48 protein-coding genes, 1 tRNA gene and 1 pseudogene are annotated in these 57,671 nt (G+C 50.2%); 38 read left to right on the plus strand and 12 right to left on the minus strand.

The window, feature by feature from the left end; translation table 11 throughout:
- The first annotated feature begins 70 nt into the window (after positions 1-70).
- Together ACGCCZ_RS12915 and ACGCCZ_RS12920 are read left to right on the plus strand one after the other, a co-directional pair.
- On the plus strand, positions 71-5,767 hold the full coding sequence (locus tag ACGCCZ_RS12915) for a glycoside hydrolase family 3 C-terminal domain-containing protein (RefSeq protein ID WP_411656234.1): 5,697 nt from the start codon (positions 71-73) through the stop codon (positions 5,765-5,767).
- 446 nt (positions 5,768-6,213) lie between these two features.
- Entirely contained in the window at positions 6,214-7,470 is a 1,257-nt protein-coding gene (locus ACGCCZ_RS12920) for an ROK family transcriptional regulator (protein WP_054324852.1), read from the plus strand.
- Between the two features lie 339 nt (positions 7,471-7,809).
- Here ACGCCZ_RS12920 and ACGCCZ_RS12925 read toward each other — a convergent pair.
- Positions 7,810-7,886 (minus strand) — tRNA-Val (locus ACGCCZ_RS12925).
- A gap of 230 nt (positions 7,887-8,116) precedes the next feature.
- Between ACGCCZ_RS12925 and ACGCCZ_RS12930 the strand changes: the two genes are divergently transcribed.
- From ACGCCZ_RS12930 to ACGCCZ_RS12960, 7 genes are all read left to right on the plus strand, one after another.
- Complete coding sequence (locus ACGCCZ_RS12930; protein WP_411656092.1) at positions 8,117-8,896, plus strand: patatin-like phospholipase family protein; 780 nt, start codon at positions 8,117-8,119, stop codon at positions 8,894-8,896.
- Positions 8,836-9,030, plus strand: a complete 195-nt coding sequence (locus ACGCCZ_RS12935) for a DUF6363 domain-containing protein (RefSeq protein WP_411656099.1) — start codon at positions 8,836-8,838, stop codon at positions 9,028-9,030. Before ACGCCZ_RS12930 ends, ACGCCZ_RS12935 begins: the two co-directional genes overlap by 61 nt.
- Positions 9,031-9,051: 21 nt before the next feature.
- Complete coding sequence (locus ACGCCZ_RS12940; protein WP_411656235.1) at positions 9,052-9,756, plus strand: flavodoxin family protein; 705 nt, start codon at positions 9,052-9,054, stop codon at positions 9,754-9,756.
- A gap of 79 nt (positions 9,757-9,835) precedes the next feature.
- Positions 9,836-10,813: a metal ABC transporter substrate-binding protein gene (locus ACGCCZ_RS12945; protein WP_411656237.1), complete on the plus strand. Its 978-nt coding sequence runs from the start codon at positions 9,836-9,838 to the stop codon at positions 10,811-10,813.
- A 66-nt stretch (positions 10,814-10,879) separates the two neighbouring features.
- Positions 10,880-11,620 (plus strand): metal ABC transporter ATP-binding protein, encoded by a 741-nt coding sequence (locus tag ACGCCZ_RS12950; RefSeq protein WP_054324856.1) that lies wholly within the window; start codon positions 10,880-10,882, stop codon positions 11,618-11,620.
- Entirely contained in the window at positions 11,617-11,796 is a 180-nt protein-coding gene (locus ACGCCZ_RS12955) for a hypothetical protein (protein ID WP_411656238.1), read from the plus strand. Before ACGCCZ_RS12950 ends, ACGCCZ_RS12955 begins: the two co-directional genes overlap by 4 nt.
- Positions 11,793-12,470: a metal ABC transporter permease gene (locus ACGCCZ_RS12960; RefSeq protein WP_411656239.1), complete on the plus strand. Its 678-nt coding sequence runs from the start codon at positions 11,793-11,795 to the stop codon at positions 12,468-12,470. Before ACGCCZ_RS12955 ends, ACGCCZ_RS12960 begins: the two co-directional genes overlap by 4 nt.
- A 1,089-nt stretch (positions 12,471-13,559) precedes the next feature.
- Here the strand turns inward: ACGCCZ_RS12960 and ACGCCZ_RS12965 are convergent.
- The 4 genes from ACGCCZ_RS12965 to ACGCCZ_RS12980 form a co-directional block, all read right to left on the minus strand.
- Entirely contained in the window at positions 13,560-14,801 is a 1,242-nt protein-coding gene (locus ACGCCZ_RS12965) for an MFS transporter (RefSeq protein WP_085531517.1), read from the minus strand.
- A gap of 118 nt (positions 14,802-14,919) precedes the next feature.
- Positions 14,920-15,561 (minus strand): TetR/AcrR family transcriptional regulator, encoded by a 642-nt coding sequence (locus ACGCCZ_RS12970; protein WP_085531519.1) that lies wholly within the window; start codon positions 15,559-15,561, stop codon positions 14,920-14,922.
- A 168-nt stretch (positions 15,562-15,729) separates the two neighbouring features.
- Positions 15,730-16,941: a galactose/methyl galactoside ABC transporter permease MglC gene (gene mglC, locus ACGCCZ_RS12975; protein ID WP_054324859.1), complete on the minus strand. Its 1,212-nt coding sequence runs from the start codon at positions 16,939-16,941 to the stop codon at positions 15,730-15,732.
- A gap of 16 nt (positions 16,942-16,957) precedes the next feature.
- Positions 16,958-18,454, minus strand: a complete 1,497-nt coding sequence (locus tag ACGCCZ_RS12980) for a sugar ABC transporter ATP-binding protein (RefSeq protein WP_085531524.1) — start codon at positions 18,452-18,454, stop codon at positions 16,958-16,960.
- A 351-nt stretch (positions 18,455-18,805) separates the two neighbouring features.
- Here ACGCCZ_RS12980 and ACGCCZ_RS12985 point away from each other — a divergent pair, with 351 nt between their 5' ends.
- The gene (locus tag ACGCCZ_RS12985) at positions 18,806-19,237 is read left to right on the plus strand and encodes a MarR family winged helix-turn-helix transcriptional regulator (protein ID WP_411656243.1); all 432 of its coding nucleotides are present in this window, start codon (positions 18,806-18,808) and stop codon (positions 19,235-19,237) included.
- Between the two features lie 83 nt (positions 19,238-19,320).
- Here the strand turns inward: ACGCCZ_RS12985 and ACGCCZ_RS12990 are convergent, their stop codons facing one another.
- Entirely contained in the window at positions 19,321-20,727 is a 1,407-nt protein-coding gene (locus tag ACGCCZ_RS12990) for an MATE family efflux transporter (protein WP_085531528.1), read from the minus strand.
- A 24-nt stretch (positions 20,728-20,751) separates the two neighbouring features.
- Entirely contained in the window at positions 20,752-21,234 is a 483-nt protein-coding gene (locus ACGCCZ_RS12995) for a MarR family winged helix-turn-helix transcriptional regulator (protein WP_054323463.1), read from the minus strand.
- A gap of 351 nt (positions 21,235-21,585) precedes the next feature.
- Between ACGCCZ_RS12995 and ACGCCZ_RS13000 the strand changes: the two genes are divergently transcribed.
- The gene (locus tag ACGCCZ_RS13000; protein WP_411656246.1) at positions 21,586-25,344 is read left to right on the plus strand and encodes a phosphoribosylformylglycinamidine synthase; all 3,759 of its coding nucleotides are present in this window, start codon (positions 21,586-21,588) and stop codon (positions 25,342-25,344) included.
- 65 nt (positions 25,345-25,409) lie between these two features.
- A complete protein-coding gene (gene alr, locus ACGCCZ_RS13005) occupies positions 25,410-26,603 on the plus strand; it encodes an alanine racemase (protein WP_054323465.1) in 1,194 nt (397 codons plus the stop codon).
- A gap of 813 nt (positions 26,604-27,416) precedes the next feature.
- On the opposite strand, the gene rbr is transcribed toward alr, so the two are convergent.
- From rbr to ACGCCZ_RS13020, 3 genes are all read right to left on the minus strand, one after another.
- Positions 27,417-27,959, minus strand: coding sequence for a rubrerythrin (gene rbr, locus ACGCCZ_RS13010; protein WP_054323470.1), 543 nt, complete (start codon positions 27,957-27,959; stop codon positions 27,417-27,419).
- A 286-nt stretch (positions 27,960-28,245) separates the two neighbouring features.
- On the minus strand, positions 28,246-29,118 hold the full coding sequence (locus ACGCCZ_RS13015) for a PHP domain-containing protein (RefSeq protein WP_054323471.1): 873 nt from the start codon (positions 29,116-29,118) through the stop codon (positions 28,246-28,248).
- Positions 29,119-29,533: 415 nt separating this feature from the next.
- Positions 29,534-35,674, minus strand: coding sequence for a glycoside hydrolase family 97 catalytic domain-containing protein (locus ACGCCZ_RS13020; protein WP_411656249.1), 6,141 nt, complete (start codon positions 35,672-35,674; stop codon positions 29,534-29,536).
- Between the two features lie 394 nt (positions 35,675-36,068).
- On the opposite strand from ACGCCZ_RS13020, the gene ACGCCZ_RS13025 reads away from it, so the two are divergent.
- The 12 genes and pseudogenes from ACGCCZ_RS13025 to ACGCCZ_RS13080 all read left to right on the plus strand — a co-directional run bounded on the left by ACGCCZ_RS13025 (position 36,069) and on the right by ACGCCZ_RS13080 (position 45,350).
- On the plus strand, positions 36,069-36,659 hold the full coding sequence (locus ACGCCZ_RS13025) for a hypothetical protein (protein WP_054323581.1): 591 nt from the start codon (positions 36,069-36,071) through the stop codon (positions 36,657-36,659).
- A gap of 18 nt (positions 36,660-36,677) precedes the next feature.
- Positions 36,678-37,368, plus strand: a pseudogene (vanR, locus tag ACGCCZ_RS13030) (VanR-ABDEGLN family response regulator transcription factor).
- Positions 37,358-38,509 (plus strand): sensor histidine kinase, encoded by a 1,152-nt coding sequence (locus tag ACGCCZ_RS13035; protein ID WP_085531540.1) that lies wholly within the window; start codon positions 37,358-37,360, stop codon positions 38,507-38,509. The pseudogene vanR and the gene ACGCCZ_RS13035 overlap by 11 nt, the downstream one beginning before the upstream one ends.
- Positions 38,510-38,516: 7 nt before the next feature.
- Positions 38,517-39,566 (plus strand): ABC transporter substrate-binding protein, encoded by a 1,050-nt coding sequence (locus tag ACGCCZ_RS13040; RefSeq protein WP_054323475.1) that lies wholly within the window; start codon positions 38,517-38,519, stop codon positions 39,564-39,566.
- Positions 39,550-40,611 (plus strand): FecCD family ABC transporter permease, encoded by a 1,062-nt coding sequence (locus ACGCCZ_RS13045; protein ID WP_143255210.1) that lies wholly within the window; start codon positions 39,550-39,552, stop codon positions 40,609-40,611. Before ACGCCZ_RS13040 ends, ACGCCZ_RS13045 begins: the two co-directional genes overlap by 17 nt.
- Complete coding sequence (locus ACGCCZ_RS13050) at positions 40,559-41,341, plus strand: ABC transporter ATP-binding protein (protein ID WP_054323476.1); 783 nt, start codon at positions 40,559-40,561, stop codon at positions 41,339-41,341. The genes ACGCCZ_RS13045 and ACGCCZ_RS13050 overlap by 53 nt, the downstream gene beginning before the upstream one ends.
- 210 nt (positions 41,342-41,551) lie before the next feature.
- A complete protein-coding gene (locus tag ACGCCZ_RS13055) occupies positions 41,552-41,929 on the plus strand; it encodes a GntR family transcriptional regulator (protein WP_085531544.1) in 378 nt (125 codons plus the stop codon).
- A gap of 27 nt (positions 41,930-41,956) precedes the next feature.
- Positions 41,957-42,436 carry a hypothetical protein gene (locus ACGCCZ_RS13060; protein WP_054323477.1) on the plus strand — a complete coding sequence of 160 codons (480 nt, stop codon included), beginning with the start codon at positions 41,957-41,959 and terminating at the stop codon, positions 42,434-42,436.
- 51 nt (positions 42,437-42,487) lie between these two features.
- Positions 42,488-43,186, plus strand: coding sequence for an ABC transporter ATP-binding protein (locus ACGCCZ_RS13065; RefSeq protein WP_054323478.1), 699 nt, complete (start codon positions 42,488-42,490; stop codon positions 43,184-43,186).
- A complete protein-coding gene (locus ACGCCZ_RS13070; protein ID WP_054323479.1) occupies positions 43,180-43,989 on the plus strand; it encodes a hypothetical protein in 810 nt (269 codons plus the stop codon). Before ACGCCZ_RS13065 ends, ACGCCZ_RS13070 begins: the two co-directional genes overlap by 7 nt.
- A gap of 48 nt (positions 43,990-44,037) precedes the next feature.
- Positions 44,038-44,796, plus strand: a complete 759-nt coding sequence (locus ACGCCZ_RS13075; protein ID WP_411656250.1) for a CPBP family glutamic-type intramembrane protease — start codon at positions 44,038-44,040, stop codon at positions 44,794-44,796.
- A gap of 38 nt (positions 44,797-44,834) precedes the next feature.
- The gene (locus ACGCCZ_RS13080; protein WP_411656252.1) at positions 44,835-45,350 is read left to right on the plus strand and encodes a hypothetical protein; all 516 of its coding nucleotides are present in this window, start codon (positions 44,835-44,837) and stop codon (positions 45,348-45,350) included.
- A gap of 436 nt (positions 45,351-45,786) precedes the next feature.
- Here the strand turns inward: ACGCCZ_RS13080 and ACGCCZ_RS13085 are convergent, their stop codons facing one another.
- On the minus strand, positions 45,787-45,939 hold the full coding sequence (locus ACGCCZ_RS13085) for a helix-turn-helix domain-containing protein (RefSeq protein WP_411656285.1): 153 nt from the start codon (positions 45,937-45,939) through the stop codon (positions 45,787-45,789).
- 284 nt (positions 45,940-46,223) lie between these two features.
- Between ACGCCZ_RS13085 and ACGCCZ_RS13090 the strand changes: the two genes are divergently transcribed.
- The 10 genes from ACGCCZ_RS13090 (at position 46,224) to ACGCCZ_RS13135 (ending at position 55,104) form a co-directional block, all read left to right on the plus strand.
- Positions 46,224-46,685 (plus strand): hypothetical protein, encoded by a 462-nt coding sequence (locus ACGCCZ_RS13090; protein ID WP_054323482.1) that lies wholly within the window; start codon positions 46,224-46,226, stop codon positions 46,683-46,685.
- Between the two features lie 275 nt (positions 46,686-46,960).
- The gene (locus tag ACGCCZ_RS13095; RefSeq protein WP_085531558.1) at positions 46,961-47,209 is read left to right on the plus strand and encodes a (2Fe-2S) ferredoxin domain-containing protein; all 249 of its coding nucleotides are present in this window, start codon (positions 46,961-46,963) and stop codon (positions 47,207-47,209) included.
- Positions 47,210-47,267: 58 nt separating this feature from the next.
- Entirely contained in the window at positions 47,268-48,974 is a 1,707-nt protein-coding gene (locus ACGCCZ_RS13100) for a [Fe-Fe] hydrogenase large subunit C-terminal domain-containing protein (RefSeq protein ID WP_054323485.1), read from the plus strand.
- 41 nt (positions 48,975-49,015) lie between these two features.
- Complete coding sequence (locus ACGCCZ_RS13105; RefSeq protein WP_054323486.1) at positions 49,016-50,194, plus strand: SpoIIE family protein phosphatase; 1,179 nt, start codon at positions 49,016-49,018, stop codon at positions 50,192-50,194.
- A 289-nt stretch (positions 50,195-50,483) separates the two neighbouring features.
- Complete coding sequence (locus ACGCCZ_RS13110; RefSeq protein ID WP_411656254.1) at positions 50,484-51,935, plus strand: 4Fe-4S dicluster domain-containing protein; 1,452 nt, start codon at positions 50,484-50,486, stop codon at positions 51,933-51,935.
- Positions 51,936-52,129: 194 nt separating this feature from the next.
- The gene (locus ACGCCZ_RS13115) at positions 52,130-53,089 is read left to right on the plus strand and encodes an ABC transporter ATP-binding protein (RefSeq protein WP_411656255.1); all 960 of its coding nucleotides are present in this window, start codon (positions 52,130-52,132) and stop codon (positions 53,087-53,089) included.
- Positions 53,090-53,135: 46 nt separating this feature from the next.
- Complete coding sequence (locus ACGCCZ_RS13120) at positions 53,136-53,417, plus strand: hypothetical protein (RefSeq protein WP_411656256.1); 282 nt, start codon at positions 53,136-53,138, stop codon at positions 53,415-53,417.
- A gap of 77 nt (positions 53,418-53,494) precedes the next feature.
- A complete protein-coding gene (locus ACGCCZ_RS13125) occupies positions 53,495-53,878 on the plus strand; it encodes a hypothetical protein (RefSeq protein WP_411656257.1) in 384 nt (127 codons plus the stop codon).
- A 110-nt stretch (positions 53,879-53,988) separates the two neighbouring features.
- Positions 53,989-54,819 (plus strand): PHP domain-containing protein, encoded by an 831-nt coding sequence (locus ACGCCZ_RS13130; RefSeq protein ID WP_054323489.1) that lies wholly within the window; start codon positions 53,989-53,991, stop codon positions 54,817-54,819.
- A gap of 27 nt (positions 54,820-54,846) precedes the next feature.
- Positions 54,847-55,104 (plus strand): TIGR03905 family TSCPD domain-containing protein, encoded by a 258-nt coding sequence (locus ACGCCZ_RS13135; RefSeq protein ID WP_054323490.1) that lies wholly within the window; start codon positions 54,847-54,849, stop codon positions 55,102-55,104.
- Positions 55,105-55,168: 64 nt separating this feature from the next.
- Here ACGCCZ_RS13135 and ACGCCZ_RS13140 read toward each other — a convergent pair whose 3' ends face one another.
- A complete protein-coding gene (locus ACGCCZ_RS13140) occupies positions 55,169-55,324 on the minus strand; it encodes a hypothetical protein (RefSeq protein WP_162838195.1) in 156 nt (51 codons plus the stop codon).
- A gap of 197 nt (positions 55,325-55,521) precedes the next feature.
- Between ACGCCZ_RS13140 and ACGCCZ_RS13145 the strand changes: the two genes are divergently transcribed.
- From ACGCCZ_RS13145 to ACGCCZ_RS13160, 4 genes are all read left to right on the plus strand, one after another.
- Positions 55,522-55,890: a UvrB/UvrC motif-containing protein gene (locus tag ACGCCZ_RS13145; RefSeq protein ID WP_054323491.1), complete on the plus strand. Its 369-nt coding sequence runs from the start codon at positions 55,522-55,524 to the stop codon at positions 55,888-55,890.
- The gene (locus ACGCCZ_RS13150; protein WP_054323492.1) at positions 55,883-56,905 is read left to right on the plus strand and encodes a hypothetical protein; all 1,023 of its coding nucleotides are present in this window, start codon (positions 55,883-55,885) and stop codon (positions 56,903-56,905) included. The genes ACGCCZ_RS13145 and ACGCCZ_RS13150 overlap by 8 nt, the downstream gene beginning before the upstream one ends.
- Before the next feature lie 69 nt (positions 56,906-56,974).
- Positions 56,975-57,130 (plus strand): hypothetical protein, encoded by a 156-nt coding sequence (locus ACGCCZ_RS13155; RefSeq protein WP_411656259.1) that lies wholly within the window; start codon positions 56,975-56,977, stop codon positions 57,128-57,130.
- Positions 57,081-57,620: a tetratricopeptide repeat protein gene (locus ACGCCZ_RS13160; RefSeq protein ID WP_411656261.1), complete on the plus strand. Its 540-nt coding sequence runs from the start codon at positions 57,081-57,083 to the stop codon at positions 57,618-57,620. The genes ACGCCZ_RS13155 and ACGCCZ_RS13160 overlap by 50 nt, the downstream gene beginning before the upstream one ends.
- Positions 57,621-57,671: the final 51 nt, after the last annotated feature.

Below are 57,671 nucleotides of genomic sequence, written 5' to 3' on the forward strand. Positions count from 1 at the left end.
GCAATATTTTGTAAAGGGCGCAGGATTCGCAGAGGAATACAAGGACACAACTAAGCAGTCCGCAGGCGTAATGCCGTATTATACGATCCCGTTTAACCAGGACCCGAGCGGCGCAAACGTAGCGAACGGCTTCAGCAAGTACATTGTCCAGGAGCGTCTGCGCGAAGACCTCAACTATGACGGCCTGGTCTGCACAGACTGGAAAATCCATGGAAGCCATGAAGGCATGGGCGGCGCGGATACGCCTTGGGGCTTGGAGCCTGGCAAGGGCTACAACCGTCCGTACCGTATCCTGGCCAGCATGCTGGCAGGCGTTGACCAGATGGGCGGCCTGGACAGCGACGAATACGTCATGGAAGACATGCTGGCAGCCTATGATATGGGCGTCAACGGCAGCGAGGAGTACGGCATTGAAGCTCTGGGAGAGGAATTCATGGACGAGCTGACCGAGGCTTCGGCAACCCGCATCCTGAAAGTGATCTTCAACCTGGGCCTGTTCGAGGATCCGTATGTGGACCCGGGCTATGCAAAATCCTTTGTCGGTTCTCCGGAATTGAACGAGACGGCGTATGAAACCCATAAGGACGCTGTCATCATGACGAAGAACTCCAACAACACCCTGCCGCTTCAGGCAGAGGACGGCGAAGAGCTGACCGCTTATGTGCCGCTCAAGGAATCCAGCGGCGGAGGCGGCTTCCCAGGTTTCCCGGGTGGTGGCAGCGGTTCCAGTACAAAGGTCGAGCCGGTCATCAGCTTGGATACCGTGCAGAAATACTATAACGTCCCGGATACGCTGGTACAAGCGACGGAGAACGGGGAGATGCCGAGCGACGAGGCTAAGGCACAGGCGGCAAGCGAAGCGGATTTCGCCATCATCGAATTGGAGTCCCCGAGCATGGCGATGGAATACACCGACGGCCGTCCGCAGAACTTGACCTATGGCGAATATACGGCGGACGCAATGCGCGAAGTCAGCATCGGATACGACTGGTATCATGCAGACGGCACGCTGGTTCAGTATAACGAGACCCCGGACGAGTCCAAGGGCGATTATAAGTCCAACCGCTCCAGAAAGGGCAACACCCATGCGGGTACTCCGGAAAACCTGGAACTGATTCAGGAAACCGTGGAACTGATGGGCGACAAGCCGATCATCTTTATCCTCAGCATGGAGAACCCGATGGTCGTTTCTGAATTTGAACCCTCTGTGGATGCAATGCTCATCGGCACCAGTGTATCGCCGGATGCCTTCATGGAAGTGATTTCCGGCCAGACGGAACCGAGCGGCCTGCTGCCGGTCAATATGCCCGCCAGCATGGAAGCTGTGGAGACCGCCTATGAGGATGGCTACCACGATATGGAAGTCTATGTGGACAGCGACGGCAATGCGTACAGCTTTGGCTTTGGTCTGAACTGGGACGGCCAGATTGCTGACGAACGTACTGCGAAATACACAGACATCGGTGACCCGAACCTGGAAAAGACCACGTTCCCGGACACCTACGATGAGAAATATCTGGTTGTTGAGAGCCAGGAAGTCCGCGATGAGAAGGTCGAGGCGCTCATCAACACCATGACAACAGAAGAGAAGTTCTCTCTGTTGGGCGGCGGCGAAAAGGCCGGCGTTGCGGACGCAGGCAGCCTTGCGGGCGTTCCGCGCTTGGGAATTCCGGAGCTGCGCATGTTTGACGGCCCGGATGGCGTAACTTCTATTTACGACACCACCAACCCGCCGATTGAGCAGATGTTGGCCTCCACCTGGAGCACCGACCTCGCTTATGACTACGGCAAGATCAGCGGTTCTGAGAACAAGGCCATCTCCGGCAACGTACAGCTTGGTTCTCAGTTTGATATTACCCGTACGGCACACTTTGGCCGCAGCAAGGACCAGATGGGCGAGGATCCGTTCCTGCTGTCCCGTTTGGCAGTCAGCGAAACCGAAGGTATCCAGGATCAGAACGTCATCGCAACTTTGAAGCACTTCGCAGTGTTCGCACAGGACAGCACGCCGGGCGGCGCAGTGGATGTGCAGGTTGACGAGCAGACGTTGCATGAGCTCTATCTTGCTCCGTTTGAGGCGGCTATCCATGAAGCGGACGCAGCATCCGTGATGTCCTCTTACAACGGCGTAAACGGCGCTTGGGCTTCCGCAAGCACGGAATTGCAGCTCGATATTCTCCGCGACGAGTGGGGATTTGACGGCTTCACTGTGACCGACTGGGGCGGCAACCATGCGTATACGCTGGACAAGGGCACGGATCTCGAGATGCCTTCTGCCAGCCAGAATACGCAGGCGGCGACCGAAGAAAAGATCGCCAACGGCGAGATGACTTGGGACGATGTGGACGAGGCGGTCAGCCATGTGCTCAACGCGATGGGCAAAGTTGGCTATCTGTATCTGGTCGAGCTGGACGGCAAGGGCTACGTCAAAGAAGAGCCGGGCCGTACCGAGCCGATCAAGCTGCCCGACACCTATGCAGAACAAGTAGACGACGGCCTCTTGGCAGAGAATCAGGACATCGCTTTGGAAGTTGCGGAAAAGGGCGCAGTCCTTCTCAAGAACGATAACGAAACCCTCCCGCTGGATGCTTCCAATTCCTCTGTTGGTATGATCGGCCTTGGCGCGGTCAACCCGATCGCGGGCGGCAGCGGCCAGGAGCGTTCCTTCGGAACATTGAGCCGGATGGTCAGTCCGTATGACCGGATGATGGAAATTGCAGGCGAGGATGCCAACATCGAAGCGACGGCAGGCCTCGACATCGTGGGAACCACGATCCCGGCAGAATACCTGTATCAGGATGAAAACGGCGAGCAGAACGGCGTTTTGCGCAAGTATGGCGTAGAAGGCAACCCGGGCACGCCGGTTGAGATCAATGGACAGATCTTCTGGATGGGCAAGACCGACCCGATCGACATGGAAGGCTATGAGACCGGAACGGTTGCAAAGATCGAGGAAGACATCAACTTCAATACTGGAACAAAGACCTATAAGAATGGCCCGGATGGCACAGCCTTTGAAAATGGTTCTGCCTATACTTTGGAAACCTACCTCAAGGCGCCGGAAGACGGTGAATACACCATGGTACTCTCCGGAATCGGCGGCACCATCAGCGGAAAGATCACCGTTGACGAACAGGAGAAATCCCTTGGCAACATGTCCTTGCGTGAAGGCTCGCAGTGGCCGTGGAACAACGTGATCTGCACCTCCACCGGCATGGACATCAGCAACTCCACGGTTACCCTGGAAGCTGGCAAGCTCTATAAAGTAAAGATCACGGGCGTTGCAGCTCTGGATCTGAAGGACCTCCAGATCCGCCTGGGCTGGATTACCCCGAGCCAGAAGCAGGAGAACCATGACGAAGCAATCCGCATTGCAAGCGAAAATGACAATGTCGTCTTCTTTGCTTGGAGATCCACCGGCGCAGAAGGCAATACCATCGAAGACTGCAGCCTGGCACTCCCTGAGGATCAGGAAGCACTGCTGATGGAAGTCATCGAGGCGGCAAAAGAAAACGGCAATAAGGTTACGGTCGTGCTCAACAACGGCGGCGCCGTAACAATGAACAAGTGGATCAACGATGTAGACGCCGTGCTCGAGATGTGGTATCCCGGACAGGAAGGCGGCCTCGCAACCGCACGGATCCTGCTTGGCGAAGTCAACCCGAGCGGCAAGTTGGCACAGACCTTTATGATGTACGACAACGAGACCCCGGTTACCGACAGCCAGGAGCACTTTGAAGAGCGCCTCAAGAAGAGCGAAGAGGAAACCGGCGACGGCGTGAACCAGCCGAAGAATTCGGTTTACTACACCGAGGGCATCATGACCGGCTATCGTTGGTATGACAGCGAGGACATCGCTCCTCTGTTTGACTTTGGCCATGGCCTGTCCTACACCACCTTTGCTTATTCCGACATGAAGGTGGAAGAGAACGACGAAAATGGCTTTGATGTGACCTTTACCGTCACCAATACTGGCGACGTAGCGGGCGATGAAGTTGCACAGGTTTACCTTGGCGCAGCGGAAGTTCCGAACGGCGTACAGATGGCGGAAAAACAGCTGGCAGGTTTTGCACGCGTGGAAGATTTGCAACCGGGCGAATCCCGCGAGGTAAGCATTTCGATTTCCCAGCGTTCCCTGTCCTATTGGAATACCAATGGGGAATATGTAACTCGTGCGGACGGCACCAAGGATAAGTGGACAGTCGCAGAAGGCGAACGCGCTATCCTGGTGGGCACCAGCTCCGACAATCTCCCGTTGGAGACCACTGTCAATGTAAAGGCTCCGGAAGAGAGCGGAAACAGCAACCTGTCCGTCCAGTATGGCACCAACGTCAAGCTGTTCGTCAATGGCGAAGAGCAGACGATTGCCAACTTGGTGGGCGATTATGAGAACACCTTTGAAACGGGCGAGACCGTCACCTTGACCTTTGAACCTGCAGTAGAGGGTAGAGAGATCGCAGGCGTCACCCTTAATGGTGAAGCAGTTGATTTCGATGATGCCGATTCCTTCACCTACACACTCCAGGCAGGCGAGGCAGACGAACTGACCTTTGCCTTCATCACGGTGGATAAGAGCATCCTGCTCGCAACCATCGAGGCGGCCAACGCTTGCGAGGATGAGATCGAAGGCGTGATCCCCAGCGTACTGGAAGACTTTGAAGAAGCACTTGAAAATGCAAACACTGTTTATAAGAACCCCACCGCTACGCAGGAAGAAATTGATGCGGCATGGAACGCTTTGATTGACGCAATGCACAACCTTTCCTTCCAGAGTGGCAGCAAGACCTATCTGGAATACCTGCTGTCTGTAGCGGAAAAAATCGACACGAGTGAGTTCATCCAGGGCGTAACCGCATTCAAGGATGCCTATGAGGCTGCACAGAAGGTCTATGACGACCCGGATGCTTTGGCGGATGAGATCACAAATGCAGCAAAAACACTGGAAGAAGCTCTTCTCGGTTTGGTCCGTGGCTCTACAAAGGATATGCTTCGCACTGTGATTGAGAAGGCACAAAATCTGGATTTGGACAAATATGTCGACGCAGGCAAGGACGCATTTAACGACGCATTGGCCCATGCAGAAGATGTCCTGTACGACGACCAAGCCACGCAGGAAGAAGTGGAAGAGGCCACAGAAACTCTGAACGCAGCAATGGAAGCCCTGCGCAAAGTGGCGGATAAGAGTGCTTTGAATGCTTTGATTGCTTCCGTTGAAGGTATGAATTTGAACAAATACACAGCAGCCTCTGTTGCCGCTTTGAAAGACACGCTGGCGGAAGCTAAGATTATGGCGGCGGATGCAACCCTGAGCGAAGACAACCAGGCTGAAGTCGATGCAATGACCGACGCTTTGCAGGATGCTAAGGACCAGTTGAAGGTCAAGACGACGAACAGCCATAGCAGCTCTTCCAGCAGCTCGGGAAGCTCTGCAAGCGCGAACACCTATGGATCTACCGGCACCTCGATTGTCGGCGCCGCTACCACCGCGCAGGCGGCTGCTCAGGTGGTTTCCGACACGACGGTCAACTTCACCTTGAAGAGAGGCAGCGCATACTGCTTCAAGATGACCGTTGTCAACGGCAACAACCTCACGCCGAGCTTTACGGTCGGCAATGGCGATGTGCTGAAGACCCAGTTCGTTGCTAAAGTTGGCAATGATTACTACTACCGAGTGTATGCAATTGGTACACCGGGCCAGAGTACGGGCGTTTATACAACGCTGTCGGGCCAGAATGCAGTTAAACATTGCACAGTAACCATTGGCTAAAATCTTCCATAAAAATATCGTGGAAATGAAAGGCGTCAGATGCCCATATTAGGCAACAAAGGGCGCTACAAATCTGGATGTTTTGTAAAAATACGGTAGATTTTGCCAGTGTACGAAAGCTCTATGCCCACTACGAGCATTTTAACTAAGAATCTGTTTCGACGAAAAGTGCTTGTATATCTGAACAAGGAAAATATTGGCGGCTGGATAGTGGAACTATTTAAGAGTAAGAATAGCAGCCGTCAAATCCGGAATGAACTTATCGACTATTTTATCCGGAAGTTTTCCTTGTGAACCCTTTAGGATGTGCCCACAGTGCTCAGTCGCTGTGGGCACATTCCCCTTCATAGGCCAATTTTTGAAAAACGGCCTGCTTTTTACAAGGGTCATATTGCACATACATTTATGTTACCCAAAATAAACCGTCTGGGGAGGTGATTTCAATAATGGATCAAACAAGCGTTAACCAGGCAAAAATACAGATGATTAATCGTTCGCTCATCCTCAATCTTCTTCGACAAGAGGGCCTTTGTTCGCGTGCAACCTTGGCGAAGCTGTCCGGATTGCGTCAGGCAACGATCACCAATATTGTAGGAGAACTTATTCACAGCGGACTCGTAGTGGAAACAGGTTTAATTGCCGGAGAGAAAAACCGGCGTTCGATTGGTTTAACTCTGAATGACGAACGATTTCAGGTGATCGGCGTTCATTTGACTCGCCAGACCTGTACGGCTTGCCTGATGGGGCTTTCTGGAAAACTATATGACAAATGGGAATGTCCCATTGTCCCAGAAGAACAGGGAGAGGCTGCATTAGAACGGGTGCGGACGATGATCCAGACCATTGTCCGGGAACATTCGGATGCGGAGATCTTATCCGCAGGGGTGGCGGTTCCCGGCCCTTACCAGGAGAGCGAAGACCGGCTTCTCTTTGTGACAGGGATGCCTGGCTGGCAAGACTGCCCAGTGCGGGAGACCCTTTCCAGAGGATTAGATTTGCCCCTTTATATTCTCAATGATGCAAATGCGGGTGCATTCGCACAGCTTTGGTACAATAGCCACGACGCCCATACACAAAACATGGTGTATATTTTAGCTGGACAGGGCATAGGCTGCGGAATGATTGTCGATGGCAAGCTTCTGCTCGGTCAACAAAGCCTTGCTGGAGAATTTGGTCACAGCAGTATTCAGTTTGACGGTCCGATATGTGCTTGCGGAAACCGCGGATGTCTGGAACAATACGGTTCCATGCGTGCGTTATTCGAACGGATTTCAGAACAACTTGACCATGGAGCTATCTCCAGGCTGCATCGGAATTGTTTGAATGTACATGCTTTATCTCAAGCGATCAAAAATGGGGATCGCGTTGCCAGTGATGCATACCGGTATGTCTGCGGGTTCCTAGCGATGGGGATTGTCAGTTTGATGAATCAGTTAAATCCAGGGAAAATTGTGATTGGCGATCAACTGGCAGAAATTTATCCGGAAATGATGTTGGATGTGATTACAAAAAGTGTCGAGAGTCGGACGAACGCTCTCTTGGCTGGTAACATTGTTGTGGAAGTAAATCAATTGCATCCAAATCCCTCTCTACTTGGGGCTGGTGCGTATGCGGTCCATCGAGAACTCGAAAAACCGGCGCGGTTGCTCACCGCAGTTACCCGACATACGATCTTGTATTCCTCAAGGCGAGAACTTGCTTAATCAAAAAAGAATCGTGCATGACGCTCTAAAAATAGGCAAAAAGGACGCTCTACAGATCAGCCGGATTTACCCGGAGTAGAGCGTCCTTTTTTGTAGGATGGTTGATCGTATATAAAAATATTTATAAGAATAACCTGGTAATGTTCTTATTTTGCAACGGGAATATATATTTTATCGGTGTCTCTGAAAGCGTCGGGCTCCTTTATAAGCGGCGAAAGAAATGCCACTGTGTTTCTACTTATGGGCTACCCATATATGGCAAAAGCGGAATGACCCGACTGCTTTTCCAACTTGCAAAAATAAAAAAAGCTTTTGGAACAATTCATTCCAAAAGCTTTTTGGTGGACATTACAGGACTCGAACCTGTGACCCTTCGCACGTCAAGCGAATGCTCTAGCCAACTGAGCTAAACGTCCATTTTCTTTGGCAGCTCGTCCCCTGACAGAGAGCGCCAGGCCCTTTCTATCAGGGCAGAAAGGATGAGGCGTTTCTAAAGTGCTTCATTATTATAGCTGAAGAAAGGGGAAAAATCAAGAGGTTTTGTAAAATTTTTTTAATCTCACATCCATTCGCTTGTAAATATGGGGTGTTTGCCCTATACTGAAAAAATAGATAAGAGAAAAGAACTTCGAACCAGTGGGTGGACATGGCAGAATATGCCTTCGCATCCGTACTGGTCTGTCGAATAGAGAAAGGGGAATCTATTATGCCGGTTGGCCTAGTCTTGGAAGGCGGCGGAACACGCGGCGCTTATACCAGCGGAGTATTGGACGTATTTAGCAAAAATCAGATTATTTTCCCAGTGGTCTATGGAATTTCCGCAGGGGCGTGTAACGCCTTGAGCTATATTTCGGGGCAGGTGGGACGAAATTTCCACATCTTTTATGATTATATCCAGGACGACCGCTATATGAGCGTGGCCAGCCTGCGCCGGACGGGAAACCTGTTTGGCTTCGATTTTATTTTTGGGGAATTGTCGCGCAAGCTGTTGCCATTTGATTATAAGGCCTTTTTTGAATCGCCTGTGCAGCTCAAAGCAGGAACCACCGATTTGTACACGGGGAAACCGCTTTTTTTCGGAAAGGAAGAGATGGATGAACGTTTCCTTCCTGTACGCGCTTCCAGCGCAATGCCTTTTGTATCGGAAATCGTTTTCTATCAAGGGCATGCGCTGTTGGACGGGGGCTGTTCGACGTCGATTCCACTGCAATGTTCCTTGGAGGATGGAAACTCCTATAATGTAGTGGTTCTGACGCGTGACGCGTCCTATCGAAAAGGGGGCCGCCCGGAGTTCCCCGCGCCGCGCTTCGGGCAAAGTATGGGGAATATCCTCTGTTTATTGACGCTATGTTGCGCCGGCCGCAGATGTACAATCGGGAGGTCGAACTGTGCAATCAACAGGAAAAAGAGGGGAAGGCGATTCTAATTCGTCCCAGCAGACCTATCCCTGTGGGGCGATATGAAAAAGATCCGGATCGTTTGAAGCAGGCGTATCAGATGGGGATGGCAGATGCGGAGGAAAAACTGCCGCAAATCCGGAACATGCTCACAAGAGTTTAAAGGAGTGTGAGGAAAGAGCGTATGAAGATTTGTATTCTTTATGGTAGCCCGCGAAAGAAAAATACGTACGCAGCGGTACAAGTCATCAAAGAGCAATTGAACCGATTGGGAAAGGTGGACTATAACGAATACTTTTTGCAAACGGAATCCCACGATTTTTGCTGTGGTTGCTATACCTGCATCGAGGGACATGAGGAGAAGTGTCCGCATGCGGCACATGTTCAACCGGTGATTCAAGCGATGCGCGATGCGGATGGTTTGATTTTTGCAACGCCGGTCTATGTGATGGACATGACGGCACAGATGAAAGCGTTCTTGGATCACACAGGCTATTTCTACATGGTACATCGCCCATATCCGGAGATGTTTCAAAAATCTGCCTTGGTGATTTCTACTGCTGCAGGAGGAGGAACCAAAGATGCCAATGCCTCGATCGCCCGCTCCTTGAAGCATTGGGGAGTCCGGCGCATTTTTTCCTGTGGGATTTCCATCTTTGCGCCGGGATGGGATGCCATTCCTCCCACTCGAAAACAGAGCATCGAGAAGAAACTCCGCCATACAACAGACCTCTTTTGGCGCTCTTTGGGAACGAAGAAGCGCCCGACCCTACATACACGCGCCCTCTTTTTTGTGATGCGGATGATGCAGAAGAAGAAAGCAGGGACGAGCGCTGACGCAGCATATTGGAGCCGCCAGGGCTGGCTGGATGGAAAGAAGCCTTTTTGAGCACCATGTTTCCCCTTGACAGACCGGGGACATCGGGGTATGATAGTAAATGCAAATCATTTGCATTTAGGAGGTTCCCGTGAAAAAGAACGTGTACGCCGGTAACTCCGGCGTTTTTTATCCTTTGCGGCGTGTGATCGCCGCAATTTTGTGTATATGCCTGTTATGGCTGATACCAACTGGCTGCACGCCTCGTCAGACGGTAGATCCCCCACGGTTTCGGATTGTAACATCATTTTACCCTTTGTATATTATGGCACTCAATATTACAGATGGGATTGAAGGGGTGCAGGTGGACAATATGGCAGGGCAACAGACCGGTTGCCTGCACGACTATCAATTGCAGTCGAAGGATATGAAAAATATTGAGCAAGCGGACGTCTTTGTCATCAACGGAGCTGGGATGGAGAGTTTCATGGAAAAAGTGACCGATCAGCTTCCTGATTTGCGTGTGATCGATTCCAGCGAAGGAATCTCCTTGCTCATGAGCGGCGAGGAGTCCCATGATCACGATGAAGAAGTGTACGACCATGACCACGGTGACGCAAATCCTCATATCTGGGTATCTATTTCCAACTGTATGCAGCAGGTGCGGACAATTGCAGATGGATTAAAAGAAGCAGATCCAGAGGATGCAGATGCTATAGAGGAAAATGCCCAGGAATATCTGGCGAAGCTCAGTGCGTTGCGCGGGCGTATGCATAAAACCCTGGACAATCTGCCAAACCGGGACATCATCACTTTTCACGAGGCATTCCCTTATTTTGCAGAGGAATTTGATCTGCATATTGTCAAGGTTGTGAATCGGGAGCCGGACAGCCAGCCCAGCGCCAAAGAATTGGCGGATACCATCCGGTTGATTGAAAGTACGGGTGTAAAAGCTGTGTTTGCAGAACCCCAATATTCCACCGATGCAGCGCAGATCATCGCACAGGAGAGTGGAGCGGAGGTCTATATCCTGGACCCAGCTGTCACGGGGGAGAACGATCCGGATGCGTACTTGCGCGCAATGGAACAGAATATGGAAGTTCTGAAAGAGGCATTGGGCAGCACATAAAATGCCTTTTTCTTTTACAATTCGTATTATTTTGATATTATAATACTAAATAGATGAGGTTCAAACATGGAACAATGCAAATGTAGTACGCAGATTCGCGGATTGACCGTGCGTAAACGCGATGGTACGATCATCCATGATGTTACATTGGATGTACACCACGGTGAAATTATGGCGATTATCGGGCGAAATGGCGCGGGCAAAACCACCTTGCTCAAGGCTCTCTTGGGGAGGATTCCCTATACAGGCAGTATCCTTTTTACCAATCCAAAAGGGGAGCGCGTGGAAAAGCCCCGCATTGGTTATGTGCCGCAAAATATGATTTTTGACCGTTCCACGCCTATGACGGTTGCAGACATGCTTTGCGCCAATCTCTCGGAATTTCCCGTTTGGTTGGGACATAAGAAAGAAAAGATGGCGCGTGCAGATGCCATGCTGCAAAAGGTCGGTGGAAAGAACCTTCTACAGAAGCGTTTGGGAAGTCTATCCGGAGGGGAGATGCAGCGGGTGCTGTTGGCGTTTGCCCTCGAACCCATGCCGGATATGCTGTTGCTGGACGAACCGGTTTCCGCCGTGGATCGAAAAGGAATTGAGGTCTTTTATGATCTGGTGACTTCTTTGCGCAGCGAATATCATATGCCAGTCATTTTGGTTTCTCACGATCTATCCCATGTTGCGCGCTATGCCACACGTGCGGCACTGCTTGACCGGACCATCCGGGTCAGCGGAGATGTGAAAAAGGTGATGGCTTCGCCGGAGGTACGGGAGACGTTTGGGCTGGATGTAGTGGGGGGTGTACACGCATGAGTGCTTTGTACAGCTTGATCGACACACTGTTGCCGTTTGAATGGACCGAATTCTCCTATATGAAAAATGCATTTCTAGCAGTGCTGTTGATTACGCCCTTATTTGGCCTAGTCGGGACCATGGTGGTAAACAATAAGATGAGCTTTTTTCGGATGCACTCGGCCATTCGGCCTTGACCGGGATTGCCATCGGTGTGCTGCTTGGGGTGGACAATTACCTGCTCTCTATGTTGGGGTTTGCGCTTCTGTTTGCCCTATGTATATCAGCTGTTATGAGTTCCGGAACCTCGTCTGCAGATACAATCATCGGCGTTTTTTCCAGCACCGGCCTTGCGTTAGGCGTCGTGCTGCTTTCTGCAACAGGCGGCTTCGCAAAATACTCCAGTTATTTGATCGGGGATATTTTGACCGTACAGCCGTCTGAAATTGGCCTGCTGGCCATTGTATTGGCAGCCGTACTCCTGGTTTGGGTGGTGTTTTTCAACCGGTTTCTACTGACAAGCGTCAATACGGATTTGGCGGCAAGCAAAAACATTCATACCCGCCTGATGGAAAAGCTTTTTGTGGTGATTGTTGCTGTGATTGTTACGATTACAATCAAGTGGGTGGGTATTCTGATCATCAATTCCCTTTTGGTGTTGCCGGCAGCTTCTGCAAGGAATTTGGCCAAGAGTATGCGTTCTTATCACTTTTGGGCCATTGGTATCTCGTTGTTCTCCGGTGTCAGCGGGCTTATTGCATCCTATTATATGGGTACGGCAGCGGGGGGAACCATCGTTTTAATAGCCGCGGCGATTTTCTTTGTGACTTATGTACTGGGACATACAGGTGGAAAAAACCGTGTCGGATAAAACGCCTGAAATACCCTTCCCTAAGGGAATGTGGAGCTCCAGGAAGCCATTAAAAGTGAAAAGGGAACTGGAGAAGATACCTCTTCCTGCCGTAGTTTTTGTAAAGAGGCAAGTGGACGTCGGAGCAGACCGTCGATGATGATGTGTGGCCGAAGATGCGCCTTGGCTTGAGAAACAGGGAGGAAAGGGAGTTATTCTGTCCCGAAGGGGTCCACAGTTACGGCTTTTTTGCGGGAGATGTGGATCGCATTTAACCATTTTTTGAAAATACAGTTTGGTGACATTTTCCTGTATAAGCACATGGAGTAAATAGAGAAATAAAGATTGGACAACATGACGCCTTGGAATCCATATTTTTGGATTCCAAGGCGTCATTTCTGTGTTTTTTTAGGTTTTCTTTTGCCGTTTCTTATGATTGTCCTACAACCATCGTTGTTTGCATTGGTTTTTACTGTGTTCTTTTACCATTATAGGGAAACCGGTAGGAAAGTTGGGAGAAGCTAGATTGTGGAGTCATAGAAAACACGCGTGGACGACCGCGATTTTGCCATTTCCGTTTTATATAGAAACAGACTGGAATATCGATGGCCTTTCAATACTTGTAAATACCGGATTTATCAAGCAGACAGGAATGAATAGAAGCAGGGAAATGTCAGTAATCCTTACAAGATTCCGGTATTGCTCTTATATCCGTATTTATACATAAATACAAGAACGTATGTATCTACTTTCTAGATCAGAGACGTCGTTTCTTCGGTTGCTTTGGCTAATGTGGACGCCAGTGGACGTACGAACTGCACCGGCGCTTCGCATTCTGTTAGGGTCTGTCCGGTCTACAAGCTATTCTAATTTTTCCATTTCTTTGCTTAACTATTCAAATTTTCTTGCCGTATAGGAACGATCCACAAACCTGACAAAAATGTCAGAAACAGATACTCCATTGCAGAAAGAAAAGACGATTCATCCTACTCAAAAATTTTTTAACACCTCGGACCATTTCTTCGGGACATGTTGCGTTGCTTGGAAAAGGTTTTTCAACACAAGGGAGAACACCTTTGTTTCCAACACCGCGATCGGGTCAGGCGGACATTAAGTTGCGGATTCTTCCAAATGAGCGAAGGTCTTTTTGGAGATCAGAGAAACGATGACGGAGAATACCACCGCAACGAAAAGAATCCACTGCGGTTGTTCTACCAATGCGTCAAATAGAAACCCGTAGAGCGCCTGCCCAACTGGTTGAGAGCAGATGGAGAGCCCGACGACATACGACAAAACCTTGCCGATCAGATGGCGAGGGGTTTCCTTCTGCAAAAAAGCCAGCATCATCACAGAGAACAGTGTACCCAATCCCATAAAGACAAATCCACATGTGGTAATGACCACATAACTGACCATGATAGAGGCGCCCAATGCCAGAGAAATACCAATCGGCAGAAGGCAGAGAGAAGCCAGCAAGAGCACCCAGTGCATATTCCGCAGGGAAAGTTTGGGGGCGAGTATGCCGGCTAGAATGCCACCGCAGAGTGCACCAGCGGCTAAAAGTACTTGGGTCAGACTGTAAAGGGAACTGGACAAATGCAGGGTGATTTTGACCATAGAGGGGACTCCTACGGTAATCAGGGAACTCAAAGCTAGGTTGAACAGCGATACAAAGATCACCACTCTCAAAATAACTGGCCTCTCGCGTATCATAAAATGTAAGCTTTCTTTTAAGTCATTTACTGCAGTGGTAAGAATTCCGCCGCTAGCTGCACGTTTTTCGAAAGGAATATGGATGAAAATCTCCATCACAGCGGAAAAGAGGAAGCTGGCTGCGCTGGCCCAAATGACCGGTACGACGCCCCACACACTGTAAAGCATTCCGCCGAGGATAGGACCGATCAGATTGGAGAGCGATTGTACTTGATTGATGATGGCGTTGGCCCTCAAGAGGTTGTTGGTACTGGAAAGAACGGGAATGCTTGCCTGAACCGCTGGCTGATAAAAGGCCTGGATGACAGAAAGGCAGATAAGCATGATCGCAACTAGGACAGCGGGATTTCCAGAGGCATTGAGTAGACCAAATACGGCTACCAGGGCGGCTGTACTGAAGTCGAGTATCACCATAATATTGCGGCGGTTGACGCGGTCTGCTACCATGCCGGCAATGGGGGAAAATAGGATCATGGGAATCATTGAAATGGCAAGTACCGATCCAAACAGAGCGGACGAACCGGTCTGATCGAGCAGATAGAGGGGCAACGCAAAACGTAGGATGGAATTTCCAAACAGAGAGATAATTTGGCCGATGACGACCAGAGAAAAGTCGCGATTCATCAACTTTTGATACATAACAGACACCTACTTTCAATTAAAAGTATAAATACCGGACGAAGGTATGAAAAGAAGAAAAGAGAGCCATTCAGAAGAATGGCTTACAAAAGGATCACAAAAGTGAGGAACCCATGGCTTATTCTGGCAGGATATTCACGCAAAAATTCTGAGCAACCTCACGAAGCTCATCGTCCACAATGGGCAGACCCAATTTTTCGAGCATATCCTCTAAAAAAGCAAGTTTTTGCATAAATTCTTTCCTGGATACGGGAAAAGCCGCTGGATTGATCCAGACGTTGACCAACAGAAGAATGGACTCAGCAGTCTGTTTTGGATATGGAATGGAGAGGGAGCCGTCTTTATTTCCTTCTTCGATCATTCTTTCCAATAGATGAGCCAACTGAACGCTGTCTTGAACCGTCTGCGCTAGGAATTTTGGATTTTTCAAAAGAGAGGGGAACAGGTGGTACATTTCCCATTGTTTTTGATTCGCAAGAGAAAGAAGAAAAGTCTGGCGGATCTTTTGCAACCCGTTTAGCTCCTTCATCTCTTGGACACGGTCAAATGGGTTCGATTCCATGGAGACGCGTGTAGTGACTGCATCAACAATATCCTCCTTGGACTTAAAGTGGTGATAAACCGCGCCTTTGCTCAGGTCACCAAGTTCATTCACAATGTCTTGAATCGTGGTTTGTTCATATCCTTTTTCCATGAACAACTTGAGTGCCGCATCGAGAATTCGTTTTTCGGTAATTTCTGGGTACTTATTACGAGCCATGCATTTCCTCTTTTCATACATTCGTTTGGTATGAATATAGGGTAACAGATTTTTTGATGTTTGTCAAGAAGGATTTTGTGGGGTTCGATTGATGGGAAAATGCCCGAAGAGCCTTCTGCAGAAGGGCTTCTTCGGGTATTTTCTCTGGCAATGGGTATATGGAATCGCTTATTTGCGCTTGTACTTGGACAGATCAATTGCTACCGCCACGGCAATAATAATTCCTTTGATAATCTGCTGCCACATCGGACTAATACCGATGAATTGCAAACCATACTGGATGACCGTGAAAATCAACACACCGCTGACAATACCGCCGACGGTGCCAATACCGCCGTTCAAAGATACACCGCCGACCACACAGGCTGCGATGGCATCCGTCTCATAGCCGTCGCCATAGTTGTTGGTTGCGCCAGCTGTCCGGGCGGCTTCCAACACGCCGCCAACCCCGTACATGAAGGAAGCGAGGATAAAGATCAGCATAATAGTCTTAAATACATTGATACCGGATACTACGGCCGCTTCCCGGTTGCCGCCGATCGCATAAACCGCCTTTCCAAAGGTGGTCTTATTCAAGATAAACCAAATGGCGATCGTAAAGAAGATTGCGATTGGAATCAGGATGGAAAATTTGCCAAACAACTTTGTTTGACCGATTGCGGCAAAATCCGGACGGACGCCGCCGATCGGCTGGGAGCTGTTCGGAGGCATATCGAAATACAGAGAACATGCACCGTAGATCATAACCTGCACAGCCAAGGTGGCGATGAAGGGATGCATGTCATACTTTGCAACCAAGAAGCCATTGACCATACCAAACAGCATGCAAGCTATGATTGCTGCGATGATCGGCAAAATGACGGGAACCTGCGGGAGATCCGGGTAAAACCGGTTCGCGTATGTAGCGGTTTGCAGCATAGAGGTGGAGATAACAGCCGCCAAACCGACCATACGTCCGGCGGACAGGTCCGTACCTGCAATCAACAGTGCAAAACAGATACCCAATGCGATAATCAGTCGCGTGGAGGACTGCGTTAAAATATCGAGAAGTACTTGTACCTGCATAAAGCGCGGCTCGATAAAGCAAATCACGACAACCAACGCCAACAATGCCAGCATGATTGCGTTATTTGTCAAAAAGTTTTTCGCCGTTCTTGCAGAAAAGAAAACTTCCGGGTGTAAGCGATTGCTTCGAAGCATTTGCGCTACGCCATAGATAATGGCGATTGCCCCGATTCCAACGATAAACCAGGGAAGGTCAAATGTTTTCTCAGCATCCAGGGCGAACAAAAAGATAACGCCAAGGATGGCCAATACCACGCCAACGCCGACAAAGATCGACGCATACCGCTTGCGTGGGATGCTCTTTGTGTGTTCCATAGTGATGTTCCTCTCCTTACATAAATTTGGTAGCCAAACGCATAACGCCAACGGAGTCCGCCTCGCCGCGGTCCAGGAAGCCCGTGACACGGCCTTCGCACATGACCATGACGCGGTCCGCCATGCCCAACAGTTCGGGCATTTCCGAAGAGATCATGATAATCGACTTGCCTTCCTTAATCAGGTCGTGCATGATCGTATAGATCTCATACTTTGCACCAACGTCGATTCCGCGCGTCGGTTCATCCAATATCAGGATGTCCGGATGCGTCAACAGCCAGCGCGCAATCAGAACCTTCTGCTGGTTACCACCCGACAGGTTCTGCATCAATTCCTTCATGCTCGGCGTCTTTGTGTGCATGCTTTCGTTCGATTCAGTCGCCGCTTTAAAGCGTTTGCTCTCCTGCAACACACCATGCTTTGCAAAGCTCTTCTGTGCGGCAATGACCGTGTTGTCCTCGATCGACAGAATGCCAAATACGCCGCTCTGACGGCGTTCCTCCGTCAACAGCGCCAGCCCATGCGCCTTTGCATCGCGCACCGACTTCACCTTGAACGGCTTGCCGTCCTTTTCCACATGGCCCGATGCAATCGCACGCAGACCGAACAAAGCCTCGACCATCTCTGTACGCTGTGCGCCTACCAGACCGCCGATGCCCAATATTTCTCCTTTATGCAGCTCAAACGACACATGCTGGAACGACTTCGGCAGCGGCGAACACAGATCGTCCACCTTCAGCACGACTTCCTTCCCCGGCTTGTACGCCTTCGGCGGGAAACGGTTCGTCATATCGCGCCCTACCATTCGGTTGATAATCAGGTCCGTTGTCAGTTCGCTTGCCGGCCAGGTTCCTACATACGTGCCGTCTCGCATGATCGTTACTTCATCCGAGATCTTCAAGATCTCTTCCATCTTGTGGGAGATGTAAATGATCGCGCAGCCTTTTTCCTGCAGCTGCCGGATAATCTTAAACAAGTGCTCGGTCTCGTTGTCTGTCAACGATGACGTCGGTTCGTCCATGATGATGATCTTCGAATTGTAGCTGACCGCCTTCGCTATCTCCACCAACTGCAAGTTGGACGCCGACAGCGTTCCCGCCAGTACCTCCGGATCAATGTCCAGGTCGACCTCTTTAAAGAGCTCCTTTGTCTTTTTGATCATCGTCTTTTTATCGACGGCGATCCCTTTCATGGGGAATCTTCCCAGCCAGATGTTTTCCATTACCGGACGGAACCGGATTGGATGCAGCTCCTGGTGGATCATGGAGATTCCCAGGTCCAACGCCTGTTTCGACGTATTGATGACCCGTTTCTTTCCATCTAGGATGATTTCGCCGCCATCTTCATGGTAGATGCCGAACAAACACTTCATTAGTGTCGATTTTCCTGCACCGTTCTCGCCCATCAGAGCATGCACGCTGCCGGGCCGCACTTTCAAGGTTACTCCGTCCAGCGCTTTTACGCCTGGGAATACCTTCGTGATGTTGTTCATTTCTAGCACATATTCTCCCATACGATCAATCCTCCTCCCATGCCTTTCTTCTTCATGCTTTTGCAACTCCTCATTGGAACATTTTAGTGGGTTATACAACTAAATAAAAGGGTTATTTTTATTTATTGATAGAGAAATCGCTATATTATATATACAAATTAGTTGCATAACCAATTAATTGCATTATAATGAGAAACAAAAGGATTGTCAATATAAAATAAAAAATTATAGGAAGATCAAAGAAATTCGTAGATTTTTTATCCTGTCAACGGAAGGATTCCAGCTGTCGGAAGATTCGTTGACAACCCGTTTTCTACAAGTTAAAATAAACTTGGCGGAAGGCGCAGGTATTGCTGTCGGGAGGGGAAAGCCGTGAAAGGACCATATTGGGATTACATCAAAATTTTTTCGGTAATCTATTGGCAGTCACAGGGATTTTGTGCAAAGCGTCTTAAGGATTTGGGGGTCACCTGCGGTCAGTTCATGTATATTCTCTGCATTTGCGACAACCCTGGGGTTTCACAAGAGAAGGTTGCAGAGCTGACCTGTATTGATAAGAGTACGGTTGCAAAGGCGGTACAGCAGCTTTTAAAGGGTGGTTTTATCACGCGGCAGGTCAGTCGTGAGGACCGTAGAGTCAATGAGTTATATCCTACGGAGAAGGCTACATCGATTTATCCTGAAATCGTACAGATTGTCAATGATTTTCATGAGGAGCAATTGCGTGGCTTGACAGACATTGAACGTGATCTATTTATGCGCCTGTTGCAGAAAATTTTTGAACATGTAAAACCAAAACCTTAAAAGGCTAAAGAGGGCACACCAATTGGTGTGCCCTCTTTAGCCTTTTGCATGCGATAAGAGTTGTTCTCGGTTAGATGCACCGTTCATAGGGTGGGTACCGCTGTTTGAATAGAAGCGTCTTTTCGGGATAGACGCCGCATTTCATGAATCATAAAAAGAATCGCCATCAATCCGGCGGCACCATCTGCCAGCGGCCCAGCGTATAGTACGCCGTCAATCCCCAAAAAGAGGGGAAGAATGAGAACAAGGGGCAGAAGGAAAAAGATCTGCCGGCTTAGGGAGAGTAGAATTCCTTTGAGTGCATAGCCGATAGAAGAAAAGAAATTGGATGTTAAAATTTGAATTCCATTGATAAAAATACAGAATAGAAAGATACGGAAATAGCGGATTCCAAATTCGTAATACAGCGCGTCGCCCTGTCCAAATAGGTAGATGATCTGTTTGGGGAAAATTTGAAAGCAGAGGAACGCCGCGGTTGCGATACAGGTTACCACGATTGCAGCCATTTTATAGGCGTTCTTGACACGCTTATAATTTCCAGCGCCGTAGTTAAAGCCCATAATCGGCTGACAACTTTGCGCGATACCAAAAATCACAGCAATAAAAATAGTATTGACCTTTGAGATGATACCGACACAGGCGAGCGGAATATCCCTTCCATAGATGGAGAGTTCTCCATAATACCCCAGGGTGTTGTTTAAGACGATTTGTACCAAAGTGACAGCCAGCTGATTGAAGCAGGCGGCTGCACCGAGGGAGACGATGGAACGAACGGTCCGCGCACGGAAGAAAAAGTGTTCTCTTTTTAAACGCAGAGATCGGAATTTTCGAAAGTAGAGTAGGACGGCAATTGCCGTTACAATCTGTCCCGTGATGGTTGCCAAGGCAGCCCCCTGAATGCCCATACCAAAGCCAAAAATAAAGATGGGGTCCAGGACTGTGTTCAGGATGGCGCCGGAAAGGGCGCTGAACATGGAATACTTGGGACTCCCGTCCGCTCGGATCAATTGGCTTCCGGCAGAACCGAACAGTGTAAAGGGAATTCCGATAGCAGTGATGCCGGTATACTCTCTGGCGTAGATCAGAACCTGTCCTCTGGCACCGAAAAGCACCATCAGTGGTTCCAAGAATACCAAAACAGTAACGCTTAACGCAATGCCCGATAGGACTGCCATGCAGAGGCTGTTCCCGACAACCTTTGCCGCCTTTTCGTTTTCATTTTTTCCTAAATACAAGCTGAAATTTGAAGCACCACCCACACCGATCATCATCGAGAGCGAGGCCATGATGGTCACCAGTGGGAAGGCGACATTTGTTGCCGCATTGCCCAATGTGCCGACGCTTTGGCCAATAAAAATCTGATCGACAATATTATAGATGGAGTTCATCAGACCGCTGATAATGGCTGGGATGGCAAACTGACGCATGAGTTTTCCAATGGATTCTGTTTCCAGAGGGTTATGTGCTTCTATGGTGTTGGTTTGATTCATTCGTTTTCCTTTCTCCTGTGTCCCTTATTCGTTACAATTCCTTTCGGCTCCAGATGTATGTGAGATGTGGCCATGCAACAGTTCGTTTCGCAATCGAATTCGCAGTTGTTCCAAGCTTTGTTCCATTGCGTCACACTCCGCCTCGGACATATCGTCCGTCAAGATTTGATGGAGCTGTTGATGGAGCATACGAATCTGTTTCACTGCCTCTTCCGCCTTTTTCAGGGGTTGAATGATACGCACACGATGGTCCCGCTTATCCACTTCTATCGCGACATAGCCCTCTGCACAGAGCTTTTTTAAAACCTTGGTGGTAGTGCCCTTGTCCACATGGAACCGTTCGGTCAACTCCTGTGGCATCCGTCCAGGGTGTTCATAGATGTATTGCAGAAAGAACTGCTGTCCCCATCCAATGCGATAAGCTTCCAAGCCACGGTCATAATACATGCGCATCATACGTGTGAGACTGGAAATGTTCCTCCCAATACTGGTAAAATCTTCGTTCAAACGACCACCTCCTTTTCCTGCGAAGATGATCTTATCATAAAATAGTAGCGTACGCAACTATTGAACGAAAAAAATGGGGCTCTGCCTGTCCGATTCTTTTCGGGCTAGAATCGGATACTTGGTTGTTCAGAGCAGGGACGGAATTGATTATCTTGGGGAAATGATAAGGGGAAAAAGATACAGTCGGTGATGCGCTTTCAGGAAATCTACAGGGATTGAATCTTGCAGAACTCTCCCGTTTGCAGTAAAATGGCAGCGTCCTCTTTATTAAATGACATAAATATGCTATCATATTACCATCAATATCTGCTTGGCCGGTGGGACGGCACAGGCGGGGAAACGGGGGAAACAATGTCTGACGTAATCAGAGTATTTGTCGAAAAAAAACCCGGCTTCGACGTGGAAGCACAGCACATGAAGGCGGACTTGGTGGAAAATCTGGGAATGCCGGTCGAAGATTTAAAATTATTGAACCGGTATGACATTTCTGGATTGAGCCGTGAAGAATTTGAGGCTGCACGCGGCACGATCTTTTCCGAGCCGAATGTCGATACTGTTTATGACGAGGAATACCCATTGCCCGAGGGATATTCGATCTTTGCCATGGAATACCTGCCCGGACAGTATGACCAGCGCGCTGATTCTGCGGCTCAGTGCGTACAGCTGCTGACCCAGGGGGAGCGCCCTCAGGTCGTTACCGCCCGTGTCATTGCACTCAAAGGGAATCTGGACCAAGAAAAACTTGAGAAGATTCAAAATTACCTGGTCAACCCGGTGGAGAGCCGCTTGGCGTCTTTGGACAAGCCCGAATCGCTGGATATGCAGGCGGATGTGCCGCCGGACGTGGCGCGGGTAACAGGCTTCATTTCCTGGAGCACAGAGGAAATGACCGCCTATTATGAGAAGATGGGCTTTGCCATGACCTTGGAAGATCTGCTCTTCTGCCGCGACTATTTTAAAAAGGATGAACACCGCGACCCAAGTGTCACAGAATTGCGTGTGATTGATACTTATTGGAGCGACCATTGCCGTCATACGACCTTCTCCACCCGCTTGGAACATATCAAGATTGTGGAGGGGGCATTAAGCGAGGCGATTGAAGGGGCTTTGCAGGCGTATTATGAGGCGCGCAGAGAGGTCTACGGAGAAAACACCGACCGGCCGGTTTCTTTGATGGATATGGCGGTGATCGGCATGAAACTTCTGCGTAAGCGTGGCCAGATTCCGGATCTTGACCTCAGCGACGAGATCAACGCCTGTTCCATCGAGGTCCCTGTGACCATCGACGGCAAGGAAGAAAAATGGCTGGTCCAGTTTAAAAATGAAACACACAACCACCCAACAGAGATCGAGCCCTTTGGCGGAGCGGCGACCTGTCTCGGCGGCGCAATCCGCGACCCGCTGTCCGGCCGCGCATATGTCTATCAGGCCATGCGTGTGACGGGGTCCGGGGACCCGCGCATTCCTTTTGAAGAGACGTTACATGGAAAACTGCCGACTCGCAAGATTACAACCGGTGCGGCCAGCGGCTACAGCTCCTACGGCAACCAGATTGGCCTTGCAACCGGACAGGTCACAGAGCTGTATGATCCCGGCTATGTCGCAAAACGGATGGAGATTGGCGCAGTAATCGGCGCCTCCCCAAAGGAGAACGTGGTGCGCGAACAGCCGCAACCGGGCGATGTGATCGTGCTGCTGGGTGGCAGCACAGGCCGCGACGGGATAGGCGGTGCAACTGGTTCCAGCAAAGCGCATACAGAGAAATCCGTCGAAGTATGCGGTGCAGAAGTGCAAAAGGGCAACCCGCCGACGGAGAGGAAGATTCAGCGCCTATTCCGAGACCCGCAGGTTTCCCGCCTGATTAAGCGCTGCAATGACTTTGGAGCAGGCGGCGTCTGTGTGGCGATTGGAGAATTAGCGGACGGTCTGGAGATCGACTTGAACAAGGTTCCCAAGAAATACGAGGGTTTGGATGGGACGGAACTGGCTATTTCGGAATCTCAGGAGCGTATGGCGGTGGTCCTTGCTCCAAAGAGTGTGGAGGCATTCTGTCAGGCGGCCGCGGAAGAAAACCTCAATGCACAGGTGGTTGCCATTGTTACGGAGGCGCCACGCCTCAAGATGGAGTGGCGCGGGGATACGATTGTCAACATTGCGCGTGCATTCCTGAATACAAACGGCGTGACACAGCGCGCCGATGTAGAGATTGAAGCGCCAAATCCGGACCAGTATTATCGCAAGCAGATTCCCGATTGCCTGAAAGGAAAACCGTTGGCAGAGGCATTCCAGGAGAATCTAAGCCGATTGGAAGTCGCCTGTCAAAAAGGGTTGGCCGAGCGTTTTGACGCGAGCATTGGCGCGGCCACTGTGCTCATGCCGTTTGCAGGGAAGTACCAGCTGACGCCGGAGGAAGCGATGGTCGCCAAGCTGCCGGTTATCCATGGGGAAACGGATGATGCAACGGCAATGAGTTATGGCTATATACCCGGTATTGCAAGATTTTCTCCGTTTCATGGAGCGGCCTATGCAGTGGTGGAGAGCCTGTCCAAGCTCTGCGCAGTGGGGGCAAATCCGCTCAGTTGCCGCTTGACGTTCCAGGAATATTTTGAGCGTCTCCGCACGGACCCTAAGCGCTGGGGCAAACCGACTGCAGCGTTATTGGGGGCGCTGGCAGCCCAGTTGGGGATGGGTCTGCCGTCCATCGGTGGAAAAGACAGTATGTCGGGTTCGTTTGAGCAGATGGATGTGCCGCCAACGCTGGTGAGCTTCGCGGTTGCCATGACAAAGGCAAGCAAGACGGTGTCAGCGGCGTTCCAGCATGCTGGGTCCCGCGTCGTTTTGCTTCCGATTCCGGAGGATGCCAAAACGCTGCTGCCGGATTGGGAGCGTTTAAAGACGTTCTATAAGCAAATCGGCGAAAAGATGGCGGATGGCAGCATACTGTCCGCGTCGGTTGTTAAGGAAGGCGGCGCCGCGGCGGCCGTGGCAAAAATGTGCTTTGGCAACGGTATCGGCTTTGACTTTGACACCGTGGATGAGGGAATCCTCTTTGCACCGTTGTCCGGCAGCCTGGTGGTTGAACTGGCAGAAGGCGTGCCGATCACCAATACAGCTACGGTGCTTCTGGGAAAAACGATAGAGCCATCGGCCATCCAAATTGGCGGAGAGGTCCTTCCGCTTCAAAAGCTGGCCGAACGCTGGATGGGTACGTTGGAAAAGATTTTCCCGAATCATGCCCCAGCGGTGGAAATGCAAAAAGAAGTGCCGCTCTATACAGCGCGGTATGCGCAAACGCCGGCGATCAAGGCGGCTAAACCGCGGGTATTTATCCCCGTATTCCCTGGCACAAACTGTGAGTACGACACCGTCCGTGCATTTGAAAAAGCAGGAGCAGAAACCGATGTGCTGGTTGTGCGCAATTTGTGCTCGACTGACATTGAAAATACCATCGAGCGGATGGAAAAAGCCATCCGCAATGCGCAAATTATCATGTTGCCCGGTGGTTTCTCCGGCGGCGACGAGCCGGACGGCTCTGGAAAGTTTATTGCGACAACCTTCCGCAATCCAAAGATTGCAGAGGCAGTTATGGAACTGTTGAAAAATCGCGACGGCCTGATGCTGGGCATCTGCAATGGATTCCAGGCGCTTATTAAATTAGGTCTGGTGCCCTATGGAGAAATCCGCGAGACAAGTGAGACTGCTCCAACATTGACCTTTAATACATTGGGGCGCCATGTATCCCGTATGGTGTATACACGAATTACGTCGGTCAAGTCTCCATGGTTTGCAGAGGTAAAAGCGGGCGATGTGGTCACGGTGCCTGTATCTCACGGAGAGGGGCGCTTTGTCGCAGACGATGCGACGTTGGCTCAGTTGATTGAAAACGGCCAGATTGCCACGCAGTATGTAGATCTGAATGGAACGCCAAGCGGCGAGATCGCTTGGAATCCGAATGGCTCGGTCTGTGCAATCGAAGGCATCACCAGCCCCGACGGCCGCGTCTTAGGCAAGATGGGCCATTCCGAGCGGAAAGGAACGGATCTTTATCGCAATGTACCTGGCGAGAAAGACCCACGTATTTTTGAATCCGGTGTGGCATATTTTAAATAAATGTAGATGAAAGCAGATGGGCCGGTGTCTGCCACAATCGAAAACATTGGGAGCGAAGTAGAAGGATGAATGACTTTTTCAGGCGCACTTGGGCGGAAATCGACCTGGACGCCATTGCACATAACTATCATCAGATCAAAGATCGTCTGAATCCGGAGACAAAGGTATGCTGTGTAATCAAGGCAGACGCCTATGGTCATGGGGCAGAACTTTTGGCGCGTGAGTATGAGGAGCTGGGGGCGGACTGGTTTGCAGTATCCAATTTGGAAGAGGCAATCCAGCTGCGAAATGCGCAGATTGGCCTGCCGATTCTTGTGTTGGGTTATACACCGCCAGAATCGGCGGCTGAACTGGCCAATATGGATGTTGCACAGGCGATCCTTTCCCGCGAATATGGGGAGCGGTTGGCCGCCTGCGCCCGTGAAGCTGGTGTCACCGTTCGTGCACATATGGTAGTAGATACCGGTATGAGCCGGATTGGTTTTATGTATCAGGACCCGGAGCGGGATGCCTGTGCAATCGATGAGATTGCGGAACTCTGTCAGCTGAAAGGCTTGGACCCGGAGGGAATCTTTACGCATTTCGCTGTTGCGGATGAAGGGAACGACGGACGCGGATATACCTTGATGCAGCTGGACCACTTCCTAAAGTTAATCGACCGGTTGGCACAGCGTGGGATTACCTTCCGTCTGCGCCACTGTTCGAACTCGGCCGCAGTCCTAGACTATTCAGACGCACAGCTCGATATGGTGCGGCCGGGAATCATTCTCTATGGGTTGAATCCTTCCAGCGCGGTCAAGGAACCTTTAGATCTGCGTCCGGCAATGCAGCTCAAATCGATTGTCTCCATGTTGAAAACCGTAGAGCCACAGACCAGTATCAGTTATGGACGGCGATTTACGACCAAACAGCGCACGATCGTGGCGACAGTCCCTATTGGATATGCGGATGGGTATCCGCGCCATCTGTATCACCGTGCCAGTGTGTTGGTGCGCGGCCAGCGTGCAAAGATTATCGGTCGTGTCTGTATGGATCAATTGATGGTGAACGTCACCGATATTCCAGAAGTTCGGGAAGGCGACATTGTTACGCTGTTTGGATATGATGGAGAGGCGTTTCTTCCAGTGGATGAGCTTGCCGGCTACAATCATACCATCAGCTATGAGTTGGTCTGTTTGCTCAGTAAGCGGGTACCGCGCATCTATTTCCGCAACGGAGAAGCGGTTGCAGAGTTGGACTATCTCTGCTCCAGCAAATAAAAGAAAGATGCAAAGGAAAGCATACTCTGAAGGTTATAAAAATACTTTTTCTGTAAGAACATTTAAATTGGGAAGCCTTTAGGAGGTTGAACAATCAATTGAAAAAGAGGGGAAACGCAAGGATTCAGTCCTGTGTTTCCCTCTTTTGCTGTTGTAGCAGGGCATACGGTGCAAAAAGGAGAGGAGAATGTCGTGCGATCAAAGGGCGCCATCGGACGGACGTTTGGGATAGCGTTTCCGTTCAATCGAACGTAAGAACTCCGTAAATATGTTTTTGAATTTGAAAAATCTTAAGTAGAGGGACTTTTTCGATACCCACTCAGAATGTTTAAGGCATGGAGAGAAAAGAGATAATAATCTATTGGCAACCTGTAGAAAACGAGAGAAGAATTCAGTTATTATTTATGAAATGGCTCCGGCCCTTATAGGCGTGTGTACAAAATTCTTCATGGTTTCTCCAATAACAAAGTACAGAATAATTGAAGTAAGTCCGCGCCGTTTATCCTTACAGGAGCCTAGACGAGTACCTTACGATCAAAGGTGATACCTCAGATACAGCTTTGGAACCTATATTGTTGGAACAATTGCATCGATGGATGCCAATGATGATAGAACAGAGGAAACGTTCCATGCAGAGTACAGATGAAACAGAAAAAGCACTGAATTGTTCCACAGAAACCGAATGGGGTTGAAGGAGGGAATAGGGAACACCGAGATGGCAAACCTATCATCATAAAAAACAACAGCCACCAGAGGAACTCCTCTGGTGGCTGTTGTGCAATAAGAAAGGTACGAACAAATCAGACTTACCAATCAATAGTTTTTAGCTAAAAGTTGGAAATACGCCTTCGGGTGGGCGCAAACAGGGCAGATTTCTGGGGCTTTTTTGCCCACGACAATATGGCCGCAATTGGAACACTGCCAGATCATATCGCCATCTCTGGAGAAAACCAAACCTTCTTCAACATTTTTCAACAGGGCGAGATACCGGGCTTCATGTTCCTTTTCAATCTTGCCCACCATTTCAAACAATGCGGCGATACGGGGAAAGCCTTCTGCACGGGCATCTTCGGCAAAGCTCGCATACATATCGGTCCATTCGTAGTTCTCACCTGCTGCCGCGTCCTTTAGATTGGTAGCGGTATCTGCGATTTCTCCGTCATGCAAAAGCTTAAACCAAATTTTTGCGTGCTCTTTTTCATTGTTTGCGGTTTCTTCAAAGAGATTTGCAATTTGTACATATCCTTCTTTGCGTGCTTTAGAAGCGTAGAATGCATACTTATTGCGTGCCTGGGATTCACCGGCAAAAGCTGCCATCAAATTTGCTTCGGTCTTTGTACCTTTAATATTTTCCATACCAAATATCCTCCTGTTTCGCTTAAAATTTAATAATAATAATTAATATTATTTTATAGTCTTATATTACCAGCTGTGGAGGATTTTGTCAAGGAATATCTAAAAAATTAATAATTATTCTTAATTTTAAGCCTGCTAGAAATAGACCTTCCGAAAAAATAGAATATGACAGACGATTCATAAAGAGTTCTATATGGGAAAAATCCTTTTCAAAGAGGATAGAAGCACTTTCTATCCAGGTACATGAAGAATATTGGATATCGTTTTAAATAGAGATATTTAAAAACTACAATGCTTCGTGCAATCTATGCAGAAGGTTGGATTCTTGTCCACCACAGTCGAAGCCACCCAGGGAGATACTGGGCTTGATTTTTCCATGAAAATCACTCCCACAGCTTACAGCGAGAGAGAGGTCCTCCGCTTGACGTAGATAAAAGGCAATTTGCTCAGGAGAATGGTAACTGCTGTATGCTTCCATTCCGCGGACCCCCTGCGCGGCAATATCTCGGAGCAACGTCACATCCTCGTGGATATTGTTGCCTGGATGTGCTAAAACGGGAAGACCTCCCGCGGTTCGAATCAAAGAAATGGCTTCTTGTAAGCTTTGAAAAGCAATGGGAACATATCCGGGTTTCCCTTGCGAAAAGAAGTCCCAGTAAAAATTTACGTAGGGATTATCGCTGCGATTACCTCCGGGCAGATAAGGGGTGAGAGCAGGATGGTGAGGGTCCTGCGCCAATACAGCTTCAGCGATCATCTCACCGGTTACCACACCATCTTTCTCCGCAAGGAGAGGGGATGCATCAAAGTGAAAACCCATTTCATAAGCGTGTTGAATACGGTATTCACCGGCCCTCTGTTCTTGTTCCAAAATAGCACGTTCGGTCTCATGAAATCCTGGATATTCCGGTTGAATCCAGTAACCTAGAAGGTGCAGATCGATGCCTTTATAGGTGCAGTCCAGCTCTACAGCGGGAATACATTCCATTCCCAATTGCTGTGCCCGCTGCATGGCGCGAGGAACCCCACGGGTGCAATTGTGATCTGCAACAGCAGCGACACGTACGCCGTTCTTCAGACAAAGATCCATCAATTCCTCTGGGGAATATGTGCCATCATCACTAAAGTTGGTATGCATATGTAGATCCAGCCAGCTCATATAGAATTCTCCTTGTATAATAGAGTAGTAGTTATTAGAGCCCCTCTCCAAGGGCTGTGCTACACTGTGAGGGATGCTGTGGATTGGATTAGGCGCTTTTTTTAGCACTGGTTTGAGTAGAATCTGTTTTCAGTATAGGGAAAATGAAAAAAGAAGCAAGCCCTTTTAGAGATTTTTGGGGAAGACAAAAGAAGAGAGAAGTAAAACGAATCATCTATTTTGATAAAAAGTTTTCCAACCCCATTACAAATTGACATTTAGGAGAAATATATCGAACCGGTAAACAGGCTTTCACTAGCAGCGTTTTGATCCAGCATCTTACCTCTCGAAGGGCCGTAACCGAACTATAAAAAACTCCCGGCCCGTCACACGGACGAGCCGGGAGAAATTTGGAAAGGGAAGGTGGCTGATATACTTATGCAGTGATGGTCGCAACGCAGTGGCGCACTGCATTCTGGTTGGGCATCGTGGTATAGATGCCAGAAGCACTGCCTACATTGCCGGTCGCCCAGATGCGGAAGTAATAGTCATTGCCGTCCTTCTTCACAAACTGGGTCTTAAATACGCCGTCTGTACCGCTTACAAAGAGCGGTGTAGAGGTGCTACCATCGGTAACGGTCATCTTAAAGGTGTATGCCTGGCCTTTCTTGATCGAAATTGAACCAGTGGTATCGCTGTGCACAGAACCTTCCAGAATATTTGCCGTAAAGGTGGAGGAAGTTCCATCCAAGGTGACCGTAATGGTGGAGTTGCCCATTCCAGCGCCGTTCAGCTGGAAGCTGTATCCATCCGCAGTTTTGGTGAGATACTGCACCGAAACGTTCGCGTTATTTGCGGTAACCGTTGGGGCGGTTGCAGAGGTTGTCTTGACCGTAAAGACAAAGCGTTCTCCCACGCGGAACGAGCAACTCTTGGTAGATTCGTCCAGCGTAAAGTTGGAGGCTGTTGTGGCCGTCGAAGTAGAATCGTTGTTGGAAGAACTACTGGAAGAACCACTGCTGGAACCACCGCTAGAACTACTGCCCTTTTCGTCCAGATGGTCGATTGCAGCAGCTAGCTTGGTTTCGATATTGCGAATCTTGGCTTCAGCGGCCGGATCGCCCTCGGCAAGAGTGTTGTCGTCCAAAACAACCTGTGCTTCCTGCATGACCTTGACCAGGTTCTGATAACTCGCCACTGTGAACCGGTCTGCGTCCTTTGCCTGCGCGATCTCCATCAATTCCTTTAAATAATCCTTGTTTGCGATCTTACGCAGGGCGGTCATGGCGGCTGTTAAGGTCTTGCTAGCGTTATCGACTTCTTCCTGTGTTGCCTGTGGATCTTCATAGACCTCTTGGGCTTCCTTTCGTGCAGTGAGGAATTCCTCCTTGCCCTCTTCAACATACAGGTCGAGTTCATTCGAGATAGCCTCAGCTTTCGCTAGGACTGTGGCCAAAATCGATTTGTCTGCCTGATAGCGGACATTATCAATTGCTTCCTTGAGCGCATGGACAGCCTCTGTAATTTCTTGCTCCATCGCATCGGGATTGTCGTAGACCTTTTGGGCCTCTTCCATGGCATCCTTCAGTTCTTCAATGGTACTCGGGTCCAGACCTTCCGAAGCTTCTACAATCGCTTCTGCAATCTCCAGCTGAATTTCCAGCTCGCTCTTGTCGCCAGGCTGGAAGGAGAGATAATGGATGGCATCCAGCAAACCTCCCCAAGCGTCGTTGATATCTGTCTGTGTGACTGCAACCTCTTTCGCGACTCTTACGGCTTCATGATATGCCTTTTCAAATTTTGCCTGGACGGTTGGCACAGCAGCGGCAACCTCATTGTCCAATGTATCGGCATACGCAATCAGGGAATTCAAAATCTCCTTATTGACGATTGTGAAAGAGAAGTCAAGGGTTTCTGCCGTAGCACCTTTTTCCGCTGTATAGGTGAATTCCTTTGTGTTTGTGATTTTTTGCGGTTCGCCGCCCAAGAGGATTTCACTGAATTCGCGGCCCTCTACAGAAGGAACAAAGGAGAGATTCAGCTCAGTGCCCTCCTCAAAGTTGCCGGTATACCGGCCAATGAGATTGGCAATGGTCTGCTCTTCGCCATTGAGCGTAAGCTCTACATTCGTACCGTAGTTGACCATGAAGCTGGTGCTCTCTTCCACAGCCGGCTCCTCCGCAAACGATCCAACATTCCCATTAACGGTGAAGTCTTCAAAGGTTGCTGGCAGAGAACCGGTCTTTCCGTTACCGTCCACTGCATAGATACCAACCTTGAGATCGCCATCCATTCGGACTTTGCCGCCCATCGTCATATCGACAGGGTCGGCGATAGGCGTCCAATTCTGGTTATCATAGCTGTAATAGGAGGAGAACGTAGTTCCTTCCTTCACAACCTTCAGATAGACGCTTGCCTCTGGATCGGCGTCCGGGGTTGTATGTTCAGAGAACTTGCCGTTATTGAGGACAAAGTCCGTAAAGATGTTCCCATCAAACCCACTGTGATAGCGCTTATAGGCGCCATAAATGTTGCTGGAATCCTGATAGACGATGATACCGGCGGTTTGATAATCGTCTGTCGGAACAAAGTCAAGCTTCGTCGAGACAGTGAAGTCGCCCTCTACCGGGGATAGGAATACGTTTTTGGCATTGTCGGTGTTGGTATAGAATTCACCCGGCTGTGTGATGATCGTAATGGAGTTTTCACTGTTGATCTGCCAGTGCTCCGGATCATTGCGCAGGACATCCCAATCGTCCGTCAAGACCAGATCTGCAGGAGAAATGGTCACTTCACAGGAAGCAGTCACCTCGTTGTTGAAACCTGTCATAGCGGTGATGGTGACCGTACCCGCCTGGTATGCAGTGATCTTTCCGTTTTCATCGACCGATGCGACGTCTGGGTCGCTGGACGTCCATACAACTGGATCGTCGGCTCCCTCCGGTGTAACCGTAGCGGTGAGGGTAGCGGTCTCATACTGTTTCATGGAGAGCTCTGTATGATCGAGTGAAATTTCGGTTGCTTCCACGTATTGGTTGGCAAACGGAATCACTTCGTTATTGATTGTGAAGTCTTCGAAGGTTGCCGGCAAAGAACCGCTCTTGCCATTGCCGTCGACCGCATACAGGCCGATCTTGAGATCGCCGGTGAGGCTGGACACATTCAACGGATCTGCAATTTGTACCCATTCCGAGTTGTCATAGCTGTAATAAGCGGTGAAGGTTGTACCTTCCTTGACAACCTTTAGATAGACCGGTGCGTCTTTGTTCAAATCTGGCGTTGTATGCTCGGAAGCGCTGCCCTTATTGATTGCAAAATCCGTGAAGATATTGCCATTATATCCGGAATGGTAGCGCTTGTATGCGCCATACAGATTCTTGCTGTCCTGATACACGATAATGCCAGCGGTCTGGTAGTTAGCGCCCGGAACAAAGGTCAGTTTTGTCGTAGCTGTAAAATCGCCCTCCACTGGGGTCAGGAATACGTTTTCTGCATTGTCGGTTCCGCTATAGAATTCGCCTGCCTTGGTTGTAATGGTAATGGAATTCACGCCCGTTAGTTTCCAGTTTTCCGGATCGTTGCGGATGATGGACCAGTCGTTGGTCAGGGAGAATTCTGGACGGCGGACGGTCACTTCGCAGCTGGCGGTGATATTGCCGTCAAAGCCAGTAGCGGCGGTGATCGTAGTGACACCGGGCTTTAATCCGAGGACTTTACCATTTTCGACTGTGGCAACCTCGGGATTGCTGGAAGTCCATGTGACAGTGTCGTATTCAACATCCTCAGGGGTGAGGGTCGCGGTCAATACCGTTGAATCGTTCTGTTCCAGAGTGAGTTCACTGGCACTCAGGGTGATGGATTCTGCCTGGCTGGGCTGATTCCGGAGGATCTTAATCATAGCACCGCCGTGTTCGGCCATCGGAATCGTCAAAACGGTGTCCTTGTCGACCTTTTCAATGCGCGCGGTGATGTCATCCACAGTCTCGCCGTCCTCATAGATAAAGGCATAATAGTCCCCCTCACCGAGGAAGTCCAGCTGGAACTCTGCGGTGCGCTGCTCGTTGCAGATCAGGCCAAGATACCAATTCTCTCCACTTCTGCGCGCGGTGTTGACATATTCGCCCGGCTCGCCTGCCAACAGCTGCGTCTCGTCCCACTGCCCAGGGAAGTCCTCAAAGAAATAACGGGCGGGGCTGTTGAGGTACGCTTCTGGACGGTCCGCAAAGCATTGGATACCGCTCTCATAGGTGACGGTCAGGGCGCCCATCTGCGCGATGGTGAACTGTTTGCGGGTATTGGTGCGGTGGGAGAACATCGGTGTATAGTCTGCGGGACCAACCGCACAACGCATAAATGGCAACATACAGTTGTGGTAAGCGCTTACATCCGCAGGGCGGAAGAGATCCTGTTCGGCACCGAAGATACCTTCACGGCTGAGTGCGTTCGGATACGTGCGGCGCTCGCCGGTCGTCTTATTCGCACCATGGATATTGATGAACATATGGTTTTCCGCGGTGACCCGCATCAAACGATTATAGAACTGGATATAATCCTGGGATTGTGAGTTGAAGAAGTCCGGCTTGATGCCTTTGATTCCCATGTCAGCGAGCTCCTTGATACGGCGCTCTGCTTCATCGCCCTTCTTCAAATCGTTGTGGTTTTGCCAGGCGATCAGGCCGATGCCCTTCTCGTTGGCATAGTCGATCAGATCTTCGGTCCAATCGTAATAACCATAATAAGCGAATTCGCTGTGGCCCTGGCTGCTGCCGCTTGGCTGCCAGCCCTCATCCAAAAGTAGATACTGCCAACCCATCTCTGCAGCGAGATCGATGTATTCTTTATAGACATCCGGATCGTTGACCGGATCGCGGTTCAGCCAAGTCCAGGCGGTGACACCGGGCTGAATCCAGGAGGTATCCTCCAAAACGTTGGCAGGACTGAGGTTTTCCGCCATAGTATTCTCAACGATGTCCGCGGTGGTGCCAATCACAGCAAAGCGCCACGGCGTTGCAAACGGAGCTTTTGTCTGGATGGCAGATTTCTGTTCGTTGGAGAATACAATGTCAAGGCGTCCGTTCGGATTGCCGATGATGTCTGCACCACAATACTCATCGTGGAGCCCTGCCTCAGAGATCAAGGCGTACTCACCCGTAGGCGTCTTGTACAACAATGGCATACAATACCGTTCATCCAATTCTGAAAGCTGCTTTTCCTCCTCGACTTGCTCGTTATGATTGATGTACGGCATCACATAAGCGGTAGAGCCCTGCGGAATTTGCAAAGTCGTATTTTCAGAGGAAATGGTGATGGGCGTGTCTTCATTTTCGGCTGTGATCTGATATTTAAAAGCAATTCCGTCGTCGTACGCGCGTGTAACAATACTGAAGGTGACACCTTCGACGCCTTCTTTGGTAAAGTTCAGCGTTGTCTGGTTGGCGTGATTTTCAACCTGTGTAATCTTTGCACCGATCAACTCATAGGGATCGTTGATTTCTTCATCGACACGATCGACGAAAGTCAGCTCGGAAAAATCCCCCAGGCTGGTGGTCAAGCCGACAGCGGAATTGTCTACAACTAAGTTGTTGTCCTTAAAAGAAGAATAAGAAACCTTGCCATCATGTAGGGCAAACAGGGCGGTGATGCTGCCGTCCGGAGAAGCAATCTGCCAGGAAGAAGCTGGATCGCCCTTACCAATGATGATATCCACGGTGGCTTCACGGACGACGTCGCCTTGCGTTAATGTGCAGGTAATGGTCGCAATGCCGTCGCCGATACCGGTTACAATGCCGCTGCTCGAAACCGTGGCGATGGAATCGTCCGAACTCTTATACGAAACAGCCAGCGTATCAGCGGGGATCTCTGCGCCACCGACGGAATAACCGACCGGGGTCAACTGGGTAGTCTTACCAACCGGCAAAACGGACTGCTGTGCAGTGACCGCTGCGGAAGCTAATGTGGTTTGTATCTCGCGGTCGCAGAGAATTTTTGCATCACACCACAAGCTGTGGTCACAGGTAGTAACCCCGTCCGTACCGTTGTCGGTCTTGAGGGTCAGTGTTTTGGCGCCCTCCGGAATGTCGATATTGACAAAGACCTGGGCAGCCTGTCCGGAGAGGTCGTCGATGTGATATTTTTGTTCGCCGTCAACTTCTACAGTGAAACCACAGTTGCCATAGATGCCATCGTAAACAGAATCCGCTTGAACGCCTATGTAGGCCTGAAATGTTTTTGCACCCTGGGCTGAGATGTCATAAACCAGCTCCGATGCCGCATGGGCACAGAGCCCCTTTTCGTACTCAACGATGTCTAAGTTTTCATCGAGCAGGCGTAGCGGCTTATTGTCGATGTCCTGATCCACCCCCAAGCTACCGAAGCCAACCTTTGTCTTGGTCGGTTTCATGTCGCTCAAATAAAGCGCAATGTCGCCTTCTTCCTCTTGCACAACAGCCGTGATTGCCTGGCGGGCGGCAGGAACAGCCTGAGCCGCCTGTGCGGCAAATACCGGTGTTGCGCCGGCAGCCGCCATCTGTAGCGCGAGTGCTACAGCAATAAAAGATCGCACGGTCTTTCTCTTCATAATTTTCTCCATCCTTTTCTCTACCATTGTGGGTTTCTCCTCCATTTGGAAGGAACTGGGACCTCCTTTCCGAACCAACGTCCTTCCCTAAAATAATGATAAAAATAACTTGAAACGGCTTAATCAATATCTTTCTAAAGCTACATTTTAAAAATATTCTATTTAAAATGCATAAAAACAAATCACGATTTAGCCGTTTGTTGTCGCTATAGTATCACGAACTCTGTCTAAAATCAATATCTAAAAAGATGATGAGACAATCGTATATATTTTTGAAACAATTTTCCATATAATATGAGGAATTCTGGATTGCCTTTACACACCCGGACCTTTCCAGTATAATGGGGAAAGGTTGGCCGAGAGGCATTAAGGAGAAAGGTGGGATACCATGGGCTTGAGTTATCAAGAGGAATTTGAAGAGATTTTCCGCAGTAAAGTTACCCGGGAAGGCAGCGCGGCCTTTTTGGAATGGCTCTCCAAGACGGACTTTTTTACCGCGCCGGCAAGTACAAAATTTCACTGTGCCTGTCCAAGCGGCCTGGTACAGCACAGCATTAGTGTGTACCGCACTATGGTGGAGCGGTATTTCGACCCTGAAACGGACAGCGAAGAAAGCTTTGCTATCTGTGGCCTGCTGCACGATGTCTGTAAAGCGCAGTTTTATAAGGAAGGCACCCGCAATGTCAAAAATGAACAGACCGGGGCCTGGGAGAAAAAGCCATATTATATGATTGAGGACAGTTTTCCCTACGGACATGGGGAAAAGTCCGTGTTCCTGATCGAGCGCTTTTTGCGCTTGAAAACCAGCGAAGCGATTGCGATCCGTTGGCATATGGGCGGCTTTGACGATGCGGCGCGTGGCGGGAGTTTTGCCATCAGCCAGGCGTACGACCGCTATCCGCTGGCGGTAAAGCTGCATTTGGCCGATTTGGAGAGCACCTACCTGCGTGAGAAGGGTACCTCCGTGGTGCGCGCACAGCGATAATTACAGGGGGAGAATGGAATGCCGGACATTTTGGTGGTTGACGATGAACAAGAGATTGCCGACCTGGTGGAGCTCTATTTAAAGAACGAGGGTTATACTCTATATAAATGTTATGACGGAACGCAGGCATTGGAACAGATCGAAATGCGCCCCTTCGACCTGGCGATTTTGGACGTTATGCTCCCGGAAACCAGCGGATTTGCGCTTTGCCGCAAAATTCGTGAGAAGTACACGTATCCAGTCATTATGTTGACGGCGCGCACCGAGGATATGGATAAGATCACAGGGCTGACCATCGGTGCTGATGACTGATGTGACAAAACCGTTCAATCCTTTGGAGCTGGTGGCGCGGGTCAAGGCGCAACTGCGCCGGTCGACTCGTTACAATGCAGGAGCCGCTCCAGAGTCACATGTGATCGACTTTTCCGGCTTGGAGATCAACCGGGATACCCACGAGTGCCGGCTGTACGATCAACCGGTCGATCTGACGCCGACAGAATTCTCCCTGCTGTGGATGCTCTGTCAGAATCGGGGGAAGGTGCTGTCCTCAGAGGAGCTTTTTGAAGGGGTTTGGGGAGAAAAATATCTGGATTCCAACAACACGGTGATGGTGCATATCCGGCGCCTGCGTGAAAAGCTACATGAGCCTGCACGCAACCCGAAGTTCATCAAGACGGTCTGGGGGGTGGGGTATAAAATTGAAGGATAGATACACACGCCTGAAAGTTAAGATGGTGCTAGAACTGGCAGGTATCACGTTGATGACCGCTGTTCTGGGGATTGTCCTGATGTATGTTGTGGTGGATGGCATCTTTCAAGCTCCCTTTGCCGATATTTTTGTCGGTTTCTGTCAGAACTTCTTTGGAATCAGCGAAGAGTTTGCCGTTTCCCTCTACCAAAATATTTTTCAGCAGAATAAATTCTTTTTTATGGTACTTGGGTTTCTATTTCTGCTGTTGATTGCGGTTTATCTAGCGATGTCGCGAATCAGCCGGTATATGAACCTCATCAGTGAGGGGGTGGACAAGGTGCTGGAGGATACGGGAACATCGATCTCACTGCCGTCGGAGTTAAAACCCATGGAGGACCGGCTGAACACGCTCCGGGACCGGTTACGGCGGCGGGAGTACGAGGCGAAGGAGGCAGAACAGCGCAAGAACGACTTGGTAGTCTATTTGGCGCACGACCTCAAAACCCCTTTGACCTCTGTGATTGGTTATTTGAGCCTCTTAAACGAGGAAAAAGAAATCTCTCCAGTTCTGCGCGATAAATATACGAACATTGCCTTGGACAAAGCCGTAAGATTGGAAGGCTTGATCGATGAATTTTTTGAGATTACGAGGTTTAATCTTCAAGGGATTGAATTGGAACGGTCGCGGATCAATTTGACGCGATTGTTGTGCCAACTCGCGGATGAGTTCTACCCGGTGTTCTCCGAGGAACGTCTTACCTGTAAGCTGCATATTCCACAGGGGTTGGAAGTTCAAGGGGATGCGGACAAGCTGGCTCGCGTATTCGACAATCTTCTCCGCAATGCGGTTCACTATAGCCCGGAGGGAGCAGAGCTTACGGTGGCTGCGCGCCGGAACGGACCCCAAGTGGAGATCCTTTTCCGCAATACCGGTACACGGATACCACCGCAACAGCTGGAGCGGATTTTTGAGAAGTTTTACCGGCTTGACTCTGCTCGTTCCAGCCGAACCGGTGGGGCGGGGCTCGGATTGGCAATTGCCAAAGAGATTGTAGAGCTGCACGGAGGGAATATTGTTGCATCCAGTGACGACCAGTATACGGAGTTCCGCGTCACACTCCCGGCTGTGCCGGAAATAACCATACAAGAGAAGGAGTAAATATCATATGAAAAATCGAATTGTTGGGAAGGCTACGGCGGCGTTTTTGCTCGCCTTGGTGCTTCTTTTTTCCATGGTGGGTTGCGGCCCACAGGTACAGAATGTCACAGAGCCCTCCAGCTCTGTAGAATCGTCGGAACCCGCCAGCAGCGCAGAATCCGCTTCCTCTGAGGAGCAGGATCTGCCAGTGGGGGTGATTGCAGAAACAGAGGACACCATCACTTACGACGACATGCTGGCAGGGGAGGTCACCATTCAGAAGCGCCCACAGCGCGTGGTGGTCATGCTCAATGCGGTCATGGAACTGTGGTATATGGCGGGAGGAACAGCCGTCGCCCGCATCGAGGGGGAGGACAATATCCCGGAAGAGGCGAAGGATCTGCCGACCATTGGAACGATGAGTACGCCAAGTGTGGAAAAGATCGTCAGTTATGAGCCAGACCTGGTTATTTTGGTGAATACTTTGACGAAGAACCGGGAGATTCAGCCAGCCTTGCAGGAGGCGGGAATTCCGAATATTTCCGTACGCTATAAGGATTATCAGGATTTCTGCGATCTGTTCGAATTGTTCACCCATATCACCGATCAGCCCGAGCGGCTGGAGGCATTGGATGGGATTCAGGCCCAAGTGGATGCAGAGGTCGAAAAGGTACAAGGGCAGCCCCAACAGAAGGTGATGATTCTCTATGCAACGGCCAAGTACGTGAAGGCTGGTGTTCGCGAAAGTGTGATCGGCGATATGCTGGAACGTCTTGGCGCAGTAAACATCATCGATGGAGAGGCGGCAAACGGCCAATCCATGGTTGATTACAGCATGGAGAAGGTATTGGAAAGCAACCCGGATGTTTTGTTTATCCAGATGGCGAACGGCGGAAAAAAGGCGGAACAAAACGCTTTGGATGAGATTCAGAACAATCCCGCTTGGCAGGAAGTACGTGCGGTTCAGGAAGGGCGCGTGTACACGGTGCCGCGAGAGTACTCGACTTTAAAGCCAAATGCCCGTTATCCGGAGGCATTCGCTTACTTCGCAGAAAAGCTCTATGGCGATGCGTCTTGATGGTGGTCACCGGACCGCCGCGCGGCTGACCGCATTGGCGCTGTTGACAGGGCTCTGTGTTTTGGCATTTTTCCTCAGCGTTGGCGCGGGTGCAGTGAATCTATCTCTCACTGAGGTGGGGCGCGCCCTGTTTGTGGATACGAGCGGCGTACAAAGACAGATTGTTTTTAACTTACGCCTTCCCCGGGCACTGGCAGGGGCGATGGTCGGGGCTTGCTTGGCGGTATCCGGTGTATTGTTGCAGGCGGTGATGCGCAATCCGCTCGCTTCGCCCAGTGTGATCGGCGTTTCTTCCGGGGCTGGATTTTTTGGAATGCTGGCAATGGTGCTGTTTCCCGGCAATCTCTACACGGTTTTGCCGCCAGCCGCTTTTTTGGGAGGGCTGGCCACCACGCTGGCGATCTATCTGTTGGCATGGCGCAATGGAATCAATCCGACGCGGATGATCTTGGCCGGGGTAGCGACCTCCACTTTTCTGCGTGCAGGGGTGGACGCCCTGATGGTCTTTTTCCCGGATGAACTGACCGGGTTTGTCAGTTTTTCCGTGGGAGGGCTTTCCGGTGTGACCTGGAGGCACGTCTGGATGCTGCTTCCCTATGCGGCCGTTGGATTGGCGCTTGCGGCGCTTCTTTCCCAGCAATTGAATGTGCTGCTGTTGGGAGATGAGGCAGCCACTGGTTTGGGACTGCACGTGGAGCGGACGCGGGTGTTGGCGATTGCGGTATCTGCACTTCTGGCGGCGGCGGCGGTCAGTGTAGCGGGGCTGTTGAGTTTCGTCGGATTGATTGCTCCCCATCTCATTCGGATGTTGATCGGGACGGACGAGCGTTACCTTGTACCTGGCGCGGCCTTAGGCGGCGCGACGCTTGTTATGCTGTGCGATACGTTAGGGCGCGTGCTTGTCCCCCCGATCGAAGTGCCGGTGGGCATCATCCTCGCCATCCTGGGCGCACCATTTTTCCTGTATGTTTTGAGGGGGAGGTCGAAACACGATGTTGCAGGCAAAAAATATTACCATCAAATACGGCGCAAAAACCGTCCTTGAAAACGTCTCTCTCGACTTTGCAGAAGGTTCTCTCACAGCGATCATCGGGCGAAACGGTTGTGGAAAATCGACCCTGCTCAAAACCATGTCGCGCAGTCTATTCCCTTTAGAGGGAGATGTGTTGCTCGATGGACAATCCATTTTCCGTCAGAATACCAAAAAATTGGCCCAACGATTGGCGATCTTGTCGCAAGGGGTGCGTTCGCCTGAGGATTACACGGTACGCCGTCTGGTGTGTTGTGGCCGTTATCCCTATGCAGGGTTTGGAGGCAGATTGACACAAAAGGACTTTGACGTGGTGGACCGCGCCGTCGCGGATGTGAATATTGTACATTTATGCGATCGTCCTGTGGAGACGCTCTCCGGTGGAGAGCGTCAACGCGCCTGGATCGCCATGCTTTTGGCTCAAGAGCCAGAAATCATGCTGCTGGACGAGCCTACCACCTTTCTGGACATCGGCTGCCAATATGAGATTTTGCGGCTGGTACGCCGCCTAAATCGGGAGAAGGGGATCACTACGGTGATGGTGCTGCACGATCTCAATCAGGCAGCGCGTTATGCAGACCGCATTGTTGTGATGCAGGATCATCGTGTGTTTGCAGACGGTTTACCGGAAGATATCCTTACCGAAGAGCTGATTGCTTCGGTATTTGGAGTGCAAGCACGCGTCCTGAGAGACGATGTGACCGGTACCCCCTACTACATTCCGATGGAGAGCGAATCAGATTGAAGCATTTTAAAGAAAAGCCTTTGGCGCATCCTCTCTATCGGGGGAATCGGATTCTGGACAATAGAGAACCATAAAAGCGACATACAAAAATGCCCATGGTATATTCCATGGGCATTTTTGATTTTTTTCGTGGGAGGACTTGACAATTCCAAAAAATAGCTGTACTATTGTATTAGGTCGTTAGTACAATAGTACAATGGAGGTGAAGAAATGGGATGGAACTTAAAATCAGACCGGCCGATCTATGCACAGCTGATCGAACAGATTGAGTTGATGATTGTATCCGGATTGTATCCGCCGGGCGCAAAGCTGCCCTCTGTGCGAGATCTGGCCGCAGATGCAGCGGTGAACCCAAATACCATGCAGCGTGCGCTTTCACAACTGGAAGCGGATGGGCTTTTGTACACACAGCGGACCAGTGGACGATATGTGACGGAGGATGTGGAAAGAATTATGCAGACAAAACGAAGCCTTGCCACGGGGTTGGTAAAAGAATTTTTGGAAAGTATGGGACACCTCGGCTTTGACCGGCAGCAAACCATCGAGCTATTGCAATCACTGGGGGATTCAAAGCGCGACAGCGCCTGACTTTGGTATAGAAAGAGGGAAATCGGTATGAAAAGGATCGGAACAGTCGCCTTGTCATTTTTGGCTGTTGGCTGTCTGTTGAATGGATGTGCCTTGGGAGATACTGCACAGATGGATGGAGCGGTACAGAACAGCGATTTTGCGAAGGCACAGGAGATTACCGCAGTTCGGGTTGGGGAGGACGTCCCCGTCTATACCGCAACAGAGAAGGGACACATTGAAACCTTCGTAGAACAGTTGCAAATCGATGAGTGGAAGATCGGGACTCTCCCGGAGGACGCCGAAGCAAGTGTGGTCTATTCCTTTCAGCAGGAGAAGACCGTTCTATTTGGTGAATCGAGCACGGACGGCAGTATGGATGAACTTTTGAAATTTACCGTCTATGTGGACGCTCCATACCTTTCGTTGGAAGTTCTTGGACAGTCCCTGCATTTTCAGATTCCTGAAGATGCAGCCAACTATTTAAATCATCCGGAAGAGATCGAATCGATCGGCTCCGGCGTGTAAAGATACAAAGAACCGCCCCGGAGTTTTGCCGGAGGCAAGGAGGAATGATTGATGGAAAACATTTTAGAGTGCCGCGGACTAATCAAGTTCTTTCCGAACTGCTTGGCGCTCAATAACGTCGACCTGACCGTACCAAAGGGACGGATTGTCGGCCTGTTGGGTCCAAACGGCAGCGGAAAAAGCACCCTGATTAAGCTGGCAAACGGCTTGCTGACCCCTACGCAGGGCACCATCTTGGTGGATGGAAAAGCGCCGGGCATTGAGACCAAAAAGATCGTCTCTTATTTGCCGGAACGTACCTACCTGACTGAGTGGATGACGGTACAGGACATGTTGGATTTGTTCAACGACTTTTATGCCGATTTTAATATGGAAAAAGCGCGCGATATGTTGGCGCGGTTAAATATCCAGACCAAGTCCAGAATCAAGACCATGAGCAAAGGGACCAAGGAAAAGGTGCAGCTGATCTTGGTGATGAGCCGGGAAGCGCAGCTGTATTTGCTTGACGAGCCGATCGGCGGAGTTGACCCCGCAGCACGCGATTATATCCTGAATACGATTATCGGAAATTACAATGAAAACGCCACGGTTCTGATCTCCACTCACTTGATTTCAGATGTGGAGCAGATCCTGGATGACGTCATTTTTATCAATCAGGGAAGCGTCGTTTTAACTTCTTCGGTGGACGACATCCGTGAAAAACAGGATAAGAGCGTAGACGCGCTGTTCCGGGAGGTGTTCAGATGTTAGGAAAACTGATTAAATATGAGTTCAAAGGGACGGCCCGCCTGTATTTGCCGTTCTTTGCCCTCCTGGTTCTTTTGACAGTAGTAAACCGCCTCTCCTTGCAGTTTGGCCTTGGCAATTCTGAGTTTCTGGAGATTCCAGCGGTCATCTCGATGATGCTCTACATTGTTGCGGTCGTTGCAGTCTTTGTGATTGCCATGGTGGCGACGATTCAGCGTTTTTATAAGAATTTTATGACGGACGAGGGCTATTTGATGTTTACCCTGCCGGTCTCGCAGGACGGATTGATCCTCAGCAAACTGATCGTTGCAACGATCTGGAACATTTTTAGCGTCCTTATCGCAATGGTTTCCCTCTTTTTCCTGTTGATTGACGGGGACATTTGGAGCGCCATGATCGAAGTGCTGTGGCGACTTCCGTCCCTGGCGGCAGCGAATGGGATCAACCTGTTTTCGATCTGTGCGGTGATTCTGCTGGCGATGTTGACCAGTCTGGTAGCGGGGATTCTACAGATTTATGCCTCGATAGTGATTGGCTGTATGAGTTCCCGTCATAAGCTGATCCTCGGACTCGGCGTGTACTTGGGGTTCAACGTTGTGATGCAGACGGCTTCCCTTGTGATGTTGCCCTTCGTCACAAACTGGTTTACCGCGATCACGGAGCAGGGTGGGTCTCCCACTCCGGTACAGGTTGCGGATTTCTTCCAGGGGACAATGCTTTATGGGATAGGGTTTTCGTTGGTGTTTGGCGCAGTATTTTATGTGATTACCCGCCTGATGCTCAAAAAGAAACTCAACCTGGAATAAGCAGAAATTTTTCAGCGTTATCAATACGGCCAGCAAAGGAGGATGACCATGGGCCCCCCATATGCCAGACAATACCTGTTGAATTTTGCGCGGTTGATTATTACGACTGGTTTGACAATCGGATTATTTGGGGCCGCGGTAATTCTTCTGGCTGGCCGCCTTCCTGGGTTACTCGGCAAGTTCCTGTTTGTAATAGCGGCCTTATCGCCTGTTTTGATCTGTGTATGGGGGTTTGAGAAAAAGCCCCTACAGGCGGTGGGGCTGACGGCACGGCGGATAGACATCGGTTACTTTTTCTTTGGGATGCTTTGGGCAGCCGCTTGGATGGTGGTTGTCCTTTGGTTGGTCGGCCTTTCGACAGGCCGGAATGATTTTTTTGTCGCCCTACGCCAGAGTGCGAACGGTTCCCGGCTTGTCCATTATCTGCTATTGGGCTTCTGTGAAGAGTTGTTTTTCCGCGGATACCTGTTTCAGAACCTGTTCTGCGAGTGGCCCTTTTGGAGGAGGAGCCTGCTCTCCGCGGCGATTGTGTTGGTGTTCCACAGCTTGGGCGCCTATGAAAAAAATGCTCTGCTACTCTTTGCTTTTCTGTTCGGCCTTTTAGCGAATTACCTCGTCCATTGCACCGGGAGTATTTGGATGGGAGTCGGATTGCATGGAATGTGGAATTTTTTGACCGTATCCTGCTTTTTGGATCAGGGCACTGGGAAAATCGCCATGCCCCTATTTCCTTTTCTTCTCCTGCTGTTCTTTCCGCTGTTCCGCCTGTTGTTTCACCGGGATAAACGGCATGTTCAGAGGGCGTGATCTTATCCTTGCGTTTTTGCTATATATGGAATATACTGATGTTGGTACATGGGGGACGGCACCCATCACAAAAAACAGGGCATGTACATTTCCCAAACGGAGAGGGGACGATACCCATCGAACGGACCATTGTCGTGGAGGACGGATGGGGGAATCGCTGTGAATCCACCTATCCGCGCCGGGCGAAACAATTGGTAAAAAAGGGCAGGGCATGCTTTGTCGGCCCGGACCGGATCCGCCTTGCGTGTCCGCCAGTAAAACAGTTGGAGGATATAGCTATGAGCGATCAGCAGATTTCTGCAAAGGAAATTTTGGAACGCATCGACCGTATACTAAGCGATACCGCTTATTTAAAGGACGCTTTTACCACAATTGAAAAGATTCCGCAGGGGGGCGACGATACAGAGGCCGCCCGGTTGAAGGCCGAAGCGGTAGAACGGATTGTTCAATCCCGCGAAGAAACCCATCGCCAGGCGCTTCGCTTGCTGGAGGCGCTCGCTTGGGAGACCGACGAGGACGAAGACGATGAAAGCGAGTACGAAGCGGAAGCATAAACCGTGGAAAAAGAGCGGTCGCTTTTGATGAACGTTGGCCAAGGATGAACCGAATAAACGGACTTGTGGCCTAAGAAACCGATTGCGACAAGGACGGGCAAGAAGCTGTGGCTTCTTGCCCGTTTTTTGCGCTTTTGGGAAGGCACAGGGGTTCTCCCCTCCTAGCCTACGATGCATAACCTGCTATATGACCTGCCTTCGTTAGAAATGCCCTCTGTTATAACCGCCCGTCATGATTCTCTTGATATTTTTCTAAAGCTATTTTTGTGGCTTTGGCTATATTGGTTATGACCCGGAGTTGTGTGGTCGAACAGCTTTCCAATGCTTGCCCCCATTCGTTTAAGGATGCTTTACGCGACGAAGGGCTATTAAATAACAGGTCGTCTGTTGGGGTCTCAAGGATTTTTACAAGTTTGGCAAAGATAGGTAAACTTAGCTACGTATTTCCGGTCTCAATATAGCCCATATGCGTAACAGAAATCCCGATTTGTTCCGCCAATTGCTCTTGTGATAGCCCCTGCGCCTTCCTATATTTTCGAATCCGTTGCCCAATCTGATAACATCCATAAAAACCACCGAATGAGTTTATTTATACTCAAATTGTATAGGCAGATATGATATATAGAGAAATAAACTGTAAAGGCTATTCTATGCTTATCTTATACAGTTAATATAATGCGGGTGGAAAAACGGAAAGAGGACGACGCGATGGATAAAATGTGAATTTGTAAAACCTGTGGGGTAGAAATTGCTGCAAGTGCAAAGAGTTGCCTATCTTGTGGAGCCAAGAATAAGCCGCCTGTTTACAAAAGAATATGGTTTTGGCTTTTCGTTGCGCTTGTTGTCATTCCAGTGGTTGGCGGGATTGTAGGAATGGGAGGGGACACAAATAGCGCCAATCTTTCAGATGAAACCGTATCTTCAACCGAAAAGGTCGTGTCAACGAAGAGTTCGGTGTTTGATGGCGATTGCGGGATGGTTGCCTCCGCTGAAATGGGTCCATCGTCAATCGGGTATCCAGAATGGACGATTTCCATAACGAACACAACGGAACAGGAAATATCGGCAGTTCTGTTCTATGCCGTTCCCTGCGGTGTATATGGGGATGAAATTGCAGGATGGACAAGCCAAAATAAACTGTATACAGATACGGCGATCGGGGCAGGCAAATCGGATTCAATCCGTTACCAATTTATGAAAGATAACGTGAAAACCTTAAAATTGTATGTTTATAGCGTTTACTTTGCTGATGGAACCGTATGGGGCGATCAAGACGCTACAAAACCCACGATTCTGAACAATGGAGCAGCCATTGAAGTACCTGGGCAATCGTAATCAAAAGGAGGCCGCCGCAGATTTCAAAATCTGCGGCGGCCTCCTTTTCCATCTCTATTCTGTTATAAAACCGGCGTCTTTAATGGATGTATCTTTCCAGGCATTTCCTTTGGGGAGGATGGGGGAAATGATGAAATCTCGCATAAATTCTCTTGTCAGAAAAACGTTGGAATGTTATAATATAACCAAAATTGCACGGTCTATATTTTTTTGTCCTTTGCATCATTGCCGTGTGAAACAAGCAGCAGGGGAGCACCCCAGGAGGAAATGAGAGTATGGAAATAACAGTGTGTATCGGCAGTTCCTGCCACCTGAAAGGTTCCCGCGACGTTATCAGTATCTTTCAGCGTCTGGTTTCGATGAATCATCTGGAAGATAAGATTGACTTAAAGGGTTCCTTCTGTATGGGAGAGTGCACCAACAACGGCGTCTGCGTCTGTTTGGACGGGGAACGCTTTAAGGTCACCCCGCTTGAAACGGAGGCCTTTTTTAACCGAGAGGTTATGAAACGCTTGGAGAAGTAACGCGCTCCAGAGAGTATCAATGGGGAATCCCCCTAAGTATTAGGATAGGTGATGACAAATGAGTATTATTGGCTTAAAGAAAGCGAACTGCAAGAACTGCTATAAATGTGTCAAGGTTTGCCCTGTGAAATCGATCAAAGTGGAAAACGAACAAGCCAAAATCATCGACCGCGACTGCATCCTTTGTGGAACCTGTTTGGAGCAGTGTCCGCAGAATGCAAAAACGGTGGTAAGCGATGTGGCGTTGGTCAAAGAAATGCTCAAGAGCGGGGAGAGGGTCATCCTTTCGATTGCTCCCTCGTATTATGGATGCTTTGATTTTGACGATGTGCATCAATTTGCAGGCGCCCTCAAGGAGCTCGGCTTCTATGGCGTTTCAGAAACAGCGGAGGGCGCAGCTTATGTGACAGCGGAATACCATCGGATTATGCAGGAAAACAGCATGAAGAACATCATCTCCACCTGCTGTCCCTCGGTAAACCGTCTGATCGAACTGTACTACCCGTCGTTGGTGGATCAGATGGCTCCGGTCGTCTCCCCTATGATCGCGCATGGGCGTCTGCTCAAGCAGAGCTATGGTCCTGGGACGCGTGTGGTCTTTGCAGGTCCCTGTATTGCGAAGAAAGACGAAGCAGCAGACATCCGCCACAACAATGAAATTGATGCGGTGTTGACGTTTGAAGAGCTCAATGCTTGGCTAAAGGAAGAGCACATCTCCTTTGCAAAGGCGGAACCGGCGACATTCCTCAATCCGAGTTCGAAGATCCTGCGTATGTACCCGATCGAAGAGGGAATTCTCGCTTCCTTGCGGTCCAGGGGCGACATCGGCGATTGGAAGCTCTTGTCGGTTTCCGGTTCCGGCGCCTGTATCGACCTTTGCCGGGCGATGGAGCGCGGGGAGCTCGACCATTGCTTTATTGAGATCAATATGTGCCGCGACGGCTGTGTCAATGGCCCTGGTTCTGGAACGGATACCGTCTCCCGCTTTGCTTCCCGCGTGAGGATTCGGGACTATGCCTATGAGGATGCAGATTCCTATCCGAACCTGCCGGAGAAAATCCCAATGGCAATGCAGTTTGTCGATCGTTCCAACAAGGAGGATATTCCGGACGAGGAGACGATTCGCGCGATTCTGGCAAAGATCGGCAAGAATGGCCCCGAGGACGAACTCAACTGTGGTTCCTGTGGTTACCCCACCTGCCGTGCCAAGGCGATTGCTGTCTACCAAGGCAAGGCGGAACTACATATGTGCATCCCTTATATGAAGGAGCGCGCAGAGTCCTTGAGCAACTGCGTCCTGACGGAAACCCCGAATATCACCATCATTGTGGACAGCGATTTGAATATTATTGAATTTAATGCTGCGGCGGAGCGCGCCTTCCATATTACCCGCCACGAGGCATTGCAGAAGTGCATCTATGAGTTGATTGACAGCTCGGACTTCCAGTTTGTCTTTGATAGTAAGCAGTCCATCACGGATAAGAAGGTGCACTACAAAGAATATGGCATCACGATGGAACAGACCATCGTGTATATTGCGAAGGAAAATATCGCAATGGGCATCTTTAAGGATATTACCAAGGAAGAAGCCAGCATTGAGAATCAGTATAAACTGCGTGCGGAGACGATGGAGATGGCCCAGAAGGTCATTGATAAGCAAATGGTTGCGGCACAGCAGATTGCAAGTCTGTTGGGTGAAACCACAGCGGAGACGAAGGCAACGCTGACCAAGCTGAAAAATATGATCGTGTTCGACGAGGACTGAGTGCCTCCGATGCGGAATTTATGCTGTAAAGGAATGATTCGATGAAAATGCATGTGGATGCCGCATATCGGAGCCTCAACAAATATGGGGAAGAGCTTTGCGGCGATAAGGTTAAGATCATACGAGCGCCTGATTCCACCATTGCGGTGCTGGCGGACGGCCTGGGCAGCGGTGTCAAGGCCAATATTCTTTCGACGCTCTCCAGCACCATTGTGTCAACCATGCTGCACGAGGGTTCCACCATCGCTGAGGTAGTGGAAACCATCGCAAAGACACTGCCGGTGTGCAGTGTGCGAAAGTTGGCGTACTCAACTTTCAGCGTTTTGCAGATTTTTGACGACGGAACCGCACACTTGGTGGAATTTGACAACCCGCCGTGTATCTTTGTGCGCAATGGCAAAGTGATGGACTTGGAATCGCGCAGCGAGTTGAAGGAGTACGGCGGCAAGCAAATTTCAGAGTGTACCTTTTCTGTGCGGCCGGGCGACGTCCTTGCGTTGGTCAGCGACGGCGTGATTTATGCCGGCGTGGGCCAGGCTTTGAATTTTGGTTGGAACTGGGACAATGTATCGTCCTGGTTGGCCAAGACGACTTTGAAGGAAAATTCTGCGCCCCGTTTGGCGGTTTCCCTTTCGGAGGCCGTGCGCGAACTGTATCTCGACAAGCCGGGCGATGATTCGACGGATCTGATTATTCGTATTTCGCCCAAGAGTGTAGTGAATATGCTTTCTGGTCCGCCAGTCAACAAAGAGGATGACAACCGTATGGTGCACGATTTTATCACCTCCTATGGGAAAAAGGTGGTTTGCGGCGGCACCAGTGCCAATATTGTGGCGCGTGTCCTCAATCGCAAAATCGAAACTTCCATCAATTATGTTGACCCGACGATTCCGCCTACGGGCAAGATCGAAGGAGTGGACCTTGTGACCGAAGGCGTGCTCACACTGAGCCGCACGGTCGATATTTTGCGTGACTATCTGAATAAGGAGGCCGACTCGTTCTATTTCCATCGGTTGGACGAAGAGAACGGCGCTTCTATGATTGCAAAGATGCTTCTGGAAGAGTGCACGGACCTGCGCGTTTTCATCGGAAAAGCGATCAATCCGGCGCATCAGAATCCAGGGCTTCCGTCAGACCTCAGTATTAAAATGAAACTGATCGATGAACTGTGTGATCTCGTCAAGAAACTGGGGAAGAACGTCGAAAAAGTTTATTATTAATCACGAAATTAAGGTTACCCCTTGTCAGGACAGGAGAAATGATTTAAGATGATAAAAAAGGATTGTTAAAAAAAAGGCAAAGTGTCGAAAGGTATGGATTCGGCGTCCCTCTGTGGAGCCTTATTTTTACAATCTTTTTTAGACGAAGGAAGAATGGATGCCTCTTGACCTGCGGAGGGACCAGGACGTAGGATGAATGCCGTCAGCTTGTCCCCCTATGTCTACTTTGTATTGTTTATCAATGCAAAATGAGGGAGCAGGTGCAATTTCGAAAAGCGAGGATAGAATCATGCAATACGATAATGACGCGAAACAACTGAAATATCAAGTGCTCACAAAGGTAGCAAAATATACCTTTGATGGAACATTGGATAAGCATATCCAGGAGATTCCGTATGACATTATCCCCGGCCCAGTGCCAACCTTCCGGTGCTGTATTTACCGCGAACGTGAGATCATTCGCGAACGCATCACCTCTGCACAGGGAGTGAGCCTTCCGGGGCAGGACGATCGAGGGATTGTCGGCGTGTTGCCGGCAGCTTGCGAAGGCTGCCCGATCAGCCGTTTTACCGTGACAGACAACTGTCAGAAATGTTTGGCGAAAAAGTGCCAGGCGGCCTGCCCGTTTGGCGCGATTTCCATCACAGGTAAAGGCGCATATATCGACCCGGCCAAATGTAAAGAATGCGGCCGCTGCGCAGCGGCCTGTCCGTACAATGCCATTTCAGACACCATGCGTCCCTGCATCCGCGCTTGCCCGGTCAATGCGATCAGCAAGGACGACTACAATCGTGCTTCCATCGATTACAGCCGTTGCATCAGCTGCGGCGCCTGTGTGGTTGGATGCCCGTTTGGTGCGATCACAGACCGTTCAAACATCGTTGCGGTAATCGAAGCGATCAAGAGCGGCGACCCGGTCATTGCGACATTTGCTCCGGCTATTGAAGGCCATTTTGGAGATGCGAATGTCGGCCAGCTCAAGGCGGCAATTCGTAAATTGGGCTTTACGGATGTTGTCGAAGTTTCCTTGGGCGCGGACGCAACCGCATGGCATGAGGCCCAGGAACTCAAGGAGGCGGTCGAGTCCCACAGAAAGATGACCACTTCCTGCTGCCCGGCCTTTGTGGAAATGATTGAGAAGCATTTCCCGAAGTTAATTCCCAATATTTCGACGACGGGTTCGCCGATGACATTGGTTTCCCGTTACATTAAAGCGAACAACCCGAATGCAAAGGTGGTCTTTATTGGACCATGTATTGCAAAGAAGCTCGAGGCCAAAAAGGTCGAGGATACGGCAGACTATGTGATTACCTTTGAGGAGCTTGCGGCGCTCTTTGAAGCAAAGGCCATCAATGTTCATGACGCTGCTGAAAATGAGCAGGACGGCAGCCGCTTGGGCAAGGGCTTTGCGCAGAGCGGTGGTGTTTCTGCCTCTGTAGCCGCGGTTCTGGATGATGAAAACTTTGAGCTGCCGTTCTCCTGCGTCAAGTGCAATGGCGCGAAGGAGTGCAAGAAGACCTTGATGATTTTGAACGCCAACCGCCTCCAGGAGGACATCGTGGAAGGTATGGCATGCGAGGGCGGCTGTATTGCGGGCCCTGGCGGCGTAGAGACGATGCAGAAGCTCCTAAAGAATCGTACGAAGTTGTTGGCGACAGCGGATAAGCGCGGGATTAAAGAGAATATTGAAGAAATTCACGACTTCTCTAAGATCAATATGGTTGTCCCGCACAATGTTTGAGTTTGTACCAGCAGGATTCTTAGGTTAGAAAGATTGCGGTTGAATAGAAGGATGCCTGTATGATCGGGCATCCCTTGGGGTAAATTGAGGATAGGGGCGCTTGCGCCCATGGATCAGGGGCGTGGATCACGCCCCTGATCTTTTATAGACGTATGCCTGTTTGGGGTGTGCGGTTGGGGAAAGGAGGCTGTGCTTTGGACGCAGTCACAGCGGTACAGCTTACAAAGACATATGGGAAGATTCAAGCTGTGGATCATTTGAACCTCTGTGTTCCACAAGGGGGAGTGTTTGGCCTATTGGGGGCAAAGGGAGCGGGAAAAACAACAGTTATCCGGATGCTCTGCGGTTTAACAAAGCCGACCAGCGGAGAATGTAGGGTGCTGGGGCGCTCTCCGGCGGAGGACCCAGCGGGTGTTCATGCGATTTGCGGTGTAATGTTAGGAAATGCCAAGCTGTATGCCCATTTGTCGGGTAAGCAAAATCTACTGTTTTTTGCACAAGCGGCCGGCATGGGAGAAAAGGCTGCGGCGCGCCGTGTCTCAGAATTGATGAAAGATTTAGAGCTGTGGGAGGTACGGGAACTGCCTGCTTCCAACTATTCCACTGGAATGTTACAAAAGCTCTCTCTGGCGCGTGCCTTAATCAATTATCCCAGTGTCCTTTTACTGGATGAACCCACAAATGGCTTGGATTATGAAGCTGCACATGCGTTGAATACGCTGGTGAGCAAATTTGCTGCGCGTGAGGATACCACGGTGGTGTTATGCACATCAAAGATGCACTATGCACAGAGTATCTGTACAGAATTTGGTATATTGGACCACGGAGAATGGCTTGCTTCCGGCGATTTTCAGACGCTTCGGGAAATGTCTGGATGCCGGGCACACGCAGAGTTCCGTCTGTGTGGGGGACAAGATTTAGAGGGTTTTCAGCTGGATGGGACTTCGGTCTCTGGCTTGGTGGAGCACAACGGCTGGTGGCGTGCAGAGTTGCGCGACGAAGAGGAAATGCCTGGACTACTGCGGCGGATTGTGGAGAATGGCTGCGACATTTTGGAGGCCCGGTTGGTTCAGCCGACCATAGAAGACGTCTATAAAAGGATCTTAGAGCAGCATCCGAGAAAGGCAGGGGAACAGAATGTTTACACCGGCTGAACACGCATTGATTAAAAAAGATTTTTTGGAGATATGGAGCTCCAAAATGGCACGAGCTACTTTGATTGCAGTACCGATCGGCCTGGTAATCGTAGTACCAGCGCTTTTCCTTGGAGCCGTTTGTCTGGTGCCGCTGGAACAAGCGCCCGGAATACAGGAAATGCTCTCCATTCTACCGCCAAAGCTAGAGGGATATACTGCACAGCAGGGGCTTTTCGATCTCTTGACCAATACATTGTTTTCACTCTTCTTTTTGATGATTCCCTTAATGGCCTCTGCTGTATCCGCCTCTTGCATTTTTGTGGGGAAAAAGAACGCAGTACCATAGAAACCCTTTTGCTTACGCCGTTGAAAGTCCGGCAAATCTTCCGGGCAAAACTGGCGTGCTGCTTATTCCTGTCGTTTGTGACCACGGCAATCGCGTTTGGTGCCTTTACAATTGTGGTTTCCGTGGGAGACATTATGCTGGGGATTCCATTCTTTTTGAATTGGTCGTGGCTGGTGATCATCTTGTTTCTTGCGCCGGGGCTGATGGTGTTTGGCGCTGTATTCATGGTGTTTGAATTCAACCGTATTAACAGCCGGTTGGAGTCCTTCCAAACCATCGCCTATGTGGCATTGCCATTTTTGTTGTTGTATATTGCTCCATTTACCGGCTTGTTCCGGGTGAACGCTTCCGTTTTGCTGGTGGTTTCGGCGATTGTCTGGCTTTGTGACTTGTTCCTATGGATCATAGACATCCGAACCTTTCTGCCGGAAAAATTTCTCGAACAGTCTTTGGAAGATTGAGCCATTGTGCCGCTTGTTTTATGAGGATGAATCGCTTATAATAAGGATGGAAATATTCTCAAAAGAAGTTCATAGAATCAAACCGCTGGCTAAATGGATGGGGTGATCGTGTGCCAGCAGATTTGCATTGTCATACAAAGATGTCCGACGGTTCTGTAGGGATAGACGAGCTGGTTCAGCTGGCTAAACGTTCCGGCCTTTCTGCCATTGCCGTGACGGATCATGACACATTTTCCGGCGCCTTGCGTGCAAAAAGTTATGGGGATCGCATTGGAATGGACGTGTTGCCCGGAGCAGAGTTTTCCTGTATGGACCCAGCTACGGGCCGTAAAGCGCACATTTTGTGCTATGGAAATGTCCGAGTGCATCGCTTGGAGGGATTGTGCAAAAAGATCGGGGAAAGCCGGCGAAAGTCAGTCAGTGTTTCTCTGCAAAAGGTGATGCGCTTATACCCAATTACCATGGAGATGGTGGTGCAGCGGGCCCATGGCAGTAGCAATATTTTTAAACAACACATCATGCATGCGTTGATCGATGCAGGTTATGCGGATTCCTTTTATGGTGCGGTCTATCAGAAACTATTTCGGCCGCGGACTGGCTTTGCCTACTGTAAGACGGAGTATCCAGATGTACATGATGTAATTGCCCAGATTCACGATGCAGGGGGGATTGCCGTCCTGGCCCATCCGGGCGTGTATGATAGCTATGATCTTTTAGAGCAATTGGCACATGACCACGAAATTGAAGGAGTAGAGGTCTGGCATACGCGCAATCGAGAGGGAGAGGAACAGCGTTTCCAACAGATTGCTGCGCACTATCACTTACTTATGACAGGTGGTACGGATTTTCATGGGATGTACAGCAAAGTGATGCATCCCTTGGGGTCTTGTACGACACCGGACGATCAACTCGCCTTATTGAAAAGATGGCGGACGGAATAGGTTCGATATATGAGGAGGCTTTATAGAATGGAGTATCGCTATAAAACGCGCGGTGTATGTTCATCGGAGATTTTGCTCGAGCTTGACGGGGACGTTGTAAAGTCGGCAAAATTTGTCGGCGGATGCAACGGGAACCTCAAAGGAATCGGCGCTTTGATTGCGGGGATGAAGGTGGACGACGTTATTGCACGGTGTAAAGGAATTCGTTGTGGGTTTAAGCCGACGTCCTGTCCCGATCAATTGGCGAACGCCCTGATGCAGGCGAAAGAGCAGCAAAACAAATGAAAGGCTTGTCCTAAGTGGGCAAGAGGAAAAGGGGCTGCGAAAGGCAGCCCCTTTCGCGCGGGAATTAGCAGCCGCAGCCGCAGTTGTTGTCGCAGCCACAGCCGCAACCACTGTTGTTGCCATAGCCGTAGCCGCTGCCACCGCAGCAGCACAGGAGAATGATGATGAGGATGATGATCCAAGAGCACCCGCAGCCGCCTAAGAAGTTGTTGTTACACATAATTGTTTGCCTCCTTTCGAATTACAGTATAGTATATTGCGCGGGGGCAAAAGGTGTTACAACCAAATTGAGGGAGGAAACGCTCTTTGATAAATAATCCTTTACACAAACGTATATAGATGAAGAACAGGCACAAAAGCCAAGTAAACGCGGCTAGCGTGAAAAGGATGCAAATCCTGTTGATTGGAGGAATACTTATGACACCACATCGCCAGGAAGAAGAAAAGAAGAGAGTACCCACACATGTGCGGGTTGTGGTCGACGTCCATTGTCCTGTGTGCGGGGCCTCATTTGACGACATTGTGCGCAATGGCCGGGCGGGATGTGCGGAATGCTACCACACGTTTTCCGACCGTTTGAAGCCAATGATTGAGCGTATTCATGGAGAAGCCATTCATCGGGGAAAGGCGCCCGGCGCCAATCTGCCACAACCGAGGCAGAGCAGCCAGCTGGTGGTAAAACGCCGCGCTCTGCGGGAAGCGATTGACACGCAAAACTTTGAATACGCCGCCGCCCTTCGCGATCAGATCAAGGCGTTGGAAGAGGGAGGCGACCGCCATGCATAAGTGGTATCAGGAGGTTGGTGAACAGAACGATGTCGTCATCAGCACGCGGGTCCGTCTGGCACGCAGTTTGCCGGGGTATCCGTATCCCAAGCGAATGAATGCCGCGGGACGGCAACAAGTGGAACAGATGGTCTATGAAGCGGTGACAAATGAAAATGCCGCAGTGGGGCACTCGTTTTCTTATCTGCGCATGGACGAAATCGGCCGGACCGATAGCCTTTCTTTGGCAGAGCGGCGGTTGGTGCGTCCGGATTTTCCCGCGGATCGCATCGGAGGAATCTTGGTCACACAGGATGAGGGTCTCTCACTATTAATCAATGATGAGGATCATCTGCGGATTCAAGTGTTTCGGGCTGGGATGGACCTCGAAGGGGCCTATGCAGAAGCAGACCGGTTGGATACCATTCTGGATAAAGCGCTGCATTTTGCATTTGATCCGAAGTTGGGGTATCTGACACAGGACCCAGCCAACCTTGGAACAGGTATGCGGGCTTCCGTTCTGCTGCACCTCCCAGCACTGCATGAGAGTGGTTCCATCGGGCGGATTGCAGCAGGCTTGGCGAAGCTGGGACTGATTTTGGAGGAGGAGCCGTTTGACCCTTCTAGCGAGGAAGAAGAGACCTCACGCTATCTGTTATCCAACCGTTTAACCTTGGGATTGAGTGAAGAGGAGGCCCTGCGAAACCTCAAGAGCATTGCGCAACAGCTCTTCGTGCAGGAACGCACCGCACGCCTGTCTCTCGCAGAGAAATTGGAGATGCAGGATGCAGTCAGCCGAGCGCTTGGTGTGCTCCAGAGCGCGAAAATGTTGGGGGAAGCAGAGTTACCCGATCTGCTCTATCGGGTGCGCTTTGGCATCTCCGCCGGCCTGATTTCCGGTGTTGGGGTGGAGAAAGTAGACGCCCTTCTGATGGAACTACAACCCGCGACTTTGACCTTGGCCTGTGGCCGGCGGTTGAGCCAGTCTCAACGCGATGGCTTGCGTGCGGAAGTGGTTCAGCGAGTTCTCGGTTAAACCGATTGTAAAAGACAGCGATCCGAGTGAAAAGAAAGAGATGTATGATTTTTGAAAGAAGGGAATGCCATGCCGAATGGAACCATTCGTCAAACAGAATTGGCTGCTGCACTGTTCCATATGATTGGGGGAACTGTTCCTCATCCATACGAGCGGGAAGCGGAAGCCCGTACACTTGCCGAGCAGTTGGGAGACCGGTCAAAGAATCCTACACAAGGTTGTTGAGCTCTGTGGGACGCCCACCACACCCAAGCAGCTTTTTCTTGTGACCCGCGCCTATAGCTTCTTAGGAAATCGATATGCAAAGGAGACGGAGAAAGCAGCTACTGCGTACTTGGCTACAGCGGGGTGGCAAGAGCTGCCGCATCGAACCGTTTATGAAGAAGGAATTCCGGTGAATGGGGCGGCTGCCGGCCGCGCTTGTATTGTGTCCGACTTGGCTGCGGCGGAAGAACATTTGGGAAAGTTGGAAGCAGCCATTTCGCATTATTTGGAGGCATACCGTCTGGAGCCATACCGCGCGATGTATGCCATCAAGGCGGCGGATGGGATGGTAAAGATGGGGCGAAAGGAGGAGGCGCTCACCTTTTTGCGGCAGCAAAAGGAAAACCGCTATTATACGCCTGTTAAATACCGCGATGCACAGGGACAGTGGCGTCACAATGATACCTTTCGGGAACTGCTAAACGCCCAGATTTTGAAGTTCGAAAGCTGAAAAGAGTCAACCCCACCGGCTAAGGAGGGGACATAAGGAGACTCTATAAGG

This window comes from Anaeromassilibacillus sp. SJQ-1, from assembly GCF_046693725.1.
Lineage (GTDB): Bacteria > Bacillota > Clostridia > Oscillospirales > Acutalibacteraceae > Anaeromassilibacillus.

Bases quoted from the DNA above. Each gene is read 5' to 3' on its own strand.
- ACGCCZ_RS12915 (WP_411656234.1), top strand. From the start codon at position 71: ATGCCGTATTATACGATCCCGTTTAACCAGGACCCGAGCGGCGCAAAC.
- ACGCCZ_RS12920 (WP_054324852.1), top strand. From the start codon at position 6,214: ATGGATCAAACAAGCGTTAACCAGGCAAAAATACAGATGATTAATCGT.
- ACGCCZ_RS12930 (WP_411656092.1), top strand. From the start codon at position 8,117: ATGGCAGAATATGCCTTCGCATCCGTACTGGTCTGTCGAATAGAGAAA.
- ACGCCZ_RS12935 (WP_411656099.1), top strand. From the start codon at position 8,836: ATGTACAATCGGGAGGTCGAACTGTGCAATCAACAGGAAAAAGAGGGG.
- ACGCCZ_RS12940 (WP_411656235.1), top strand. From the start codon at position 9,052: ATGAAGATTTGTATTCTTTATGGTAGCCCGCGAAAGAAAAATACGTAC.
- ACGCCZ_RS12950 (WP_054324856.1), top strand. From the start codon at position 10,880: ATGGAACAATGCAAATGTAGTACGCAGATTCGCGGATTGACCGTGCGT.
- ACGCCZ_RS12955 (WP_411656238.1), top strand. From the start codon at position 11,617: ATGAGTGCTTTGTACAGCTTGATCGACACACTGTTGCCGTTTGAATGG.
- ACGCCZ_RS12965 (WP_085531517.1), bottom strand. From the start codon at position 14,801: ATGTATCAAAAGTTGATGAATCGCGACTTTTCTCTGGTCGTCATCGGC.
- ACGCCZ_RS12970 (WP_085531519.1), bottom strand. From the start codon at position 15,561: ATGGCTCGTAATAAGTACCCAGAAATTACCGAAAAACGAATTCTCGAT.
- mglC (WP_054324859.1), bottom strand. From the start codon at position 16,941: ATGGAACACACAAAGAGCATCCCACGCAAGCGGTATGCGTCGATCTTT.
- ACGCCZ_RS12980 (WP_085531524.1), bottom strand. From the start codon at position 18,454: ATGGGAGAATATGTGCTAGAAATGAACAACATCACGAAGGTATTCCCA.
- ACGCCZ_RS12990 (WP_085531528.1), bottom strand. From the start codon at position 20,727: ATGAATCAAACCAACACCATAGAAGCACATAACCCTCTGGAAACAGAA.
- ACGCCZ_RS13000 (WP_411656246.1), top strand. From the start codon at position 21,586: ATGTCTGACGTAATCAGAGTATTTGTCGAAAAAAAACCCGGCTTCGAC.
- alr (WP_054323465.1), top strand. From the start codon at position 25,410: ATGAATGACTTTTTCAGGCGCACTTGGGCGGAAATCGACCTGGACGCC.
- rbr (WP_054323470.1), bottom strand. From the start codon at position 27,959: ATGGAAAATATTAAAGGTACAAAGACCGAAGCAAATTTGATGGCAGCT.
- ACGCCZ_RS13015 (WP_054323471.1), bottom strand. From the start codon at position 29,118: ATGAGCTGGCTGGATCTACATATGCATACCAACTTTAGTGATGATGGC.
- ACGCCZ_RS13020 (WP_411656249.1), bottom strand. From the start codon at position 35,674: ATGAAGAGAAAGACCGTGCGATCTTTTATTGCTGTAGCACTCGCGCTA.
- ACGCCZ_RS13040 (WP_054323475.1), top strand. From the start codon at position 38,517: ATGAAAAATCGAATTGTTGGGAAGGCTACGGCGGCGTTTTTGCTCGCC.
- ACGCCZ_RS13045 (WP_143255210.1), top strand. From the start codon at position 39,550: ATGGCGATGCGTCTTGATGGTGGTCACCGGACCGCCGCGCGGCTGACC.
- ACGCCZ_RS13050 (WP_054323476.1), top strand. From the start codon at position 40,559: ATGTTGCAGGCAAAAAATATTACCATCAAATACGGCGCAAAAACCGTC.
- ACGCCZ_RS13055 (WP_085531544.1), top strand. From the start codon at position 41,552: ATGGGATGGAACTTAAAATCAGACCGGCCGATCTATGCACAGCTGATC.
- ACGCCZ_RS13060 (WP_054323477.1), top strand. From the start codon at position 41,957: ATGAAAAGGATCGGAACAGTCGCCTTGTCATTTTTGGCTGTTGGCTGT.
- ACGCCZ_RS13065 (WP_054323478.1), top strand. From the start codon at position 42,488: ATGGAAAACATTTTAGAGTGCCGCGGACTAATCAAGTTCTTTCCGAAC.
- ACGCCZ_RS13070 (WP_054323479.1), top strand. From the start codon at position 43,180: ATGTTAGGAAAACTGATTAAATATGAGTTCAAAGGGACGGCCCGCCTG.
- ACGCCZ_RS13075 (WP_411656250.1), top strand. From the start codon at position 44,038: ATGGGCCCCCCATATGCCAGACAATACCTGTTGAATTTTGCGCGGTTG.
- ACGCCZ_RS13080 (WP_411656252.1), top strand. From the start codon at position 44,835: ATGTTGGTACATGGGGGACGGCACCCATCACAAAAAACAGGGCATGTA.
- ACGCCZ_RS13090 (WP_054323482.1), top strand. From the start codon at position 46,224: ATGGGAGGGGACACAAATAGCGCCAATCTTTCAGATGAAACCGTATCT.
- ACGCCZ_RS13095 (WP_085531558.1), top strand. From the start codon at position 46,961: ATGGAAATAACAGTGTGTATCGGCAGTTCCTGCCACCTGAAAGGTTCC.
- ACGCCZ_RS13100 (WP_054323485.1), top strand. From the start codon at position 47,268: ATGAGTATTATTGGCTTAAAGAAAGCGAACTGCAAGAACTGCTATAAA.
- ACGCCZ_RS13105 (WP_054323486.1), top strand. From the start codon at position 49,016: ATGAAAATGCATGTGGATGCCGCATATCGGAGCCTCAACAAATATGGG.
- ACGCCZ_RS13110 (WP_411656254.1), top strand. From the start codon at position 50,484: ATGCAATACGATAATGACGCGAAACAACTGAAATATCAAGTGCTCACA.
- ACGCCZ_RS13120 (WP_411656256.1), top strand. From the start codon at position 53,136: ATGGCACGAGCTACTTTGATTGCAGTACCGATCGGCCTGGTAATCGTA.
- ACGCCZ_RS13135 (WP_054323490.1), top strand. From the start codon at position 54,847: ATGGAGTATCGCTATAAAACGCGCGGTGTATGTTCATCGGAGATTTTG.
- ACGCCZ_RS13140 (WP_162838195.1), bottom strand. From the start codon at position 55,324: ATGTGTAACAACAACTTCTTAGGCGGCTGCGGGTGCTCTTGGATCATC.
- ACGCCZ_RS13145 (WP_054323491.1), top strand. From the start codon at position 55,522: ATGACACCACATCGCCAGGAAGAAGAAAAGAAGAGAGTACCCACACAT.
- ACGCCZ_RS13150 (WP_054323492.1), top strand. From the start codon at position 55,883: ATGCATAAGTGGTATCAGGAGGTTGGTGAACAGAACGATGTCGTCATC.
- ACGCCZ_RS13155 (WP_411656259.1), top strand. From the start codon at position 56,975: ATGCCGAATGGAACCATTCGTCAAACAGAATTGGCTGCTGCACTGTTC.